This is a genomic window from Microcoleus sp. B9-D4 (assembly GCF_036705105.1).
GTDB lineage: Bacteria > Cyanobacteriota > Cyanobacteriia > Cyanobacteriales > Microcoleaceae > Microcoleus.
Map to the genome: position 1 here is coordinate 151,606 of NZ_JAUBTS010000002.1, position 57,671 is coordinate 209,276.

51 protein-coding genes and 1 pseudogene (1 of these 52 running past the window's edge) are annotated in these 57,671 nt (G+C 45.2%); 19 read left to right on the forward strand and 33 right to left on the reverse strand.

Translation table 11 applies throughout. The features are described from left to right. A partial coding sequence (locus QUB24_RS02035) for a hypothetical protein (protein ID WP_333150133.1) occupies positions 1-280 on the forward strand: 280 nt, incomplete at its 5' end. Between the two features lie 54 nt (positions 281-334). Here QUB24_RS02035 and QUB24_RS02040 read toward each other — a convergent pair. After that, positions 335-1,405, reverse strand: a complete 1,071-nt coding sequence (locus tag QUB24_RS02040) for an Mrp/NBP35 family ATP-binding protein (protein WP_006631390.1) — start codon at positions 1,403-1,405, stop codon at positions 335-337. Positions 1,406-1,686: 281 nt separating this feature from the next. Here QUB24_RS02040 and hemF point away from each other — a divergent pair, with 281 nt between their 5' ends. Both hemF and QUB24_RS02050 read left to right on the forward strand, forming a co-directional pair. Then, complete coding sequence (hemF, locus tag QUB24_RS02045) at positions 1,687-2,730, forward strand: oxygen-dependent coproporphyrinogen oxidase (RefSeq protein WP_333150135.1); 1,044 nt, start codon at positions 1,687-1,689, stop codon at positions 2,728-2,730. A 57-nt stretch (positions 2,731-2,787) separates the two neighbouring features. Further along, the gene (locus tag QUB24_RS02050) at positions 2,788-3,150 is read left to right on the forward strand and encodes an STAS domain-containing protein (protein WP_006631392.1); all 363 of its coding nucleotides are present in this window, start codon (positions 2,788-2,790) and stop codon (positions 3,148-3,150) included. Between the two features lie 244 nt (positions 3,151-3,394). Here the strand turns inward: QUB24_RS02050 and QUB24_RS02055 are convergent, their stop codons facing one another. Beyond that, positions 3,395-4,015 (reverse strand): chromophore lyase CpcT/CpeT, encoded by a 621-nt coding sequence (locus QUB24_RS02055; RefSeq protein ID WP_333150137.1) that lies wholly within the window; start codon positions 4,013-4,015, stop codon positions 3,395-3,397. A gap of 204 nt (positions 4,016-4,219) precedes the next feature. On the opposite strand from QUB24_RS02055, the gene QUB24_RS02060 reads away from it, so the two are divergent. Together QUB24_RS02060 and psb29 are read left to right on the forward strand one after the other, a co-directional pair. Then, positions 4,220-4,348, forward strand: a complete 129-nt coding sequence (locus QUB24_RS02060) for a hypothetical protein (protein ID WP_333150139.1) — start codon at positions 4,220-4,222, stop codon at positions 4,346-4,348. Between the two features lie 7 nt (positions 4,349-4,355). Continuing rightward, complete coding sequence (gene psb29 / locus QUB24_RS02065; RefSeq protein ID WP_333150141.1) at positions 4,356-5,069, forward strand: photosystem II biogenesis protein Psp29; 714 nt, start codon at positions 4,356-4,358, stop codon at positions 5,067-5,069. Between the two features lie 245 nt (positions 5,070-5,314). Here psb29 and QUB24_RS02070 read toward each other — a convergent pair whose 3' ends face one another. From QUB24_RS02070 to QUB24_RS02090, 5 genes are all read right to left on the reverse strand, one after another. Further along, the gene (locus tag QUB24_RS02070; protein ID WP_006631395.1) at positions 5,315-5,851 is read right to left on the reverse strand and encodes a late competence development ComFB family protein; all 537 of its coding nucleotides are present in this window, start codon (positions 5,849-5,851) and stop codon (positions 5,315-5,317) included. A 207-nt stretch (positions 5,852-6,058) separates the two neighbouring features. Continuing rightward, entirely contained in the window at positions 6,059-7,000 is a 942-nt protein-coding gene (locus QUB24_RS02075; protein ID WP_333150143.1) for a M23 family metallopeptidase, read from the reverse strand. A gap of 733 nt (positions 7,001-7,733) precedes the next feature. Further along, positions 7,734-7,961: a hypothetical protein gene (locus QUB24_RS02080; protein WP_333150145.1), complete on the reverse strand. Its 228-nt coding sequence runs from the start codon at positions 7,959-7,961 to the stop codon at positions 7,734-7,736. Between the two features lie 52 nt (positions 7,962-8,013). After that, positions 8,014-9,540, reverse strand: a complete 1,527-nt coding sequence (locus tag QUB24_RS02085) for a phosphomannomutase/phosphoglucomutase (RefSeq protein ID WP_333150147.1) — start codon at positions 9,538-9,540, stop codon at positions 8,014-8,016. 332 nt (positions 9,541-9,872) lie between these two features. Continuing rightward, the gene (locus QUB24_RS02090; protein ID WP_333150149.1) at positions 9,873-10,778 is read right to left on the reverse strand and encodes a D-hexose-6-phosphate mutarotase; all 906 of its coding nucleotides are present in this window, start codon (positions 10,776-10,778) and stop codon (positions 9,873-9,875) included. Between QUB24_RS02090 and QUB24_RS02095 the strand changes: the two genes are divergently transcribed. Further along, positions 10,777-10,974: a hypothetical protein gene (locus tag QUB24_RS02095; protein WP_333150151.1), complete on the forward strand. Its 198-nt coding sequence runs from the start codon at positions 10,777-10,779 to the stop codon at positions 10,972-10,974. The two genes, QUB24_RS02090 and QUB24_RS02095, sit on opposite strands and share 2 nt — an antisense overlap. Here QUB24_RS02095 and QUB24_RS02100 read toward each other — a convergent pair. The 3 genes from QUB24_RS02100 to QUB24_RS02110 form a co-directional block, all read right to left on the reverse strand. Then, entirely contained in the window at positions 10,946-11,683 is a 738-nt protein-coding gene (locus QUB24_RS02100) for an SDR family oxidoreductase (RefSeq protein WP_333150153.1), read from the reverse strand. The two genes, QUB24_RS02095 and QUB24_RS02100, sit on opposite strands and share 29 nt — an antisense overlap. Before the next feature lie 59 nt (positions 11,684-11,742). Then, the gene (locus QUB24_RS02105; RefSeq protein ID WP_333150156.1) at positions 11,743-12,804 is read right to left on the reverse strand and encodes an NADH:flavin oxidoreductase/NADH oxidase; all 1,062 of its coding nucleotides are present in this window, start codon (positions 12,802-12,804) and stop codon (positions 11,743-11,745) included. 226 nt (positions 12,805-13,030) lie between these two features. Continuing rightward, on the reverse strand, positions 13,031-14,125 hold the full coding sequence (locus QUB24_RS02110) for an acyltransferase (protein WP_333150157.1): 1,095 nt from the start codon (positions 14,123-14,125) through the stop codon (positions 13,031-13,033). 118 nt (positions 14,126-14,243) lie between these two features. Here QUB24_RS02110 and QUB24_RS02115 point away from each other — a divergent pair, with 118 nt between their 5' ends. Continuing rightward, on the forward strand, positions 14,244-16,559 hold the full coding sequence (locus QUB24_RS02115; protein ID WP_333150159.1) for a cation:proton antiporter: 2,316 nt from the start codon (positions 14,244-14,246) through the stop codon (positions 16,557-16,559). Here the strand turns inward: QUB24_RS02115 and QUB24_RS02120 are convergent. Together QUB24_RS02120 and QUB24_RS02125 are read right to left on the reverse strand one after the other, a co-directional pair. Then, positions 16,549-16,797 carry a hypothetical protein gene (locus tag QUB24_RS02120; RefSeq protein WP_333150161.1) on the reverse strand — a complete coding sequence of 83 codons (249 nt, stop codon included), beginning with the start codon at positions 16,795-16,797 and terminating at the stop codon, positions 16,549-16,551. The two genes, QUB24_RS02115 and QUB24_RS02120, sit on opposite strands and share 11 nt — an antisense overlap. Before the next feature lie 16 nt (positions 16,798-16,813). Continuing rightward, the gene (locus QUB24_RS02125; protein WP_333150164.1) at positions 16,814-17,026 is read right to left on the reverse strand and encodes an Hfq-related RNA-binding protein; all 213 of its coding nucleotides are present in this window, start codon (positions 17,024-17,026) and stop codon (positions 16,814-16,816) included. A gap of 312 nt (positions 17,027-17,338) precedes the next feature. Here QUB24_RS02125 and dapF point away from each other — a divergent pair, with 312 nt between their 5' ends. After that, positions 17,339-18,181: a diaminopimelate epimerase gene (gene dapF, locus QUB24_RS02130; protein WP_333150166.1), complete on the forward strand. Its 843-nt coding sequence runs from the start codon at positions 17,339-17,341 to the stop codon at positions 18,179-18,181. Between the two features lie 358 nt (positions 18,182-18,539). Then, the gene (locus tag QUB24_RS02135; RefSeq protein WP_333150167.1) at positions 18,540-19,682 is read left to right on the forward strand and encodes a hypothetical protein; all 1,143 of its coding nucleotides are present in this window, start codon (positions 18,540-18,542) and stop codon (positions 19,680-19,682) included. A 109-nt stretch (positions 19,683-19,791) separates the two neighbouring features. Here the strand turns inward: QUB24_RS02135 and QUB24_RS02140 are convergent, their stop codons facing one another. Then, entirely contained in the window at positions 19,792-21,519 is a 1,728-nt protein-coding gene (locus tag QUB24_RS02140; RefSeq protein WP_333150170.1) for a DUF262 domain-containing HNH endonuclease family protein, read from the reverse strand. A gap of 73 nt (positions 21,520-21,592) precedes the next feature. On the opposite strand from QUB24_RS02140, the gene QUB24_RS02145 reads away from it, so the two are divergent. Next, the gene (locus QUB24_RS02145; protein WP_333150172.1) at positions 21,593-21,784 is read left to right on the forward strand and encodes a hypothetical protein; all 192 of its coding nucleotides are present in this window, start codon (positions 21,593-21,595) and stop codon (positions 21,782-21,784) included. A 7-nt stretch (positions 21,785-21,791) separates the two neighbouring features. Here QUB24_RS02145 and QUB24_RS02150 read toward each other — a convergent pair whose 3' ends face one another. Beyond that, positions 21,792-22,976: an aspartate aminotransferase gene (locus QUB24_RS02150; RefSeq protein WP_333150174.1), complete on the reverse strand. Its 1,185-nt coding sequence runs from the start codon at positions 22,974-22,976 to the stop codon at positions 21,792-21,794. A gap of 99 nt (positions 22,977-23,075) precedes the next feature. Further along, entirely contained in the window at positions 23,076-24,221 is a 1,146-nt protein-coding gene (locus QUB24_RS02155) for an iron-containing alcohol dehydrogenase family protein (RefSeq protein ID WP_333150176.1), read from the reverse strand. Positions 24,222-24,422: 201 nt separating this feature from the next. On the opposite strand from QUB24_RS02155, the gene QUB24_RS02160 reads away from it, so the two are divergent. After that, positions 24,423-24,890: a DUF29 domain-containing protein gene (locus tag QUB24_RS02160; RefSeq protein WP_333150178.1), complete on the forward strand. Its 468-nt coding sequence runs from the start codon at positions 24,423-24,425 to the stop codon at positions 24,888-24,890. Between the two features lie 93 nt (positions 24,891-24,983). On the opposite strand, the gene QUB24_RS02165 is transcribed toward QUB24_RS02160, so the two are convergent. From QUB24_RS02165 to QUB24_RS02175, 3 genes are all read right to left on the reverse strand, one after another. Beyond that, complete coding sequence (locus tag QUB24_RS02165) at positions 24,984-25,121, reverse strand: hypothetical protein (protein ID WP_333150180.1); 138 nt, start codon at positions 25,119-25,121, stop codon at positions 24,984-24,986. Then, positions 25,096-25,515: a DUF2281 domain-containing protein gene (locus QUB24_RS02170; RefSeq protein WP_333150182.1), complete on the reverse strand. Its 420-nt coding sequence runs from the start codon at positions 25,513-25,515 to the stop codon at positions 25,096-25,098. The genes QUB24_RS02165 and QUB24_RS02170 overlap by 26 nt, the downstream gene beginning before the upstream one ends. Positions 25,516-25,620: 105 nt before the next feature. After that, positions 25,621-27,735 (reverse strand): WD40 domain-containing protein, encoded by a 2,115-nt coding sequence (locus QUB24_RS02175; RefSeq protein WP_333150184.1) that lies wholly within the window; start codon positions 27,733-27,735, stop codon positions 25,621-25,623. A 275-nt stretch (positions 27,736-28,010) separates the two neighbouring features. On the opposite strand from QUB24_RS02175, the gene QUB24_RS02180 reads away from it, so the two are divergent. The 3 genes from QUB24_RS02180 (at position 28,011) to QUB24_RS02190 (ending at position 31,020) form a co-directional block, all read left to right on the forward strand. Then, positions 28,011-29,435: an aspartate ammonia-lyase gene (locus QUB24_RS02180; RefSeq protein ID WP_333150186.1), complete on the forward strand. Its 1,425-nt coding sequence runs from the start codon at positions 28,011-28,013 to the stop codon at positions 29,433-29,435. Between the two features lie 173 nt (positions 29,436-29,608). Next, complete coding sequence (locus tag QUB24_RS02185) at positions 29,609-29,935, forward strand: hypothetical protein (protein ID WP_333150188.1); 327 nt, start codon at positions 29,609-29,611, stop codon at positions 29,933-29,935. A gap of 125 nt (positions 29,936-30,060) precedes the next feature. Continuing rightward, positions 30,061-31,020, forward strand: a complete 960-nt coding sequence (locus tag QUB24_RS02190; protein ID WP_333150190.1) for a DUF362 domain-containing protein — start codon at positions 30,061-30,063, stop codon at positions 31,018-31,020. A 1,323-nt stretch (positions 31,021-32,343) separates the two neighbouring features. Here QUB24_RS02190 and QUB24_RS02195 read toward each other — a convergent pair. The 6 genes from QUB24_RS02195 to QUB24_RS02220 form a co-directional block, all read right to left on the reverse strand. Further along, positions 32,344-33,426 (reverse strand): glycosyltransferase, encoded by a 1,083-nt coding sequence (locus tag QUB24_RS02195; protein WP_333150193.1) that lies wholly within the window; start codon positions 33,424-33,426, stop codon positions 32,344-32,346. A gap of 530 nt (positions 33,427-33,956) precedes the next feature. Further along, a complete protein-coding gene (locus QUB24_RS02200) occupies positions 33,957-34,763 on the reverse strand; it encodes a WecB/TagA/CpsF family glycosyltransferase (RefSeq protein WP_333150195.1) in 807 nt (268 codons plus the stop codon). A gap of 117 nt (positions 34,764-34,880) precedes the next feature. After that, complete coding sequence (locus tag QUB24_RS02205; protein WP_333150197.1) at positions 34,881-35,963, reverse strand: NAD-dependent epimerase/dehydratase family protein; 1,083 nt, start codon at positions 35,961-35,963, stop codon at positions 34,881-34,883. A 59-nt stretch (positions 35,964-36,022) separates the two neighbouring features. Further along, complete coding sequence (locus tag QUB24_RS02210) at positions 36,023-37,252, reverse strand: glycosyltransferase (RefSeq protein ID WP_333150199.1); 1,230 nt, start codon at positions 37,250-37,252, stop codon at positions 36,023-36,025. Then, complete coding sequence (locus tag QUB24_RS02215; RefSeq protein WP_333150201.1) at positions 37,252-38,412, reverse strand: glycosyltransferase family 4 protein; 1,161 nt, start codon at positions 38,410-38,412, stop codon at positions 37,252-37,254. The genes QUB24_RS02210 and QUB24_RS02215 overlap by 1 nt, the downstream gene beginning before the upstream one ends. A 1-nt stretch (position 38,413) precedes the next feature. Beyond that, positions 38,414-39,322, reverse strand: a complete 909-nt coding sequence (locus tag QUB24_RS02220; RefSeq protein ID WP_333150203.1) for a glycosyltransferase family 2 protein — start codon at positions 39,320-39,322, stop codon at positions 38,414-38,416. Positions 39,323-39,712: 390 nt separating this feature from the next. Here QUB24_RS02220 and QUB24_RS02225 point away from each other — a divergent pair, with 390 nt between their 5' ends. Together QUB24_RS02225 and QUB24_RS02230 are read left to right on the forward strand one after the other, a co-directional pair. After that, positions 39,713-40,657 carry a glycosyltransferase family 2 protein gene (locus tag QUB24_RS02225; RefSeq protein ID WP_333150205.1) on the forward strand — a complete coding sequence of 315 codons (945 nt, stop codon included), beginning with the start codon at positions 39,713-39,715 and terminating at the stop codon, positions 40,655-40,657. A gap of 13 nt (positions 40,658-40,670) precedes the next feature. Further along, positions 40,671-41,372 (forward strand): CatB-related O-acetyltransferase, encoded by a 702-nt coding sequence (locus tag QUB24_RS02230; protein WP_333150207.1) that lies wholly within the window; start codon positions 40,671-40,673, stop codon positions 41,370-41,372. A 39-nt stretch (positions 41,373-41,411) separates the two neighbouring features. On the opposite strand, the gene QUB24_RS02235 is transcribed toward QUB24_RS02230, so the two are convergent. From QUB24_RS02235 to QUB24_RS02245, 3 genes are all read right to left on the reverse strand, one after another. Beyond that, positions 41,412-42,446 carry a hypothetical protein gene (locus QUB24_RS02235; protein ID WP_333150209.1) on the reverse strand — a complete coding sequence of 345 codons (1,035 nt, stop codon included), beginning with the start codon at positions 42,444-42,446 and terminating at the stop codon, positions 41,412-41,414. Positions 42,447-42,607: 161 nt separating this feature from the next. Next, entirely contained in the window at positions 42,608-43,945 is a 1,338-nt protein-coding gene (locus QUB24_RS02240; protein WP_333150212.1) for a flippase, read from the reverse strand. Between the two features lie 130 nt (positions 43,946-44,075). Continuing rightward, positions 44,076-45,497, reverse strand: a complete 1,422-nt coding sequence (locus QUB24_RS02245) for an O-antigen ligase family protein (protein ID WP_333150214.1) — start codon at positions 45,495-45,497, stop codon at positions 44,076-44,078. A gap of 205 nt (positions 45,498-45,702) precedes the next feature. Here QUB24_RS02245 and QUB24_RS02250 point away from each other — a divergent pair, with 205 nt between their 5' ends. From QUB24_RS02250 to QUB24_RS02260, 3 genes are all read left to right on the forward strand, one after another. Further along, positions 45,703-47,175, forward strand: a complete 1,473-nt coding sequence (locus tag QUB24_RS02250) for a polysaccharide biosynthesis/export family protein (RefSeq protein WP_333150216.1) — start codon at positions 45,703-45,705, stop codon at positions 47,173-47,175. Between the two features lie 135 nt (positions 47,176-47,310). Further along, positions 47,311-49,647, forward strand: a complete 2,337-nt coding sequence (locus QUB24_RS02255; protein WP_333150219.1) for a polysaccharide biosynthesis tyrosine autokinase — start codon at positions 47,311-47,313, stop codon at positions 49,645-49,647. A 322-nt stretch (positions 49,648-49,969) separates the two neighbouring features. Then, entirely contained in the window at positions 49,970-50,335 is a 366-nt protein-coding gene (locus QUB24_RS02260; protein ID WP_039886668.1) for a response regulator transcription factor, read from the forward strand. A gap of 66 nt (positions 50,336-50,401) precedes the next feature. Here the strand turns inward: QUB24_RS02260 and QUB24_RS02265 are convergent, their stop codons facing one another. The 6 genes and pseudogenes from QUB24_RS02265 to QUB24_RS02290 all read right to left on the reverse strand — a co-directional run. Beyond that, positions 50,402-50,899 (reverse strand): hypothetical protein, encoded by a 498-nt coding sequence (locus QUB24_RS02265; protein WP_333150221.1) that lies wholly within the window; start codon positions 50,897-50,899, stop codon positions 50,402-50,404. 346 nt (positions 50,900-51,245) lie between these two features. After that, entirely contained in the window at positions 51,246-52,346 is a 1,101-nt protein-coding gene (locus QUB24_RS02270; RefSeq protein ID WP_333150223.1) for a response regulator, read from the reverse strand. A 43-nt stretch (positions 52,347-52,389) separates the two neighbouring features. Continuing rightward, positions 52,390-53,422, reverse strand: a pseudogene (locus QUB24_RS02275) (IS701 family transposase). A 58-nt stretch (positions 53,423-53,480) separates the two neighbouring features. Further along, a complete protein-coding gene (locus QUB24_RS02280; protein ID WP_333150224.1) occupies positions 53,481-54,443 on the reverse strand; it encodes a CHASE3 domain-containing protein in 963 nt (320 codons plus the stop codon). 729 nt (positions 54,444-55,172) lie between these two features. Beyond that, positions 55,173-56,381, reverse strand: a complete 1,209-nt coding sequence (locus QUB24_RS02285; protein ID WP_333150226.1) for a 4-hydroxy-3-methylbut-2-enyl diphosphate reductase — start codon at positions 56,379-56,381, stop codon at positions 55,173-55,175. A 239-nt stretch (positions 56,382-56,620) separates the two neighbouring features. After that, on the reverse strand, positions 56,621-57,671 hold the 3' portion of the coding sequence (locus tag QUB24_RS02290; protein ID WP_333150228.1) for an ammonium transporter. Its footprint extends 389 nt past the window's final position; 1,051 of the gene's 1,440 nt are visible here — the last part of the coding sequence; its start codon lies off the right edge, out of view — the gene reads right to left on this strand; it ends in the stop codon at positions 56,621-56,623.

Below are 57,671 nucleotides of genomic sequence, written 5' to 3' on the forward strand. Positions count from 1 at the left end.
GATGCCTGTTCCACAAACACTCACAGGCAAGATGCCTGTTCCACAAACACTCACAGGCAAGATGCCTGTTCCACAAACACTCACAGGCAAGATGCCTGTTCCACAAATTCAACAGGCAAGATGCCTGTTCCACAAATTCAACAGGCAAGATGCCTGTTCCACAAACACTCACAGGCAAGATGCCTGTTCCACAAATTCAACAGGCATCTTGCCTGTTCCACAAATTCAACAGGCATCTTGCCTGTTCCACAAACACTCACAGGTTTCTTGTGGGGAGTAGGGGTTGGGCGGGACGCCCGCCCATCAAAAGCTGATTAACAATCCAAGATGTGAGTTAGGCTAAGGCTGCTACGGAAACTTTACCCGCAATGCGACCCGCGATCGCCCGCAACTCCCTAGCTGAAGCAGAACCCGGTTGTCCCACCACGATCGGGACCCCCGAATCGCCACCTTCCCGCAACGGAATTTCCAGCGGAATGCGGCCTAACAGCGGCACTCCCAACTCAGCAGCAGTCTTTTCCCCGCCACCAGAACCGAAAATATCGTATTGCTTGTCGGGCATATCCGGCGGCACAAAATAGCTCATATTTTCCACAATTCCCAACACCGACACTCCCAACTGCTGGAACATCTTTAACCCCTTGCGGGAGTCCAACAAAGCCACAGTCTGCGGCGTCGTCACGATCACGACACCAGCCATCGGCACCGCTTGCGCCATCGTCAACTGCGCGTCTCCAGTACCCGGAGGCATATCGACAATCAGATAGTCTAAATCGCCCCAATTCACCTGATAGAGGAATTGCCGAATGATCCCGTTCAACATCGGGCCGCGCCAAATCACGGGTTGGTCTTTGTCAATTAAAAACGCCATCGACACTAATTTGACGCCGTAATTAAAGGCGGGTTCGAGGCTTTCCCCGCTTTTCCCGTCCCTAACCATCACTTTCGCGTCCCCCAGACCCAACATTGTTGGGTCATTGGGCCCATAGATATCGGCATCCAGCAAACCCACCTTAGCGCCGGTTTGCGCCAGCGCTACTGCCACATTTACCGCCACCGTGCTTTTGCCGACGCCGCCTTTGCCGCTGGAAATTGCGATAATATTTTTAACGCCTTCAATGCCTTGGCGATCGACCACTCCCTTTTGCTGTGGCGTCTCGGCTGTCACCTCCACCGCCACTTTTTCGACTCCTGGCAACTGTTTGACCGCTTTTTGGCAATCTTCGACAATAAATTCTCGCAGCGGGCAAGCAGGCGTTGTCAGCACTAAAGTAAAACTGACGACACCGCCGTCAATTTTTATGTTACGAATCATGTTCAATTCCACCAAACTCTTTTGCAGTTCGGGGTCTTGCACGGGTCGCAGGATTTCTAAGACTGAACTAACATCGAGTGTATTGGGCATTGTGTTCTCCACCATAGCTCTGCAATTGGGTTAGCGAATTTTCGATCGCAGGTTTAAGTATATTTTTATTGCTATTTTTTAATGTAACTTCATAGCGATCATTTGCAGACCTACGGTGGCATAATTACATGACGACAGGATTTGGGACTCACGGTCAATCTCAAACTCAAATGCCCTCGGCAAGAATTTCTACGACCGAAAGCAATTTGGTCACAATCCCCGAATTGATCCGTGGTCGCAATTCTTCAATCTAAAATCTAAAATCTTAAATCTTAAATCGGATGACAGTTTCTACCACACTTAAAACCGCCACTTCCCCGTTTTTGCCGCCCGCTGACTCTAGAGCTAGAGTCAGCCAATTTATGAAAACCCTACAAGACGAAATTTGTCAATCCCTCGAACAGCTCGATGGCGTTGGCAAATTTAAGGAGGACTCTTGGGAACGATCCGAAGGTGGCGGCGGACGTTCTCGCGTCATGCGCGAAGGCGATGTGTTTGAACAAGGAGGAGTCAATTTTTCCCAAGTGTGGGGCGAAAGTTTGCCCGCTTTGATTCTGGCAAAGCACCCCGAAGCTGCCGGTCACGATTTCTATGCCACGGGTACTTCGATGGTGCTGCACCCCCGCAATCCCTACTTGCCTACGGTTCACCTAAATTACCGCTATTTTGAGGCTGGGCCGATTTGGTGGTTTGGTGGCGGTGTGGATTTGACTCCTTATTACCCGTTGGCTGAGGATGCAGCTCATTTTCACAAAACTCTGAAAGCAGCTTGCGATCGCCACCATCCCGGATATTATCCGACATTTAAACTTTGGTGCGACGAATATTTCTACCTGCCTCACCGCCAAGAAACCCGCGGCGTGGGCGGTCTGTTTTTTGACTACCAAAGCGCTCAAGGCGCGCTTTACCGCGACCATCATGTCAAAGGCAAGGCCGCTGAGTGCAGCAACAACATCGGGATGCCGGAACCTAGGACTTGGGAGTCGCTGTTCGCTTTTGTACAGGACTGCGGCAGGGCATTTTTGCCGGCTTACACCCCTATTATTGAAAAGCACCGATCGAAAGAATACGGCGAGCGCGAGCGTAATTTCCAACTTTACCGCCGCGGCCGTTACGTTGAATTTAACTTGGTGTACGATCGAGGCACGACCTTTGGCTTGCAGACCAACGGACGCACCGAATCGATTCTCATGTCCCTGCCACCTTTGGTACGCTGGGAATATTGTTACGAGCCAGAACCCAACTCTCCCGAAGCCGAACTCTACTCCAAGTTCTTAAAACCGCAAGATTGGGCGAATTGGATGCCTCAGCAGTCACCGACCTGAGTTAAACTACTGGGACAGTAACCACCGCGATAGATAATAAATTTGAGGGAAGGGTCAGTGATTCATATTGATCAAAAAACCCACACGCTTCAAGACGGTACAACAGTTATCGTCTTAGCACCGACAGGACGGTTGGACATCACTACAGCTTGGCAATTCCGCCTCAAGTTGCAAGAGTGTATTTCCAAACTTAGCCGCCATGTTGTAGTGAATCTTGGTCAGGTTAACTTTATCGATAGCTCTGGCCTGACCTCACTTGTAGCAGGTATGCGGGATGCGGATAAAGTTAAGGGAAGTTTCCGCATTTGCAATGTTCATCCCGAAGCCAAACTGGTGTTTGAAGTCACCATGATGGATTCTGTGTTTGAAATCTTTGAAACGGAAGAAGAAGCTCTAGAGGGGGTGCCGCGCGCAAGTTGACCACTGGGCTTACATCGCTGGCGGTGTAAGCGCAATTTAAGCTTGAGGCTCACAAAAAGCGCCGGAACCCTGCACAAGAACAGGAAGCAGGTAAATTCTTGCCAGCTTCCTTATGCTTTCTTCCTTTCTTGAGAGGTTGAGAGGTTCACCAAAACACTAAAGTAGAAGAATAGGTCAAGGTAAAGTCTTGCCTTCTATCCTAGATAGCTAAATTTTTCTTCCTTGTTTGTTGTTGCTTCTTGCTTCAAACCAATATCTCAGCAGCAAAATCCTGACGCTTGACAAATCTAAAAGGGCCCATTAAAGCTCCCCAGATAGCCTTGCCTGTCGTGGGGCTTATTCCTTTGTCGTAGCTGAGAAATTCCTCGCCTGCGGCTTCAAATCCCAAGTCTACTTGGTAATTTTGCCCCCCGTAGGCAAAGCCGCAGCGAGTGCCCTCCGGCAAAGATGCCCGAAATCGATAGCCGTTTGAGGCTAAATTTTCCACTGCAACCGACAGGGTGCAGCCGGGGAGGAGTTGGATTTGCTCCTTCGTTAGCTTTCCAAGCAAGTCGGGGTTGCAACCGGCTCCTTTGACGGCTGTAATGTCGTTAAACATATAATACTGAGCTTCAATCAGTCCTGGCGCTATCTGTGAGTGCCTCAGTTGCACGATGCGGGGGCGGTATGGCTTGTCTAATTCCAGAATGTTGGCTTGTTCGGCAAACAGGGCAATGCTGGGTTCGGAAAATAAAGGAACGGGTAGTGGTCTTTGCCACATACGAAGGTGGACGTACCACGCCGGCTCTGCTAGCGCTTGTTCCCGGTTGTCAAATTCGCCCGCCATGTACTGGGCTAAAGCTATTAATTCAGGAGAAAGTGTCATGTTTGTTTGATTTTTCACGAGTATGGTTGACAAAAAAAAGTTATTGTGATATGGAAAGCCATATCTAGGCTGGGCAAGTCAGAAGATTAGATTTATGAGCGATCCCAGCTAAGCTATGATTGTAAAGATACTGGGGTTTTTCCCTCCTATGGCGACATATTAATTGTTGCTGCCGATCGCGCGTAAAATATTTTTGAGAAAATTTTGTCTCGCAATCCGGCCGCAACCCTTAAAAAACTGGCAAATTTTGTCAGCCTGATCGCCGAATTGACTACCCCGACTTTACTCACGCCGCGCAGGCACGCCCGCTACGGCAAAATTATTTATCTATAAGACTCAGGTGAACAATAACCGTACTGTTTCAGATACTAAGCGAAGTTTCTATACGATTCACACTCGACCGATCAACTCAATTTACCGTCGAGTGGTGGAAGAGTTGATGGTAGAAATGCACTTGCTTTCGGCGAATGCCGATTTTCAATACGACCCGATTTATGCTTTGGGTGTAGTGACCGCTTTTGATCGATTCATGCTTGGGTACGCCCCAGAAGCAGACAGACTTTCAATTTTTAACGCTTTATGCAAGTCCCTAGAAGACGATCCAGAGCGCTACAAGCAAGACGCTCAGCGATTGGAAAGCTTGGCGGATAGACTTTCCGGCCAAGAGTTGCTCTCGTGGCTTGATCGCTCGACCAGCTTTGAAGATACAGCGGATTTGCAAGCGTCTTTAGGGGCGATCGCCAGCAACCCTCAATTTAAGTACAGCCGCTTGTTCGCGATCGGTTTGTTCTCGCTATTAGAAAAAGCTGACCCTAACTTAGTAAAAGACCAAGACACGCGAAACGACGCGATCGCCAAAGTCAGTGCGGCCTTGCACCTGCCAGAAGACAAAGTTAGCAAAGATTTAGATTTGTACCGCAGCAATTTGGAAAAAATGGCCCAAGCGCGAATAGTGCTTCAAGATGTCATCCAAGCGGAACGGAAAAAACGCGAAAAACGAGAGACAAAAGTTACCGCTGGCCCTTCGGCTGAGTCTTCTGACAGCAGCAATTAATCGTTTGAAAGAAGAAGGAAGAAGGAAGAAGGAAGAAGGAAGAAGGAAGAAGGAAGAAAGAGGAGAGATTTTTTTTAGGTAAGAAATAAAGAAAACTCTTAAATTTTAATTTTTTGTTCTTGAATTCTGGCTTCTGCCTTCGGGCTTCTGCCTTCAGATGAATCTTGCTGGCTCAGAAACTAAAAATCCCGCTTTCTGAATTGAGCGGGATCAACTTAACCATAAATAGAGCTGTTGGGGTGGTACTAAGGCTGGGGTTCAAAATTAGTGGCGTTAGCTTGCAGCCAAGTGCTTAGCTGTGAAAGAACTTCGTTTCCAGAAGACTTGCCCAAAGCTGTGGGGTTTGGGGTGTCGGGCCTGTCCAAGTTGCGGGCGATCGCTGCATTGACTTCTTTGGAAATCAAATCGTGAAGTTGCTCTTTAGCCCTAGCCCTTTGAAAGTGAGCTCCCTCTTCCGTCGTAGCGTACAGAGGTGGCAGCCTATTTAAAGCATAAGCTGCAATATCTCCCACATCCAGACTCAGGTCGCTCGTCGCCTCAATTTCGGCCACCCTAGCGATCGCATCGCTGAGCACCAACTCTTCCATCACGTTGATGAACTGTTTGCGTGGCAGAACCACCACTTCCCCAGTCAACAAAGAGCCCATCAGACGATCGAGAGCCATGTACTCTTCGATCGACAATTCCGAAGCCGTATTGCAGATCCGTCCCACCTCAGCTTCCATAGACGGCGTTAAATAGCCATCCTGCAAAGCCTGTTCAACAATTTTTTCAATACTCATATATGCGTCCCCGCTCAACGGCATCATCAATAAAGTTTTGTGAAGACGCGATTGTTAGCGTCTTGAGATTCGAGTTTTGAGAGTTGAGTTGAGAATTTTTATACAAATCCTAACTCAATACTGATAACCCATAAAGTTATCTGCACACCCCAGCCACAAACTTACCCCATAATTGACTGATAAATCCGTCAAAACCTGTAAAAACTCCTACTCAACTCCCTGAAGCCGCCAAGGTACAGGATCGACGGCCTGCCCATGCACGTAAAGTCCCCAATGCAGGTGAGGGCCTGTGGAAGCCCCCGTTGACCCCAGAGTACCAATTACTTGACCTGGTTTCACGACATCGCCTTCCTTGACATCAATCCGGGCCAGGTGCATCAAAATACTTGCTACCCCCTGACCGTGGTCAATACCCACGACATTCCCGTGGATTTTGAACCCTTGGGATTCGCGTCCCACTAGAGATACCCGACCTGCTGCTGGTGCGACTACAGGGGAACCGTAAGCACCCGCATAATCAACGCCGCGGTGGTAGTAGTCTTGAGCAAATACCCCATTATAATAACGTCGCACCCCGTAAATAGTGGTAATTTCGCCGGAGTTGGGGCGCAACAATTTGCCGTCCCAAAATTTTTCGGGTGTCACGAGTGCTTTAAATGCGTCTACGCGATCGAATTCAGCATCTGTACCTTCGCTGTCTTTCCCAGGCGGTAGCCAGATGGATTGAGTAGGAAAATTTCGATCGCGCACTTGCACGCTCAACTTCTGCACTTGTCCGTCACCTGCGACTTGAAGAAGGCGGGCACCGGGTTTCTCTAGCGGCGTCGTCGGTAGCAGGGCCCGAAAGCGACCGTTGCCGATCGGAAAAGCGGGGTAGTTTTTTTGCTGTAGAGAAACTTGTGGAGTTTCCCCGCCGTTACCGTCAACCTGAATCATTACTGACAGCGTATCTCCCAGTTGGGGATTTGTCGGCGTCACAACTACCTGCAAAGCTTGCACCGGCAGGGCAAAACTTAGAATACCAGCAACAATTCCCCCGATCGAACTAGCGGTTAGCTGGTTTGCTTTCAACTGCCCCCACCGCAAAATCCGACCTGTAATTATTTCCGTACTTAGCTCGCAGTTGTCTCGATTCACAGTCATTACCATCACTAGCTGTCCTTAACCTTTGTCTCGCTGATATATTTTTAACTATCTAGACTAACTATAGCAATCCGTAATAAGTCGAGAGAAACACCCGTAGGTAAAAAGCTTGGTCAATCGACTTTAGATTTTAGATTTTAGATTTTAGATTTTAGAATTGAAGCATTGACTTGCGCGAGATAAATACGTTCGGCAAGTTTCATCGGATACAGGTTTTTTATTTCACCGGTCCTGAGTCTGCTTTCGGAATGAATCACGTGGCGGGTATCCGGGATGCTTGATTGTCAAAGATTTGGAGAGGAGAGACTAACTTAAATAAATACTTAAGTTGAGGTGATAAGAATAATAAAAATTTCTCTAGTGCGGGGAGGAAAGCCCGCTTGAGCCAGACGCTAACACTACCGTTTCCACTACAAATCTAGGAGAACTCAAGTTTCAAGAGAAACACTCTTAATCTCTCAGCGGATGGGATTATATTTTATCAGTCCTCGCTACTGTTGCATAACTTTTAACAATTGGTATTAGTTATAGTTCACGGCGCTACAACAGAATTATTTTTAACTCCTCTGCTGTTAAATCAATTCTTTCTTGGCAGTTTATTTGCCGAGAACGTTCCTCAAACTCTCTAGTTATTGTAGCCTGATTTTTGGGTAAATAGTATTAATTCCCAATTTTTCAATCTCACATCTAAAATGGTATGAGATAAAAATTGAGAATTGCTATAATCTATCACCTAGAATTATAGAGATTCAAAGGCAGCGGTGAAACCATCTAAGGTCAAGCATTCTTCCATAAATTCCTCTACATCGTTGACATTCTCAAGCTGATATTCCATGATGCGTTGACCAGATCCTTTCATCTTTTTGGAAGAGGAAGGCGTGGCCGGATATTTGGCAGCAATGGCTTTGAAAGCTTTGGAATGGGTATCCCAGCTTGCAGCCGAACATTTTATGATTAAAAGCCACATGATTAAATTCCTCCTTGGGTTTGGTTTACTAATAGTCTGACACGAGTAAAAGTTAGAGCGATAGTGCCGAAAAATCAAGGGATTCTGTGGTTTGGAAAAACGCTAAAAGCCGAGCCACTATGTGAGCAACACCACCCTTAACATTAGACTCAACATTCAAAGGCATCACCGGATCATGGAGTGATAAGCGTAACAGAAACCAGCCGGATTCGCTAGCAGACGTGCAGGAAATTCGCAGACCTTCGTAGTTATTGGGAACTATTTTCCAGTCTGCTTGCGTTGAGACAAATTGTTGCAGTTGTTCAATAACCCGATCGCCATGAGCCTTGAAATCATCCACACCAAGTTTAATCCGAAATTCTGCACTTTCTTCTGGCTCTTTTAAATTTGCAATTAAATCTGGCAAAGATTGGTTTGCTAGCTTTGACTTAGCCAATTCAATCAATAATTTGCTGACCAAATAAGCGCCATCATCCAGAAAGTAATTTTCTTTCAAAGCTCCATGTCCAGAGGTTTCAATCGCCAGCCATGATTCCTGGCCGGCTTCATTGAGGCAAATCGACTCGTCAATCACATTTTTGTAGCCGCGTTTAAAGCGATGGTGAATCCCTTTTAAATCTTGTTCGATGAATTGCGTTAATCCATCGGAGGTGATAGAATCGGTGACAATGGTAGAGCCTGGGTGTTCTTGTAATACGATCGCCGAAATCAAGGCAATTAAGCGATTGCGATTGAGTTCCTTGCCAACTTGATCGACGGCCGCACTGCGATCGACATCGGTATCAAAAATAATCCCAAAATCAGCTTTATGTTCAATTACCGCTTGACAAATTGACTGCATTGCCTGTTTATCTTCGGGATTTGGCACATGATTGGGGAAAGTACCATCTGGTTCTAAAAACTGACTGCCCGTAGTGTCTGCACCTAAAGGTTTTAAGACTTTATCAACATAAAAACCGCCAGCACCATTACCCGCATCCACAACAATTTTTAATCCTGTTAGTGGTTGCTCAAAGTTATCGGGGTGATTGACGGCTTCCCGGATTTTTGTGACAAATTGGTTAGCATAAACAGAGATAAAATCATGCTTTACAATTTTACCGGGCGATGGGGCGGGCTGAAAATTATTACTTTGGGCTAGTGCTAAAATATCTGTAATATCCTGTTTTTGTAACCCACCTTTGGCGGTGAAAAACTTTAAGCCGTTGCGATTAAAGGGCAAATGGCTAGCAGTGAGCATAATCGCGCCGTCGCAATCAAAACCAGGGGTAATGGTACTCATAAACATGGCGGGTGTTGAGGCCATGTCAAAGTCGTACACGGTGGCACCAACTGAGGTGATTCCCTCCATGACTGCTTGCATTAAGGTTGGCCCTGATAGGCGACTGTCACGCCCGATCGCGATCGTTAATTCTGCCGCTGGTTTATGGACTTTTTGCACCAGCCAACTGACAAAGGATTTACCTAAGATTGTCGCAATTTCTGGCGTTAGGTTGACTGTTTCATTGGGAACGCCTTCGAGGGCGATACCGCGAATGTCTGAGCCATTTTGAAGTTTTGTCCAGTTGAAGTTTTGCATAATAATTGATGGTAAGTAAAAAGATCGGAGTCGGCGGCTGAAACCGATCATACAAAGTTTTGTCTGTAGCTATACGGTTCGACTCAGCTTACCCGAACGTCTTTGGCGGACTAAGAAATAAACAGGGTAGAAATTTGGGATTTGGTATTATTAGTCATTAGGGTGACAGAGTTTTTCAATTCAATCAGCTAATCGGCATTTAAGTTGTATTTAAAGAAACAATCCCAGTCTTGTGGGTGGGATTTGAGCAACGCCCAAAATATCCAATTGAAATGTTGAACCGCTTACTGGGAATTTTGACCCCATCACCGCTAAGATTAAGTTCTAATTCCTTAGTCGCGTTCAACGCTGTAAATTGCCTGCAAGCGGAACTCACCATGAGCGGGAACTTCCACAATATCTGTAGCTGCATTGGTCGTTTCTACGCAGAGTAAACGCTGATAATCTGCATCATCCAGGTCGGCCATATTTGCAGAAATTGTTACCCAGGGATTCCACACTACGACGGATTTACTACCCGATGATTTAATGCGAATCCGACGATTTAGGGCGCTATCGTCAATGACTAATTCGTTGGTGACATCAAGATAAATGCGATCGACTTCACCTGTTACTACCACTGCACCCACTTGAGTTTTTTCGACACCACCATCGGCTTTATCAAGATACTGGCTATTTTCTAAGCCTAAAACCTGCACGCGGTTGATATCGCCGACTTGGAAATAGGTGTGGAAAGCTTGGGTGAGGGGAAATGCTTTGTCGCCTAGATTGCGGGTGATTAATTCTACAGTGAGGCTGGTGCCGATCGTAATTACGATCGCCAGTTCAAAGGCGATAGGCCAAATTGCTCTAGTTTCATCGGTATCCTTGAGTCCGAGAGTGACTTTGGTGGCGCCGTCGGGGGTTGTGGCGGTTTCTAGCACATTCCAGAGGCGATTCCGCACAAACCCATGACTCGGACGCCCCAAGGCTTCGGGATCTGGGCCAAACCAAGGCCAACAGATGGGTATACCGCCTTTGATGGCTTTCCCTTCGGCATAGTAGGCTTTGTCGCTGAGGAACATCAAGTCTGTGGTTTCTGTGGCTGGTTGAAAGGATAGCACTTGACCGGAATACACAGAAATTAAGGCTTTGGCTTGACCGTTGTCGATGTGAATCATCGGGAAACCACCGTTTCCCGTGGCGAAGGTGAGGTGGCCGGCAATGCCGTAGTCTGTGTTTAAGTGGTCAATACTCATGCTGTTAGCTTGGTTAATTGCTTTACAATTATCCGATATTATGGTGGCTAGATTGATTAGATTGTTGGGTTGGACGAGGGAAGGTGCGATCGACACAACGATGCAGAACGATGCAGTCAGAGAATCCGTATTCAATGGAGAGTCGATCGACTTTCATTCGCCCCACTTTACAACTCCTGACGAGTCGGACGGATGATCATTTCGTTGACATCCACATCACCGGGTTGCTCAATGGCATAGGCAATGGCCCGGGCGATCGCATCCGCATCAATGGCGACTGAATACAACTGATTCACCCCTGATGCCGTATCACCATGAGAGATGGTACTGGTTAACTCAGTCGCAACCGCACCCGGTGAAATGTTGGTAGAACGAATTTCACCATTTGACTCCAGTCGCAGCCCTTCGGAAATTGCTCGCACGGCATACTTGGTAGCACAGTAAACTGCCCCTGCCGGAAATACTTTATGTCCTGCAACAGACGACAAGTTGATTACGTGCCCGGACTTCTGTTGGCGCATAGTCGGGAGCACCGCAGCGATGCCGTAAAGCACGCCTTTAATGTTGACATCAATCATTTGATCCCACTCATCGACCTTAATCTGGTCAAGGGGAGACAGTGGCATTAAACCCGCATTGTTGACCAGAACATCAATGCGTCCATAGGTTTCCAGCGTTGCGTCTGCCAATGCTTGCATCTGGGCGCGATCGGCCACATCGGTGACTCGATAGGCAACTGTGCCACCTGTTTTTTCGATTGCAGCCACCAAGTCCTTGAGTCTATCTTCGCGGCGCGCAGCAAGCATCAGTTTGGCTCCGCTGGCGGCTAAACGATGAGCGGTGGCTTCACCTAAACCGCTACTTGCTCCTGTAATGATGACAACCTTGTTTTGAATTTCAGACATATTCACTCCTGTTAATTGATTAAATCGGCTGACCTAAAATCGATCGCAAATTCGCTTAATTACCAAGCGCGATCGTATTGAATAGGAGCAGGCACTGATTGACGTAGTTGCTTCGCTGCCCGCATCGGCCAATAAGGATCGCGCAGCAGTTCTCTGGCCAGTAATACCATATCTGCTTGACCTGTACGGATGATGTGGTCAGCCTGCGCGGGTGCAGTAATCATACCAACGGCTCCGGTGGCGATGTTGGCTTCGCGTCGAATGCGATCGGCAAAAATAGTTTGATAACCTGCACCCGTCGGAATCTTTTCACCCGGTACAATTGCCCCTGATGAACAATCGATTAAATCAACACCCAGTGACTTTAATTTATCGCTGAGTGCAATACTTTGTTCAATGTCCCAACCATTTGGAACCCAATCGGTTGCAGAGATGCGAACCCAAAGCGGTGTTCGATCGGGCAAAACATTTCGCACTGCTTGCACGACTTCACATAAAAACCGGATGCGATGATCAAAACTTCCCCCATAGTCATCAGTCCGTTGATTGCTCAAGGGAGACATAAATTCATGCAGTAGGTAGCCGTGAGCCGCATGAATCTCGATTACGTCAAATCCGGCTTCGAGGGCGCGTTGGGCTGCGTTCACAAAGAGTGTCGTCTGCTTTTGAATGTCTTCGATACTCACAGCGATCGGGGCGGGGCTATCGGGTTCAAATGGAATGGCGCTAGGGGCGATCGAAGTCCATCCCCCTTGAGATTCCAAAAGCACATCCCCGCCATCCCACGGAAGTGCTGTACTGGCTTTTCGACCTGCATGAGCAAGTTGAATTCCAGCAACCGCACCGTTGCGGTGAATTAACTCGACGATTCGCGCCAGCATTTCAATGTGAGCATCTTGCCAGATTCCCAAATCTTGCGGCGTAATTCGTCCTTCAGGCTCGACTGCTGCTGCTTCAGTCATCACCAGCCCTGCCCCTCCTACGGCTCGACTGACGAGATGAACCAGATGCCAATCATTCGCGAACCCATCAACACTGGAATATTGACACATGGGAGAAACTGCAATGCGATTTCGGAAGCTAACGCCACGTTGATCGAATGGCTCAAATAAATGGGACATGGTTGTAAATGCGTGAGATGGCTGTCCATAATCCCCATAATCTGGGGCATCCGAGGGCTTTTCACTATACAGCTCAAATATCTCGACTGACTGCGTTTTTGAGGAATAAAATCACAGTTTAGGCTTGGGAGTCCGAAAGTAACAATAACCCGTTAGAAGGAGATTAATTTCACAGCAGACAGTATCGGGATTCTTAGCTTCCAACGGCGCCCAACCTTCGGATTTTTTAAATTCGGCCTTCTGCTTTGGGACGAAACATTCTTTCAACAATATTTTTCCGCAGAAAAACTGTCAAGGGTTTTTCTATCAAAGAGTAGAATATGCAACCGAAAACTACGGCGAACACTGCCAGTAGAGCCGGAGCAAAGAAACCGTCGAAATATTTTGCTAAATTCGCCTTTTGCAGAATTTTTGTACTTGCTGAAATCAGCGGCCCGTGGGTCAAAAATATCGAGTATGAGGCATCTCCCAAGAAAATTAAAATAGCAGGAATTTTCGGGGACTCCTTGAGGTCGATCGAGGTAGCAGCAATGATTAACATAGCTGCTAGCACTGCAAAAGTTGTGACGCGCTCAAACTCTATGTTTCCCCATGCGACGACCATTCCTAAAATAACATATCCTAAATTTGCTATTCCAAACAATATCCACCTGTACTTACCGATCTTATTGTTATATTTAATCACCATATAGGCAGCCAAGCAGCCCAAAACAAATTCTAGATTCATATTGCCAAATAGTTGATTTAGCAAGAAAAAAGATTTGGGAAAGTTTATAATTTTACAAAAATGTAGAATCGTGACAAATAGCCAAGTCGAAAGTATCGGTACAGAATGTTTTGGTTTGAACCAGATAGCTATACTGAACAGGAAGTAAAAATATAATTCGTAAATTAAAGTCCAACCTACATCGAGAATGGGCTTGTCATTTTGAGGAATCAAGAGCAGCGAAACAATTACCTGTCCCAAACCTAAATCTTTATTGTTAGCAAAACCGGGAATTACTAGAAAAAAACACAAAACTGTGAGAGTCATTATCCAGTATATCGGATAAATTCTCACGGCGCGCTTGACTAAAAAAGATTTTAACTGGTCTTTTTTACCGATCGCCGATCGGTGAACATACACCATTATGAAACCGCTCAATACAAAAAAGTAATCTACACCGCTCCACCCCGCCTGAAATAAATTAAAAAAAGTAACTTGATTTAATCTCTCGGCGCTCATATCGGTGAGGTGAAACATTACCACTAATACAGCCGCAATCCCTCGATAAACTTGCAAGAGGTTAAGCTTTTTGTGAGCAGTTGAACTCTGTGCCATGAGAAAATACCTGGGTCAAGGGTGGCCGTTGTGCTTGTTCCTCAACTATAGTCAACGCGCCAAACATAGTCAACACATTAGATACTATAATATAACTTTATACTTTTTTCATAAAGTTGTGCAAGAAGACTTCCGACTGATCGTTGACTTAGTTCTAGTTCTCGCTGCTGCCGCAGCAGGAGGACTCTTTGCATCGCTGTTGCGGCAGCCGGTAATTCTCGGCTACCTGCTGGGAGGGATCGTAGTTGGGCCGGCAGGTTTGGGGCTGATTAAAGAATTAATTCAGGTAGACACCCTGGCTGAATTTGGGGTTGCCTTTCTGTTATTTGCCTTGGGAGTGGAATTTTCTTTCGCCGAACTCCAGAAAGTAAAAGCCATTAGTTTGGGCGGGGGGGGCTTGCAAATTGTGCTGACGATCGCCATTACTACTGCAATTTCCTTGGCTGTAGGCTGGGTAGAATCCCCCGCCCAAGGCGTGTTTTTAGGATCGATTCTGTCACTTTCTTCGACCGCCGTTGTACTCAAGTGCTTGATGGAACGCAATGAAGGCGGTACTTCCCACGGTCAAGTCATGCTGGGAATATTAGTAGTTCAAGATTTGGCTTTGGGGCTAATGCTAGCAGTTTTGCCGGCACTCAATCAGCCAGCAGAAGAGATCGGCATGACGGTAGCGTGGGCCCTGCTGCGGATCGGGTTATTTGCGATCGGTGCTGTAGTCGCGGGCATTTGGATGGTACCGCAGTTGCTGCGCTATTTGGCGAAAACAGAAAGTCGGGAACTGTTTTTGCTGGGAGTTGTGGTGTTGGCTTTAGGGATTGCGCTGCTGACAGAATATTTGGGTTTTTCGATCGAGATGGGCGCATTTGTGGCGGGTTTAATGATTTCCGAGGTGGAATATGCCGACCAAACTCTAACTTATGTCGAGCCTTTGCGAGATATTTTTGCATCCTTATTTTTTGTCACCATCGGAATGTTAATCGATCCGGTGTTTCTGTGGAACCATCTAGAAGTAATTCTGGGACTGGTATTTATAGTATTTGTCGGCAAATTCTTGATTATAACGCCGATCGTCCGACTATTTGGCTATCCGCTAAAAACAGCATTAATCGCAGGTTTGGGCTTAGCTCAAATAGGAGAATTCTCCTTTGTACTCGCTAGTGCCGGCCAAGCTATGGGGCTGGTTTCGCGGAACGTTTACCTGTTAATTTTAGGAACGACAGCCGTCACCCTCGTGCTGACTCCGTTTGTGTTGAGAAGCGTGCCACAGTTATTGAAATGGGCGGAAAATTTCGGGCCTTTGCAGCGCTATTTTGACGAAACATCTCAACCTGTGGCAATAGCTGAAACTTTGCCGGAACAAAATTATGTTGTGGTTTGCGGCTACGGGCGAGTCGGCAGAATTTTAGTCAAAATGCTGCAAAGCCGCAACTGTTCAGTTGTGGTGATCGATGAGTCAGAAAGTAGAATTCAAGAGTGCAGAGTCCAAGGAATTCCTTACATTTACGGGAATGCTGCCAGTTGGCACGTATTGGAAGCCGCGCGGGTGGAACGGGCAAAAGCAATGGCGATCGCCCTTCCCGATCCCATGAGCACTCGCTTGTGTCTGAAGCGGGCTTTAGAATTAGTCCCGGATTTGGATATTGTGGTGTGCGCGAACCAAGATAAAGACATCGAACTGCTTTACCAACTGGGGGCCTGGGAAGTCGTGCAGCCGGAGTTTGAAGCCAGTTTAGAACTGTCTTCCCACTTGCTGGCTGGTATGGGGCTCTCCGCAATGGCGATCGGGCGGGATGTGCAGCAAATTCGCAGCAGCCGCTATCTGGAATTGCGGCCACCGCGCGAACCTTTGGCGATTTCGCGGGATTTGAAAGTGGCGGTTCGAGATATGAACAGCGAGTGGTACAACTTGCCGTCGGGTTCTCCCATCGCCAGCATGACTCTGGAAGAAACTAACCTGCGCCAGTTGACAGGGGTTAGCGTGATGGCGATCGTCCGCGAGAATGGCGAGGAAATTGATTATCCCAACGGGAAGACAGCTTTGCAGTCGGGCGATCGACTTTTTGTAGTGGGAGAACCGGAAGAACTCATCAGTTTTGAGTTGCTGGCGAAAGGGGAAGTTGCAGTCCCGCAGGGCGACAGTTCTTGCCAGTGGCTGAGGCTGCCAGCAAACAGCCCTTGGGCGGGCAAAAAACTGTCAGAGGTAGATGTGCTCGGCCAGTACGGGGTGCAGGTGCGGGCTATCCGCCGGGAAGGGAAATTTACTCGCTGGCCCGACGGAAGTAGCAATTTGCAAGAAGGCGATCGTTTGCTGCTGTGCGGCGGCTTCTACGAGCTCGGCTTGATGCAGCGGACGGCCTCACCACCGGTGCCGCAACCTGCTTTAAAGCTGCCGTTGGTCAAGGCCCAAGTCAGTGAAAAGCTGTTTAGCGATTAGTCAGTTGGCAGTTGGCAGTTGGCAGTTGGCAGTTGGCAGTTGGCAGTTGGCAGTTGGCAGTTGGCAGTTGACTGTTGACTGTTGACTGTTGACTGTGGTGAGCTTTCCAGCGAACAGTCAACAATGCCCGATGCCCGATGCCCGATGCCCGATGCCCGATGCCCGATGCCCATGCCCCATGCCCTGTTTGGCCGATGCCCGATGCCCGATGCCCGATGCCCCATGCCCCATGCCCCATGCCCCATGTCCCACTCTCAGCCGTTGGGTTTGAGATAAGCAATTGCTGGCCGCGAGATCAGAATTTGTGTTTCTGAGGGATCGAGGAGGCAAATGCAGCTATTATCCTGCCAAAAAATTCTGCCCGCTACTAAGTCGCCGGTCAGGAGTTTGATCTCCACCTGTTTTTTGTCTTTGATGTAGCTTTGTATTAAGCGAACGCTGGGCAATCCGGTTTCAAATTCAGACATAGTTCAGAAAAATATAGTCAAATATTACCTTAAACCATATTCTTCTGTTTATAGCGTTTAACCCTTACTGGCAGAATTACAAGCGCGTCTACCCGATGAGGGAGAAACCCCTTGGCGGCTAGTTTTAGACCGATATTCATTGAGCCATTAACATCAGCATTAATTAGATATCCCTGGGGAGTTATAAATATTATATTTGTTTATATTTCACTAGAAAGGACTATAAATTGCATAAAGTTTTATAATACTGGGAAATGGGTAATTTGGTCAGCAAATTATCTAATCAGTTTTAACCAAAAGAGGTTTGTTTTTATGCCGATCGAGTTTGCGAAGTATCACGGACTGGGAAATGATTTTATTCTGATTGACAATCGCCACTCGTCAGAACCGGTGATCACGCCAGAACAAGCTGTGGATTTGTGCGATCGACATTTCGGGATTGGCGCAGACGGTGTGATATTTGCTCTTCCGGGTCAAAACGATACTGACTATACGATGCGGATTTTTAACTCCGACGGTTCGGAACCGGAAATGTGCGGCAACGGGATTCGCTGTTTGGCTAAGTTTATCGCCGATTTGGAAGGGTCAGAGGCGAAAACTCAGTACCGCATCCACACTCTGGCTGGTGTGATTACCCCGGAATTGCGATCGGACGGTCAGGTGAAGGTGGATATGGGGGTTCCCCGGCTGCTGGCTGCGGAAATTCCGACTACTTTGGCCGCAGCGGATGCCAAAGTTATAGATGTGCCGATCGAAGTTGCTGATAAATCTTGGTCTGTTACCTGCGTCAGTATGGGCAATCCTCACTGCATTACCTTTGTAGAGGATGTTTCGGCGGTTGCTTTAGAAACTGTCGGGCCTCAATTCGAGCACAACAAAGCATTCCCGCAGCGTACCAATACGGAATTTATTCAAGTGGTACGTTCAGACTACGTAAAAATGCGGGTGTGGGAAAGAGGCGCGGGTGTTACTCTAGCTTGTGGGACTGGTGCTTGTGCTGCTGTGGTAGCTGGGGTGTTGGTAGGAAAGTGCGATCGGGCAACTGCGGTTGAACTCCCCGGCGGCGTTTTGGAAATCGAATGGGCAGAAGTTTCTGGGCGAATTTACATGACCGGGCCGGCACAGCGAGTATTTACTGGTTGTATGAGTGATTAGTTATTAGTCATCAGTCATTAGTCATCAGTCACTGGTCAGAAGGAATTTTTGGTTGAATTAACAAGCAATAAAAATTATTGAATTCAAAATTTTTATTGCATTCTGACCAATGCCTTCCGCCTTCACAAATCATATCATGTCCGGTCGAGCGACCGCGATTTTTGTAGGGGCCCGTGAGCCAACAATACCTGCCAATAATTGACAATCTCAAAAACCCGCCCCGACGGGGATATTATGGTTAATTGATCGGACATGATATCATTGGCTGCGGACTGAAGACTGAAGACTAATAACTAAGCCTGAAATCTAAAATCTAAAATCTAAAATCTAAAATCTAAAATTAAGTAGGTGGGCTGGCATGGCTGGAGGTATTTATCTGATTCAGGACGACGACAGGCTGGTAGAAATGATGGAACAGCCCTATGACTCGGAAGACCAGTTACAAGACTTGCTAGTAACTTATCCTAATTTGATCGCGGGAGACCAAATCGATCGGGCGACGGCGCGGAGGTGGCTGTTAATTTCGCGGGAAGCTGCACCCAGCGATGAGGAAACAGCGGTGCAGTGGTCGCTGGATCATTTGTTTCTCGACCAAAATGCAGTTCCTACTTTGGTGGATGTCCGGCGAACTACTAATGCCGAACTGCGACAAAAAGTTTTGGGCCAGTCGATCGACTATGCTGCTAATGCGTTGTTTTACTGGCCGATTGATTCAATAATTTCTCTGTTTGAAGCTAATTGTCGCGATCGGGGTCGCGATCCAGAACAGGTTTTTGAAGAGTTTCTTGGCGCGGATGCTAATGAAGACAGATTTTGGCAGAAGGTTAAAACTAATTTGCAAGCGGGTAAAGTTCGCTTAGTGTTTGTAGCTGACGAGATTTCCGCTGAAATGCGCCGAGTTGTGGAATTTCTCAACGAACAAATGGACCCGGTTGAAGTTTTGGCCCTGGAAATTAAGCAGTATGTAAGTGAAGACGGTTTGAAAACGCTGGTTCCCAGAGTCATCGGTCAGACAGCGGAAGCACAGCAGAAAAAATCCAGCGCAACGCGCGAAAGAAGGCGCTGGGATGAATCTTCATTTTTTGCGGAAATCAAAGCTAGACGAGGCGCGGACGAGGCGCAAATGGCAAAAGCTATTTACCTGTGGGCAAAAACTCAAGAACCCGAAGTTCAAATCCACTGGGGAACGGGGGATGCCTACGGCGGTTTCGCCGCTCAATTGCCTCAAAAGGGCAGAAAACCCTATCAGTTATTCACTGTAGATATTGCTGGCAGAATGGAGATTTCGGCTCATAATTATGGTTCTCAGCCGCCATTTAATGTGGAACAAAATTGGCTGGACTTGAGAAGTAAGCTAAGTTCGATCGGTCTGTCGCTGCCTATAGAACCGGGTGAGAGAAGGTCGCCGAGTCTGGCTTTGTTTACTTTGGAAGACGAATCTGCCCTCAAGCAAGTTATGGAAACTTTTGATTGGGTGATTGAGCAAATTAAAACGTTATAGTTACACTCAGAGATGAGAGAAACGGAGGACACGGCAGTGCCATTTCCCTACCCCGATTAATTGTAGGGAAACGGCTCGGTTAAAGCCTTATTCCATTTACTGTTGAATGTTACCTACTCTGATAATCCCAGTACATCATTGCAAAGTTTACAATTTTTGTCTGCCGCTTCTTAAGGGATGTGTCATCCCACTCACTACTGTCTGAGTTAGCAAAATTGATAAGTTCTTGCTGACAACGAAATCTTGAATTCTGATAGAAGTATTTATATTTAAAATCAAAACTATGATTTGATTTGGCGGAATTTTCCCAGGATAGATCAAGCGTTAAGTTCCCAATACTATGAATATAATTGCCCCACAAGCCTTTAGGCATCCAAACAGGAATTTGTCTAGGTACTTGGGGAATGATATGCTCAATCGAGAGACCTGTGTACTCACGAAATCCTATCAGTTTATCTTGTAGGTACTCCGTTTGTCGAAGATAATTTTCATACTGCCAAAATAGATAGTTCAAATCATTTTCTGAAATAGCTTCATAAAAGTCTGGTGAAATAAGTCTCTCCTGAAACTCACGATCACTACAGAACTCACCGACAATATCCTTGAGACCTGATATTAAAACCTCAAAGTCTCCTTGGAAGTTTTGTGCTAACTCATGTAGTCGCTTTGAAATTGTAGTGTTTTTGAGTTTTCGCTTTCGTATTCCATACACTCTGAAGCTTATAATTTCCATCAGTTTCGTTACTCGACCGAAGTTATAGTGTTCTTGGCTATTATCATGCTTCCAAGACACGATGAGTAGTGGCCATAAATTTGCTGTTCTATTTAGATGGAAAAGATTGAGTAAGTTTCCCCTGAGATTTTGGGATAATTGATTAACTATTCCAAAACTTTCGCTCAGTTGACCTGAATAGTTATCTATAAATTTTGTTGCCTCAGCAAAAGTAGCGGGACTCGCTGTAAGTGAGTTAATTCTTTCCTTGATCAAGGATAAATGACGCGAATAATCCTTTTGACCGTCTGTTTTTACATTAGCCTCAAAAGCAATATAGTGCTGTCGCAAGATAAAATATTCGCTGATTCCGGTAATCTTTGGAATAGTCTCTTCATAATCCCTGTAAATCTCACCAAACCGATTCTGTATGGTTCTCAGATAGCTCTCTGGATCATTGGCTGCAAGATAAACCTTATACATTAAGAAACTTTTAATTTTTTCAAGACTTGTGAGAGGTTTACCGCGGTCGTTAGTCGTCTCAAAAATTAGTGTTGCTTCTGCATTGTTTAGAACAGCGTATGTCAGGACTTTAGCCTTCTCAATCTTCTCCCGTATCTCACGCAAGTTTTCAATATTTCGCTTTTCTAAGTCTTGGGTGAAGAATTTCTTTGCCTCTAATAAGCGACGTTGTGAAGGGGTTTCAATCAAGCTTTCAGTTTGGTAATAATCTTCTAATATACACTTGCAAAAAAACGGTTGATCGTATTCTAAAACTCGTAATTTATATTCATTTCTGTACTGAACGTATGTTTCACGGAGAATCGATACATCGTCCCCCAAGGAAGCAAGTTTATCAAGCAACAGCCGCATGAAAATTGTGAGTGTTGTCAGCCTTTGTTGACCATCTACAATGTTGATTATCTTAAAATACCCCTCGCTGTCTCCTATTTGCAGTAGGATTGTTCCAAAAAAGTAATCTTTGCCTAAAGCTTGGTTATCAAGATCGCTAATAAAATCTCGCAGTTGCTTTGTTTCCCATGCGTATGCACGTTGATACTTGGGAATGTTGAAAATTCTGCGGCTCTCAAACAGATCACTGATAGCCTTCTGTCCGTTTTCCATTGTGTTTTCTCTTTAGTTTAAATTGAGTTAACGCCATTTCAGAGGACAAGCTCTTTTCAATACCCATTAATTTATGATAGCTCAGCGCATCACCAATAACATCAACTCCTCCCAAGATGTGGAAAAGGGAGAGGTAAATCATCTGCTCCTCGGTTTAAGCCTGAGCTTGTTAATCTCATTATTATGTTTAGGGGGTAATGGGTATCACCCTCAACATAATAATGAGTTGATGCAGAGTGAGCGGCCGATCGCCAATTACCAATAACCAATGACTATTGATAGCGAATGTTTGCTTGTTTCAAACGCCGCAATGCTTCTCCCAGCCGATCGCAATCTGCAATTAAACTAATTCTCACATATCCTTCGCCGCCCGGCCCAAAAGCATTACCAGGAGTCACCACAACACCAGTTTGCTGCAAAACATTCAGGGCAAAATCAGTCGAACTCATGCCCGGAGTGCAGGGGACCCAAAGATACATGGCCGCCAGAGGTTTAGGAATATTCCACCCTAATTCTGCCAATCCTTCCACCATGAAATCCCGGCGAGTTCTGTAACGATTCTGCACTTCGTCCAAGTAACTATCGGGCAATTGCAGTGCTGTTTCCGCTGCTGTTTGCAAGGCGGAAAATATACCGTAATCTAGGTTAGTTTTTAATGTCCGCAAACCTTGGATAATCTTGCTATTTCCTACTACAAAACCCACTCTCCAGCCCGCCATATTGTAAGTTTTGGACATGGTGTGAAATTCGACACCGATTTCTTTACCGCCGGGAATTTCTAATAAACTTGTCGGTTGATAGCCGTCAAAGGCTAATTCCGCATAACACAAGTCGTGAACCAGCAAAATTTGATGTTTGTGTGCGAAAGCCACAATATCTTTGTAAAATTCGCGGGGTGCAGTCGCTCCAGTCGGATTACTGGGATAATTGAAATAGAGTATTTTGGCTTGTTCGGCTACGCTGTCGGGAATGTCGGCTAAGTCAATTACCCAGTCATTTTCTGGTTTGAGGATGATGTTGTGAACTTTTGCACCCGCGATTATTGGGCCGCGAAATAATACGGGATAAGCAGGACTGGGTACTAATATTAAGTCCCCTGGATTGATATAGGCGATCGCAAAATGTGCTAAACCTTCTTTAGATCCCAACAAAGGCAATGCTTCGCTTTCTGGATCGAGTTCAACATTGTAGCGGCGGCTGTACCATTTAGTAATAGTACGGCGGAAACTGGCAGTTCCTTCAAAGGGTGGATAGCCGTGATTGGCAGAATTTTGGATGGCTGCGACAGCCGCTTCTACTACTGGTTGAGGAGTGGCACCGTCGGGGTTTCCCATTCCTAAGTCTATTAAATCGAGTCCTTGTTCGCGGGCGCGGGCTTTGAGTTCGTCGAGACGGGCAAATACGTAGGGCGGTAGTTTTTGCAACCTGTCAGCAGGGGTAATCCAATCCAAGGTCATTTATTTTTTGTCAGTTGTCAGTTTTCCTGGTTTGTAGTAAGGACTTTCGTCCTTGCTAGCACAGCCTTTTCAGGACTTTAGTCCTTACTACAAACTGTTTTAATTCTTAATCTTTAATTCTCCCACAGGTGCGGTGGTAGAAACCATCGCTGCCATTAATTGTTGGGGAACAACTTTAAAAGGCAGTCGGTGGATGTCGGAATTAGGATTGCAGGCTATGTCGGCGGCGCGCTGCAATTCTGTGATGGTAATGTCTCCGAGTCCTAGGTTGTCTAAAGTTTGGGGTAATCCAATCTCGGCGTAGAATTTTAGCAGTTGCTGTCTGGCGGTGGCGGCGAGTTGATTGTTTTGCAGCATTTCTTCTAGTCGCAGTTGTACTAAAATGCCGTAGGCAACTTTTTCGCCGTGCAATGTGCCGTGACTTGCTAATAGATGAGTTAGGCCGTTGTGGACGGCGTGGGCGGCGACGGTGCGACATTGGGCGCCGCCAATTCCGCCGATTACTCCTGCTAGCAATACGGCAGCATCTGTGACTTCTTGCCAGGTTTCGCTACCGGGTTCTTTGAGGGCGGTGGCTGATTTTTGGAATAAAATATCGCGCAGTATTCTAGCTTGTTGAACGGCGGAAATGATCAGGGTTTGTTCGGAGTGTCCGCTGCTGACTGATGCTTCGTACCATTTCGCGATCGCATCTCCAATTCCTGCTACTAATGTCCGCTGCGGTGCGGTTTGAATTAAGCCGTAGTCGAGTATTAATAAGTCGGGACATCTGGCTAATGTAACATCGTATTGGAATGCACCTTGTTCTGAATAAATGTTAGAAAGGGCTGTCCAAGCCGCACAGGTGGCTGCTGATGTGGGTATTGTGACGATCGGGATTTTGCACTGATGGGCGACGAGTTTGGCTGCGTCTAAGGCTTTGCCGCCCCCTACACCGATGATGAAATCGGCTTGATGGGTTTGGGCTGCTTCGCGGAGGGTTTCGAGGCTGGTTTCGCTGCAATCCTTGCCGTATGCTGTTTCGGCGGATTTTAACTGCTGCTGTTCGAGGATTGGTTGCAGGTAGGGTTGGGCGGCGGCGAGGGAGTTGCTGCCGCCGACGATTAGCGGCCGCTTTCCGAAACGGGCGATCGCATCTCCGGCTTGTGCGATCGCCGATCGACCCCGCAATACACAGGCGGGAGCAATTGTCAAGGAATAAATTGCAGTTGGGGTGGCGGTTTTAGTGCTTTGGGTTTGAGTCATCGAACCACTGGATAAGTGACGAGAAGGTTGACGCTTTGCAGGATTGCTGGATTTTCTAGGATAACTCTAATCTATGCGGAAATGGTAAGTTTTATAAAGTTTTTATTAAGTATTGTTGGGCTGTTGGGGGATGGGAGGGGGGAGTTGAGGGGCGATCGGTATGATAAATTTAGGAATATAAGCAATTTCAAGGATAGGGCAATGCTGACTAAACAAGATTGGGACTGGTTAGCAGTGTGTTCTCATTATCAAACGGCTGTCACAGTCCAGACACTTCTCAAAGAAGGAAAATCTATGGAAGCAACGGCAGGTTTAGAATCTTTAATTGAAGCAATGGGAAGAACCGAAAAACGAGCATTAAAAAGCCAGTTAATTCGTTTAATGCTTCATATTATTAAATGGAAAAATCAACCTGAAAAACGAACAGCTAGCTGGGCTATTAGTATTCGTTCGGCGCGGCGAGAGATTGAAGAAAGCCAAGAAGAAATGCCGAGTTTAAATCGTGATTTTATTGAGTCTATCTGGGATAAATGTTTTCAAGTTGCGGTGAAAGATGCCCAGGATGAAATGGGTAAAAAATGTCAATTAACCTCACTTGCTTGGTCTGAAGTTTTTGAATATGAATATAGTTTGTCGGATGGCGCTTTAGAAGATGGAAATTTTGAGTAAAGTGCGCGATCGCATTTTTGGGACTGACGTAGCCACCTGGTTTCTCAACCCAACCTGTTTACTGATCGGGACTTACGAAGAACCTTATATATGTTAGAATTGAGGCTTAACGTACAACTCCCAGACTTGTTTCACTGCTGCTGCATCTGCTTGAGAAATTGGCCCGATTTTCGCTAGCAACAAAGACTTTTTCAGACAATCTAATCTAGACAAACGTACTGTAGTCATCATAAAGTCCTTCGTCTTCGGGTGCGTAGCCTTTCAAAAAAGCGTCGTGGCTGCGAGTGTAACATTTCTCAATTAAATACTCCTCGCCATCGAGTACGGAAAACTCGGTTAATTCAGGATATGTCAAAAAATCTTCGGCTGTAGCAGCCATATACGGTGCTAGTATTTTATGGCGTTCTGCTATTGGCAGGCTAGCAATTTCTCTAAGTGATAGCTTGAGAGTAGGTGCGGTTGTTGACGAAATGTTAGACTCAGAACTTTCGCTGGGTAACTGCTTTTTCTGTTCCGCTTTTTGCACGAGTAATTGTGCAAAGTCGAGCAATTCTTGTTGTTTCTCCGTTGGCAACTGTTGCAGATTCTCTAACACTGCTTGCTCAAAATTAATTGTTTCTGACATTTCAATTACCTTCCCTAAGCGTTTATCGGTTTATTTCTCACGCAGTCAATTTTTGTAGTTCCATGTTTGCAAATCGCGCCATAATTTTTATCTTTCCCTCTTACTTCACCCATCACACCGCCAAATCTTGATACTCCCATCATTACTGCCACTAACCAGAGTGTTTCCATCCGGGCTAAAACAGACCGAATTAACCTGGGCTGAATGCCCTGTGAGAGTGTGAATTTCCTGTGTTTTCAGATTCCAAAGCTTGATAGTGTTGTCTCCACTACCACTAGCAATAATTTGTCCATCCGGGCTGATGACCACGGAAAAAACCGACTGTGAATGCCCTGTGAGAGTGTGAGTTAGCTCTCCGGTTTTCAGAGGCCAAAGCTTGATATTGTTGTCTCCACCACCACTAGCAATAAATTGTCCATCCGGGCTGATGACCACGGAAAAAACCGACTGTGAATGGCCTGTGAGAGTGCGAAATCCCTGTCTGGTTTTCAGATTCCAAACCTTGATAGTATTGTCATAACTGCCACTAACCAGAGTGTTTCCATCCGGGCTGATAGCGACAGACCAAAGCGAGTATGAATGTCCAGTGAGAGTGCGAATTTCCTGCCCGTTTTTCAGATTCCACAGTTTGATACTATTGTCTTGACTGCCACTAGCAAGAGTTTCTTCATCTGGACTAAAAGCAAGAGACCGAATTAAACTTGAGTGACCCTTGAGAGTGGTAATCTCTTGTCCAGTTTCTAGATTCCACAGCTTAATTGTTCTGTCATAACTTCCAGTAGCTAAAATTTTTCCATGAGGGTTAATAGCAACGCAATAAACCGCAACTGAATGCCCAGAGAAAGTACGAATCACCTCTCCTGTATGCAAATTCCAAAGTTTGCTGCAATTTCCACTGCTGTTACTAGCAAAAGTCTTGCCATCTGGACTAATAACTACGCAATCAACAGATGGCATACCTACGCCATTAAGAGTTTTTACACATTTGAAGGAGTGAGTTTTTCTAAGGATTTTTTCTTCTATTTGTTGTGGGCTTTTTACTTCACATTTGGCAGCTTCTTCTATTTGTTGTTGGCGTTTTGCTTCAGCTTTGGCTGCCTCTTGAGATTGACGTTCCGCCTCTACTTGCTCAATCAGCCTTTTCAACTCCTGTTCATACTGTTCTCCCTGTCGCCGCTGAATATCCTGAAGAATATCAAAATAAGGTTTCACCCATTCTTCTGCCAACCCATATTCAGCCAATTCATCCTTTAACTTAAATAATAAAGGTTCATAGCCAGGGTCAATATTGAGATAATACAAATCCGCTAAAAATCCAGCCAGTAACTTGTGAATCGCCACAATCAACTGCCGAATGATGCGTAGGGCTTTTTTTTCACTTACTCCAGATGCTAAAAGCGCATCTTTTGCCTCTTCCCAGTCAAAAACTTTCGTAGAAAACAGGGAGACTTCCTGATTATTCAGGAATCCCCAAAAGCCGACGCGAAAAGTTACCGCATAATCGCTGATATCGCTATATAAAATTGTAGTAGGAACCGGAGATAAAATTCGCTGCAAGCGTTCCACATCAATATCACCAATCGACTCAGTGAAATAGTCGCTATAAAACTTAACGGGGCGTAAGACATCGTGTTGAGGATAATGCTGTCTGAGAAAATCTCCCACACTTCTCATCTCAATGGGCAAATCTTCACAAAAGGTTTCCGGGCATCGCTTGCTAATTTTGGGCGGTGATAGTAAGATTAAGAGGCGATGTTGCTGCTCAAGTAAAATCTGCTTAGTTTCCTCTCGATTCAACTTAGAAAACCAAGTATCTTTATCCCAAATTGTTTGAATTTCAGCCAGCTTGATCTGAATATCCTTTGCTTGCAATTCCCGCATCAAATCCCGCTGCAAGGCTGCCAGCTTCAGTCTGTCTCGCTGTTCCTGTTCCTGCAACTCAAGGCGGCGTGCTGTTTGTGCTACTGTTAGCTTTAACAATTCCCGATCTCTGGTATCTTTCGCCTTCGCATATTCCAGCATTTCTTGAGAATAACGCTGTTTTGCTCGCTCTATCTCAGTCGAATCAGATGAGTTATTGGGAGCGGGAAGCAGAATATCTCGGTACTTTTGAGATTTATTGCCGAAGGCTTCTCCTAGTTTGTAGCCGATATTTTCGGCGATGGGTGAGAGCACTGCCGAGATGTAGGGAGCGATAGCGGCGAAGATTGTTGGAAGCATAAATATGGGTGAGGATGCGGTTATTAATAGTGTAGCAGGATGTTAGGAGGTATAATTCGGATGCTTGCCAGATATTCTGCACTTGTTGCTTTTTAGATTTAATTTCATCATTGATACTCCTGGACGCAGAAACCGGGTTTTTACGGAAATACTGCATTTGACGCTTGAATACTCGTGAAAAACCCGGTTTCTTTGGTATTGATGCGTCCCGGACTAATTAAACTACCTCTAAACGTGCGATAATCTAAAATCTAAAATCTAAAATCTAAAATCGAATGACTGAACAGCCAACCGCAACCTACCGCACCGAAAGCGACTCGATGGGAGACAAACAAATCCCATCTAATGTCTATTATGGCATCCAAACTCTAAGGGCTCTTGAAAATTTCCCGATTAGCGGCATTAAGCCTTTATCAACATACGTTGATGCTTGTGTTTTAATTAAAAAAGCAACGGCGATCGCCAATGGCGAACTCGGCTGCATTCCCCAAGACATTAGTCAAGCAATTGTCCAAGCAGCAGATGAAATCCTAGCTGGCAAATTGCGCGATCAATTTGTAGTTGATGTCTACCAAGCCGGCGCCGGAACTTCTCACCACATGAATGTTAATGAAGTTCTTTCAAATCGCGCTTTGGAAATTATGGGCGATGAAAAAGGTAATTACAAGCGCGTTAGTCCTAACGATCATGTAAACTACGGTCAATCGACAAATGATGTGATTCCGACGGCGATTCGGATCGGCGGATTGTTGGCGTTAGAAAAAACTCTGTTTCCGGCTTTGTCGGAGGCCGTAGTTGCCCTAGAAAATAAAGCAGAAGAATTCAAAAATATTGTTAAATCCGGCCGCACTCACCTACAAGATGCCGTACCGGTTCGACTCGGCGATACCTTCGGCGCTTGGGCGCAAATTCTCAGAGAACATACCTTGAGAATTGACAGGGCATCCGATGATTTGACATCCCTGGGATTGGGGGGAAGTGCGGCAGGAACAGGCTTAAATACTCACCCTGAATACTGTCAAAAAGTTGCTGAAATTCTCTCAGAATTAATCGATCACCCCCTGAAACCAGCCAAGCATTTAATGGCTGCGATGCAGAGTATGGCACCGTTTGTAAATGTGTCCGGTGCACTGCGAAATCTCGCTCAGGATTGCGTTAAAATGTCCCATGACTTGCGTTTGATGGACTCCGGGCCGAAAACGGGTTTGAAAGAAATTCAACTGCCTCCTGTGCAACCTGGTTCGTCAATTATGCCGGGAAAATACAATCCTGTGATGGCAGAAATGACATCGATGGTTTGTTTTCAAGTTATGGGTTACGATAGCGCGATCGCCCTTGCGGCCCAAGCGGGACAATTAGAATTGAACGTGATGATGCCCTTGATTGCCTACAATCTCATTCACAGCATCGAAATTTTAGGCAATACCATCAGCGCCCTGACTACACAATGCCTCGCCAAAATTGAAGCTAAGGGCGATCGGTGTCTCGCTTATGCTGAAGGTAGTCTCGCCCTCGTTACCGCCCTCAACACTCACATCGGCTATCTCAACGCCGCCGCCGTCGCTAAAGAATCTCTAGAAACTGGCAAATCTTTGCGGCAAATTGTGCTAGAACGGGGTTTAATGAGTGCAGAAGACTTGGCAAAAGTTCTAGATTTAGAGAAAATGAGTGCGATGCCAACATCTTCTGCTAACGTATAGGATATCGCAGAAATCAGCTAGAAACTAGAAGGCTGAACTCGATTTAATTCTGCCTTCTCCCTTCTGAGTTCTGCCTAAGCCCTGTCACAGGTTAAAGTTAAACAATTCAGAATTCAAATTTTTGATATTTAATTCTGATTTTTTTTATAGTCTAAAGTTGGGGAGCAAAATTTATGCGCGCAGGTTCTTTTGCCAAATTAACTCAAGATAAAGAGAACACAACTCAAGTGACATTTCATTATGTGGAAGGTCAGGCTGAAACTTTCACTATTCCGATACCTGCACAAGAATTCCAAGAGGAAGTGCTGCATTTATTAAATCAACCTTGGTTGACTTTCCATTTAGCCGATCAAACTGTTTTTATCTGCACAGCCAGGGTGGTAAAAGTAGAAGTAAAACCTGCTATACCTGAACTGCAAGGTCAAGGAATATTCTCTAACTCGCTGCGAGTTAGTACCATGCAGCGGGCTGCATCTGGTAGATTGCCAATGAATAGTTAGGGTTAATTTTTATTGAGATGATTCTTGGTAACGCAGGCGCATATCACCCTGCTTAGGGTGTTCCGTGCCTGCGTTACATTGAGATTATTCCCGATCGAGCACCAATTACAAATTAATTCATAATTATGTCGGCTGTTAGTTTAATTCGTGCCAATTCATACGATCGCCAAATCTTGCAAGCATCTTTAGAAAGTTTGCTCGCACCCTTGGGCGGAATCTCGGCTTTTGTCAAATCGGGCGATCGGGTTTTACTCAAACCCAATCTCCTTACCGGTTCTCGCCCTACAAAAGAATGTGTCACCCGCCCAGAATTGGTTTACTGCGTGGCTAAAATGGTCATTGAAGCGGGAGGAAAACCCTTTTTAGGTGATAGTCCAGCTTTTGGTAGCGCGATGGGTGTAGCCAAAGCCAACGGTTATTGGCCACTGTTGGAAGAACTGAATTTGCCAGTAGTTGAGTTTCAAGGAAAACGCTACGAAACTGTCAGCGAAGATTTCAATCATCTGCGAATTTGCAAAGAAGCAATGGAAGCAGATGTAGTGATTAATTTGCCCAAACTCAAATCTCACGTTCAATTAACCGTGACAATGGGCGTGAAAAATTTGTTCGGCTGCGTCCCCGGCAAAATGAAGGCTTGGTGGCACATGGAAGCTGGCAAAGATAGCGCCAGATTCGGTGAAATGCTGGTAGAAACCGCCAGGGCAATTAACCCAAATTTGACGATTTTGGATGGCATTATCGGCCACGAAGGTAACGGGCCAAGCGGCGGCGAACCTAAGTTTTTGGGAATTTTGGCCGCGTCTGATGATGTGTTTGCTTTGGACAGAACTTTAGTTGAAATTATTAATGCTGATCCGGCGGCGGTTCCCACTGTAGCTGCGGCGATGAGATTGGGACTTTGCTCGAATTTAGAGGAAATTGATTTTCCGCTTTTGCAGCCGGAAACTCTCAAGGTTTTGGATTGGAAGTTGCCGGAAAGCATGATGCCGATCGACTTTGGTATGCCGCGGGTGGTGAAGTCGGCTTTCAAGCACCTTTATATCCGGTTTATCAAAGAAAAGTTCAGCATCAAGGCTTCGCATTAGCGAAGAAAGAAGGGGTAAAACTTCTTTTTTTATTCCTTCTCCTTTGCCTTGTTAATTGTAAAAAAATATAATTTGTATCTTACCAAATATGTATTTATGTAAACTTTCAATAACTTTGTTATAACTCTATGGTTTAAAGCATTGGTTTCGCCGTATTCGGAACTCACGCTCATTCTTGCTACCTAAAAACAGTTGCATAATTCTAGTTAAGTAAAAATACTTAAAACAGCCGTTATTTTAACCAAATTCACGCTAAAAGTTGTCTCGTCTTTATAATTGACGATAATTTCTTGAAGCTGCATTGGGACGGTAATTGCTCGTTTCAACTCGCGGGAAGCGGGATTAGATTGAATAAATTCCGTTAACTCTTCTAACAGAGAGAAATTATGTAGGGATTCTGGCTATTATCTCATAAATCATTGAGGATTGCTATAGTTTAACGCTGACAAATTCAGGCGTCGCCTAAGAGGATTATTTCGTAATCTTTTAATAACGCTAAAATTGGTGTGATTAGAGATTTCGGCTCACCCGATATTACTGCTTCCCTTCTTATCTAAGAGTTGCCAGTATAAGGGGATAGCTCCCTTGTCCCAAATCAAACTAATAACAAAAACATTTTTGTCTCGCCACGCTCGTGCGATCAATAGTTAGTTTAAGTGACCGAGAAGAGGAGAATTTTGCCTTGAAAATTTCTTGAATGAGAGGAAACCAGAGGCTTTCAATGTCGAGACCAGATAATTTAAGGAACCTTTGCAAGCTGCGACGACGGCTCTCAAACAAAATTGGATAAGGCATCAAGGAAGCCAGTAACTCAATGCTACGCAAGTTTGTGACATTGCAAGAGATATACCAAAATTTTTAGCATCAGGTATTCGGTAGTTTTTAGTTGCTGTTGCAGGTGGAGAAGGTAGAATTGAGGAAATATTTTCAATAGATGGGGCTTGTGGACAAAAACTACCCCATCTTTTTTTACCCCAACTTGCCTCAATCCGCTACCGGTAGGACTTCCGACGAGGTTGTTACCCCGTCAGGTTTGAGAGTCTTATGTGAACAAACCTGACGGTCAACTGAGTACAGTTAGACCGCCGGCTTCTTTTTCCTTTTTTTCAAAGGCTTTTTATAGTGAGGTAGTTCCACCCCCACTTGCTAATATAGTATCAGAGTATTTCCCGATCATCTTGGGGTATAAAAGAATAATTGTCGGTTTCGGTACCGAAACCCGACGAGCCTTTCATCACGCGGGCGTAATTCCCAACGGGGTACGGGGCACAGCGCTCTGATTAATCCCCTCTAAATATACGCCCGGGACTTCCCGGCTGGTAGTTAAACACCTTGACCGAGCTGGGGAGAAAGCGCCTCGGCGATCGTTTGGACGAACCTGTTATTGGTAAAATAATCTTGATAGGCGCGACGGGCATTGCCGATAATTCGATCGGCTTCTTCTGGATGGGCTAGATAGTAGCTGCACGTTTCTGCTAAATCAGCCAAATCCCATCGCACCGGCACGTAGGTTTCTCCTGCCACAAAAATATTCGGCTCAACATTGAGATGTTCCATCGACGGCTTCACCAGCAAGCTGTTGTAGCATACGGCTTCGTAGTCGCGCCAGCAGGTTTCACCCCAGCCAAACGGACTAAAAACGATGCGACTTTGTTTGATTTCGCGGAAATACTGGCGGCGAGGTACTAGTCGATTGTTAAACTCGCCACTGACGGCGAGGCGATAGTCAGATTCTAGGCTTTGAACCGCTTTGACTGCACCCATTCGATACTCGAAATACCATTCTTTTTGATGTTCGTCTCCCAATGCCAAACGGCAGAAGATATCGATGGTTTTGGCAGGGGGAAAGAGGGAAAAGAGGGGGTTGTATAAGGTTTTTTTCATGAGTTTTGCCGTTCCCAAACTCCAACCTGTCGCAATCCGATTTTCATATCCCGCAGGTACTTTAGAACCGACGTACCACTCGTCGAAGTTCAACCTGCCTTCGGTTGCCAGAAAATCTGTCATCATCGAACCGCCGATGTAGGAGTTCTTGTAGTCTTGCACATCTCGATAGCGCTGTCGCTTGAAAAATCGATCGACGTAAGGCAGCAGGTTAAAAAACCTGGAACTGGCTTGGGCAAATGGATCGATAAAGATCAGTTGACGAGAGGGATGCTGTTGGCGAACTTTTTCTAAGACTCGTTCGGCTTCATCCGGTTGTTCGTTCCAAGGGGGAACGAGAAATAGAATGTCTGCATCGCTGCGGATACAGGCTTCGCCAATATCTGCAAAGGTTTCGGCATTGACAGACACAACATTCAGTGCCAGTTGGCGGCGCAACTGTTTCTGGTGGTAGAGAAATGGTTCAAGTTGGGCAGAGCGAATGGAATCGTTGAAATTTCCGACAACCAATGCTTTTTGCATGAGATACTGGGTGATGATTTTCTTTCGGTGTTCTGGGCGAGCGGGTAGATCGAGTGATAATTTAATACTTCAGTGAAAGCCAATCGGGTAATTGCACTGAGGCACCATAAAATTTCAGGTCACCCTGGACTTAGCTGATAATTATTCCGCAAATTTACACAAGCATTACGTAAAATTTGCATCATCCTATCTATAATCTACAGATTAACTCCGAAATTAACAACAAAAAATCGGTATAAACCGACAGGTTTTTATGTAAATTTTAGTAAAGTTGCGTAGTTTTTCATTCCTGGGTTCCCTAATATCGTTTCCGGTTGCATCGGAATAATATATTTGGATCATGTCAGTGGCAGCTTAAGAGAGCGCTACCCAAATAGCGAGGTCTTAAGCTCCCACTATAATTCTGATGCCACCGGATTTGATATAAATTTTCTTGAATATGCGATCGCAGTTGCACCTCAAAACGATTAGTTACGATATGCTGACTTTTTACTGGTGAGCACCCATAATTCACCAGAAACTTTTAAATTTCAACCATATAATACTTCTTCTACAGGCTGCGTGGCGTCTGTGGGGTCGAACTGTTTGATTTTCAAAGCTTGTAGCAAAAACAACCAGATATAAAGCGGATTCAAAAAAACATACCGCTGCCAAAGGCGCCGAGGTTCCTTCATCATCCGAAACAGCCATTCCAAACCTATTTTAGATAAAAAGTCAGGAGATTTAGCCAAATTACCCGCATGAAAATCGTAAGCAGCACCTACAGCAATCAACGGCATTGATAAGTCGTCCCGGTATTCGTAAGCCCAGACTTCTTGCCGGGGACACCCCAAACCTACAAACGTAATTGCTGCACCGCTGTTGCGAATTTGCTGTGCAATTTCTTGTTTCTCTTGGGGCGAAACGTGCCTAAATTTAGAAGGCTGAGTTCCCGCAATAATTAACTTGGGAAAACGCTGGCAGAGATTGCGAGATAAAGCTTTCAGTACAGAAGCTTGAGAGCCGTACAAATAGATAGGTAATCCTTCTTCTGCCGCACGTTCGCAGATTTGTAACATCGCATTCGGCCCGCAAACTCGATCGGGCAATTCCGTATGGTAGAGCCAATTTAACGCCCACCTGACAGGCTGTCCGTCTGGCAATACTAAGTCCATGTGATTAATCCGATAACGATGAGTGCTGTCGAGAACCCCAGTCATTACCCCGTGAACCGCGAGAGCTGAAACTGACATTGGTTTTCCGGCGCTGGCTGCCGCAATAATTTTGCTCACAGCCGCTTCATAATTAATGGCATTTACTAATATGCCCAGTACATTCTTTTTCCCTTTATCAATCATGGAGCACCTCTTTAAGTCAACGCTCGCGGTTACACTCATAAATCTCCCCTAAGATTTGTTTAACCTTGTATTCTTCAATCGTTTACCGAAATTCCCAGCACATTCTTTTTGCCCCGCTCACTCATTGGCATCCTCTTTCAGCCATCGCTCGCGGTTACATTCATAAATCTCCTGTAGGATTTGTTTAACGTTATATTTCATTTTCCAGTTGGGATAGTGACTGGAAAATTTTGAATTGTCGCTAATCCACCAAATGTGATCGCCAATGCGATTCCCTTCAGCATAAGTCCAATTAAACTTGCGTTCTGCAATTGCCTCGCACATCTGGATAGCTTCTAACATCGAGCAATTGCTGTACCTGCCTCCTCCTGTATTATAAACTTGGGCGCTTTTGGGAGCTTTATAAAATTCATAAAATGCCGAAATTAAATCAGCGCTATGAATGTTATCGCGAACTTGCTTGCCTTTGTAGCCAAACACGGTGTAAGGAGTTCCCGTGACAGCACACTTCATCAAGTAGGCGAGGAAGCCGTGCAATTGAGCTCCAGAGTGATTTGGCCCCGTCAAACAGCCGCCGCGAAAACAAGCGGTGTTCATATCAAAATATCGACCGTATTCTTGAACTAAAACGTCAGCAGCTACCTTAGAAGCACCAAACAAACTGTGCAGGCACTGATCGATCGACATATCTTCCCGAATGCCGGTTTCGTAAGTATGGCCGGGTGCAATTTCCCACCTGTGTTCTAATTCAATTAAAGGCAAACTGTTAGGCGTATCGCCGTATACTTTATTGGTAGAAGTGAAAATGAAAACCGCTTTAGGACAGTACAAGCGAGTTACTTCTAGAAGATTGAGAGTGCCGTTGGCATTGACGGTAAAGTCTATTTTCGGAGCACGGGAAGCCCAATCATGGCTGGGCTGGGCTGCTGTGTGAATTACTAATTCGATCGACTCGCCGTACCGCTGAAAGATATTGGTAATCGCTTCATAGTCGCGAATGTCCACATCTAAGTGATAATACTTGGTACCCAAAGACTTTTCGAGCAGTTGGCGGTTCCAGTTTGTAGAACCATCAGCACCAAAAAAGAATTGGCGCATATTATTGTCGATGCCAACTATATCTAAGCCTTGTTTGGCAAAGAACTTACACGCCTCAGAGCCAATTAATCCCGCCGAGCCAGTAATGATTGCAACGCCCACGTTTCACCGCCTGAAAAAATATAGTTTTTTGTGTTTTGCCCGATCGAACCCATCAGAAGTTATCCTGATTTTCCATCGAATACATCTTCGCACAATTGGGCAAAGAATAGACCCTTAACATCCCAATCATAGATTTCCCTGACGCGCGTTTGACCCGCTCGACCCAAGCGATATCGCAATTCACGATCTTGCGCTAAACACACTATAGCTTCTGCTAGACCTTGCACAGCGCGATCGGGGTCAGTAGCAGCCACTTTAATCCCCGTTTGAGCCGTCACTTGAGTAGCAGGGCCCCCCAAATCCAAACAAATCGTCGGACGACCAACCCCCATCATTTCCGTGCACACAAAACCACCAGAGTCATGCAAACTCGGATGGAGGAGAACGTGAGACTCCCCCATCTTAAAAAGAGTTTCAGTGCGAGATAAAGTTCCCCAAAAAAATACTTTATTTGCCAGTCCCAATTCTGTGGCCAAAGCTTCCAAGCGCTGCCTTTCCGGGCCGTCTCCCACAATCCAGTATTCCGATTGTTCCAACTTCGCCTCCGCAAATGCACGGAGTCCCAAGTGCACCCCTTTCCAGTGTAAGAGACGACCGACACTGATGAATCTAATTGGTTGCTCCGGCGGGGTAGGAAATTGCTCTAGTTCTTGAATTTCCTGCTGCGACAAACCGACTTGTGAGAAAATCTTCACATTTTTTGCTTTGAGAAATCGCAGTCTGGCTGCGGTTTCTTCCGTAGTTGCCAGCGCCACTGCACTCCGGCGCGCCGTCAGACCCACAAACGGATCGCGTTCTCCTACGCTTTGAGCCAATGCCCGCAGCGTTTCGTAAATTTTGCCCCGGCGGCTAAAATCTTGCCAAAAAGGCTTTGGTGCTGCTTCTGCACCCCCCACAGGCCCCCAAATAAAAGGATGGGGCAACAGCGCCAAGAAACTGGGAGACCAATGTTTGACATAAGTTACGTGATGTACTATGTCAAAACCAATTTCGCGATCGAGCTTCCGAGCGATAAAATAAGCCCAGATTTGCCACAGATAGTAGTGAAGTTGCAGCAATCCTTGTTTCCCCTTCCAATCTTCGCTCCACCCAAACGGATCAAAATAAACAAAGTGCAGGTTTGGCACTGGGTTCCGCTCTAGTTCTGCTTCAATGTACGATCGACAAAACGTGCGAGTAAATACCCAACTTTCGTGATGTTTAGCAGATTGGATAACAGTATTCCATCCTACTCCCTCTTCGGAGCCGAGATTCGGTTCGCAAGCAAACGCAGATAAAAGAATTTTCATCAACTTTTCTCCCATACTAGCGACGTCACATCTGCTATTAATTTGGCAGCCTTTTCTGGTGTATGTTCAGCGATCAGTTGCTGCGATTTTTGCCCCATCATCACTAACTTTTCTGGGCAATCAATCAAGTCCCGCATCGCGTTTGCAATACCTTCCGACTGATAAGGATCAAAAATATAACCATTTTCACCTTCAACGATCATTTCGCAAGCCCCAGCCCATTTTGAACACAAAACCGGCTTACCAAATGCCATCGCTTCTAGCACCACCATTCCCCAAGTATCTTCTAACGTAGGAAAAACAAACACATCAGCTTCTAGAAAATAAGATCCCAAGTATCCGTATTCTATCCACCCTGTCCAAACAATTTGTTTTTCTAAACCCCATTCTTTTGTAAGAGCTTCTAGTTCCGGTCGCTGTTCTCCGTCTCCAACGATAATGACTGTGTAATTCGAGTATCCCTGGCTTTGCAAAATTGTGCAAGCTTCTAACAGATTCTTAATCCCTTTGCGAGAAATTACTTGACCCACGCACAGAAAAATTGGGTGGGGAAATGACAAGGATACAGACTTATTATTTTCTAACTTTTGTACCAAAGCTTTAGCATCAGGAACCATGTAAGGTTTAGCAAAAATATTACTTTCTGCGGCCCCAATCACTTCTACCAAATATTCTTTACCTCGGCGACTATTAGAAACAAACGTATCAGCAAATTTACCCATCCAACGTCGAATAGTTGATCGCACCTTAGAATCTCGAAAGTCTACATTCGGGGAACTACTTTCATAAACTAAAACCAGTCGCCATTTCCCTATAGGCTTAAAGATTATAGCTACCAATGTCCAGATCGAAAATCCACTAGCAAAAATGACCTGGGGCTTGAATTTCAAAAGAGGAAAAATAATCCCAGGAGTAGCCTTAATATAACCACGACTGTACCCCGTTTCTATCTTTTGGGTGGTGATGAATTTAGTATCTCCCACAACTTCGACTACTTCTGTACCAGGAGCTTCCGGATCATAGCGAGGCCAGAGGCGACCTGTATAAAAAATCGTGTTCGGAATTAGTTTTTTGAGTTCATGTAAAACCGGCGGCCAATAGGCCCCAAATTCTGCAGAAGGAACGAGCCAAGCGATGCGAAATTCATTTTTGTCAACCATCCTATTCACCTTGAGTTGTGTTTTTAGTCAATCCTAGTTTACTCAACACTGAAAACCAAACTAACCTTCGATAAGGTAGCAGCCAATATATTGGCCACAACCAACCACCATGCTGCTGAGTAAATACTTTCCATTCTCCAGGCGGTTGCAGGGTCGCATCTTTAAAGGATAAACCTTTCGGCGTGTTCATTTTATCTAACCCTTCGCTCAAATTTTTGGCGGCGGTTTTTGTCACCTGTGGGTTGAGGGAACAAGTTCCTAAATGACCGGGAGCGATCCAAACTGTACATCCTTTCTGCCTCGCTCGTAAACCATAATCCCAATCGCCAATATAATGGACAAAAGCAGGATTTAGGTTGCCCACAAGCTGGACGACATTGCGAGGAAGTAGAACGCAGTTGCCATGTATTGTGCTACAAAGTAGAGCTTCTTGAGTGGGTTCTAGGAGGCGGTATCGAAAGGGAAGAATGGGGTGGTCTCGCACCACGCCACCGTAAGTAGTTTTACCAGTTTGGGGATCGCAGGTAGAACCGGAGACGATGGCTTTTGTTTCTCCTTTTTGAGCGAGTTGGTTGCTGGTTGTTAATAAGGTTTTAAGGGCTTCTGGATACATAATTGTATCGTCGTTCAGCCAAAGGTAGTAGTCGGGATCGTCCTTCATGGCTTCGGTGAAAGCAAAGCGCATTCCGCCGTTCCAGAATAAATTGCCATCCCCATGAAAAATCTTGACTTGAGGGTAGGCTTGGTGAACTGCTTCGCTGGTACCGTCGGTACTGGCATCATCGACTATATAGGTGGAAATATCTACATTGGCTGGAAGTGCCTGGTTAAAAAGAGCCTCTAAGCAAGCTAATGTTTTCTGTTTGCGGTTGAAGCAAGTTAAAAGGACGGCGATATTAGTACGGTTCATTCTTCCCTGTATTGCGGTTTTTAACGATAGGTAAGGCTAAAAGTAACAGTGTTTTATTTACCCACTCGCTCGGCGGTTGCAACCGTCGCTACAAAAATGAAATTAGGGCTTACGCAGTCGCTCCCCCCCTTGCACAAGGGGGCTTTAAGAGTTCCCCACTTGGGCAACGGGGTGGGGTATCAAGGTTTTAGAGTTTAACAGCGTCAGTCCTAGAAGTCTGTCTGGGTAAACTATTGCTGTATTATAGTTGACCCGCGAACTTTTTGGTGATAAATTGGAATTTAGAACTTAAGTTAACAAGCGAAGCCTGCAAGCTTCCTAGCACATTCACAATATTGATGAGTTCTACTAAGCAAAAATATTTATACTCGTAGGAGTTGAACAGTTTAAATGCCACATTATCATACAAAAACTCCCATTGTTTTTGTGGTTTTCAATCGAGTGGATACTACTGAAAAAGTCTTCGAGGCGATTCGAAAAGTTAAACCCCCTAAGCTGTTAGTAATTGCTGACGGCCCTCGTGCCAACAAACCTGGGGAAGCTGAAAAGTGCGCCGCTGTACGTGCAATTATCGATCGGGTCGATTGGGACTGTGAAGTTATGAAAAATTATTCAGAGATTAATTTAGGTTGCAAAGATCGCATTTCTAGCGGTTTCGACTGGGTATTTAATACCGTAGAGGAAGCAATTATTCTCGAAGATGACTGTTTGCCACACCCGAACTTCTTCCCTTTTTGTGAACAGTTATTAGAGCATTATCGAGATGACAAACGGATTATGTCAATCGCTGGTGTAAATTTACAATTTGGGAGAAAAAGAACAGAAGACAGTTACTATTTTTCCCGTTTTAGTAACTGTTGGGGATGGGCGACTTGGCGCCGAGCATGGCAATACTATGATGTTGACATGAAGTTATGGCCTCAACTTCGGGAAGCAGGTTTTCTCGAAAATTTATTAGCTAATCCTCAATCTGTAAAAGTTTGGGATAGTGCTTTTCAAGTTTCCTATGATGGAACCCTCAACAATTGGTTTTTTAGATGGCTTTTTACTTGTTGGGTTCAAAATGGACTTGCTATTATTCCCGAAAACAATTTAATTTCTAATATTGGATTTGGCAGTCAAGCCACCCATACTTCAGGAGAAGATAGTATATACAGTAATATGCCAACGGAAGCAATGACCTTTCCTTTAAGGCATCCCAACCACGCGATCCGAAATTTTGTAGCCGATCAATTCACTCAAGATACATTTTATGATTATCATCCCCCATTAATCAGGCGCATTAAGAAAAAATTAAATAAGCTATGTGGGAAGACAATATTTAACCTTCACTAAGTAATTAGTAACCATGTCTAAAATCTCAACATTTCTCAGATCTCTACTCAAAAATCCGATCACTGAATATCTGCGATTTTTAGTCAATTGGTGGAAAAACAAGTTTAAATATAATAATTTTTATCAAGACTATATGGCTTTGGTTACCAATTCAACTATCAGTCACAATGTTAGTGTGTCTAGTCGCGTAGCCATAGAAGATTCTACCATTGGTTCTTACACTTATGTACGCGATAATACGCGAATTTTCAATGGTGTTGTCGGCAATTTTTGTTCGATTGGGCCAAACTGCATCATTCGCTTAGGCGTACATCCTGTGGGAGATTTTGTTTCAAGCCATCCGATATTTTATTCGCCCAACATACTAGTAGGGACAACCTTTGTAGACAAAAAATATTTTGAAGAAGAGGAAAAAACAGTCCATATCGGCAATGATGTTTGGATTGGCTCAAATGTTATTGTTGTAGATGGTGTAACTATTGGTGATGGAGCCATTATCGCAGCCGGAGCCGTTGTCACCAAAGATGTGCCACCTTATGCTATCTGTGGAGGAATTCCCGCCAAACTTATTCGCTATAGGTTTGATGAACAAAAGATTGATTTTCTGCTGAAGTTTAAGTGGTGGGACAAGGATGAACAATGGTTAAGAAAAAATGTCAAAGACTTTCACAACATTGACAAGTTCATCCATATTTATAACACGGAAAATAGTTGAATTCTAGCGGGTTCGGTAGTATGTCTAATTAGCCGGACGTTATATAACATCAGCAGTCATCTGGGATTTAAACTTAGACCACTTCAGAAGCATCACAGCCGCTATGAATGCCAGTGTATCATTGCTAGTCTGATAGGGCAAAAATCTATAGCGAAAAGTAGCCATTCTAGGGTCGCTTTCTTGGTATAAAATATCTTGGGCAAAGTTTCCCCACCGCTCATCTATCAAATCAATTGTCATACCAGCATGACCAGACGGTAGCAACATATTGGAGCCGTGAAGACCAATTATTAAGCGGCTTTCTGAATAAAGGTGGCAAATCTCCTTTTCAATTTTTTCATTAAAACTATCTACCCTGTAATCTTCAATCCATTCTGGGAACTTAGTTTTTGTTCCCAGGCCAGCCACTGCAAATTGTGCTTCTGGTACTTGCAACTTTATCTTCTCAAATAACTGCTGAATTTTTAAATTTTGCAATGGCAGTGACATTGCTTGTTGATCGATTTTTTTAAGCACTCGAAACAGCAAACAACGGTTAAGTAATAAACGATCTTCGCGCCAAATAAAAGTAATTTTTATTTCTTTGTTCTCAAAGTTATGTTTGGGAACTCTAGTAAAGCGCGTGATGTCGAACTGACTGGGATGAGAATGAGCTTCGCTGACATAAATTTTATCAAAGCGTTTAGTTTCTTCTTCAACAAACTCGGCGAAACTGGGATAGTAATTCTGACCATTTTTTAAAGAAATAGGTACTGTCCAGATTTCTGCAACTTCATCGGGAACCATCCACCTTAAGAACTTAGGAACTATCACAACTAACCCGTAGTCAGAGTTGCATTCTAAGTGCCTTTGTGCATTGAGCAACTTGAGCAGGGAGTGACCATAAAGATGATCTATACAGTTTAAGATAATTACCCGATTGCAGGGTTTAAAAATTTCTTTTACAATCTCAAGTTTTTCTGGTTGAGGATTTTGGAGTGAATTAAGTAATGGTTTGCCTAACCATTCCTTCTTGTAAGCATCGGCTGCAAAAATTTCTCCTTTTATTAAATTAACTTGGATGTAGTTTTTCACTCCATGACCTACTCTCAAATCGTCGATTATCTCGCTGGCGCATCCCTCGCACTTAGAGTCTAGAACAATGTGGATACCGTGCCACAGAACATTTTTGGGATTAAGTTCTGTTCCACAATAGGGGCAATTCGAGCGCTGTTCGATTTTAGGTTTAATTTGAATCACTTTACTAATCCTCTGATTCTACAAGCGGCCTTGTATAAGTTAAGGGAGCGCCAGATGAAATTTCCGAAGGGCCGCAATTCCTTAATCAAGAAATTGACTAATATAATCACGTAAAAATAAGTTATCAGAGTAGCTGCAGTTGCTCCAAAAGCTCCATATTTAGGAATCAGCCAAAAGTTCAACGCTACATTAAAAATAGATCCGACTACAGTCAAGTAAAGACCGTAGCGTAACTGACCTTCTATGTTCAAATATGTACTCCGTGCTACTCCCAAGTTACTACCAAATTGCGCCCAAACATAGATTGCCAGTACCGCTGCTGACTTCGCATATTTCTCCCCGTAAAGCAGATGCACTATCCAGGGAGAAAGTAATGAGATTGGTATCGCCACTGCCAACCATAAAAATATCATAATATCCGAGTAAATTTGAAATTTATTTAGATATTCTTCATAATTTGTCTTTCTCAAATTAGCTAATTTGGGAAAAATAGAGCTGGATATGATCATCGGCAAGAAATCGCAGATTTCCGAAACTTTAACAGCTGCAGCATAATAGCCCAGTTGAGCATTTTGATTCATCGCACCGAGCATTATCTGATCGGTTTTTGAGTACACATAAACTGCCAATCCAGACAAAATTATCGGCCAACTCTCCGATAGCAGTTCCTTACACCGTTCCCAACTAAAATGCCAATCCTTAATTTTATTCCCCGTAAGCTTATAAAAATATACATAAGCGATTCCTACCAATGCCACCTCTCCCAATCGAACCCAGGCGAAGGCAAGCAGGGGGGCTTTAATTGTCACTAACCCAATTCTGACAGCAGCAACTAAAAAACATACTGAATTTTTAGCCAACACTGTATATTTTGACTGGATTTGGGACTGAAACCAAAAATTGATTGCCTCAAAAGCATTAAAGATAGTTCCTGCTGCGATGATACCTACCAGCCACCGAGTCAGAGTGTCGTTGGGCTTGAGTAGCGCAATCACGGTGACAGTTAACAACAAAGTGATGCAGCCACCAGTAAATTGCAGTCCGAAGGCAGTTCCCAGGGTCTCATTTTTGCATTCTGGGTCGCGAGCGATATTCCTGACTACCAGAGTACCCAACCCCATCGTTGCCACCGAACTAAACAGCGACACAAAGGCGATCGCGTAATTGAGCAATCCAAATTGTGTCGGACCAAGATAGCGAGCCACCCAAAGACCTACAAACAGACCTAGACCGATCTGCAAGATTTGGTCAGTGAACAGCCAAGCTATGTTGCTGAGTACCTGGCGCAGATTAGGGCCGAGCTTTTGACTGACCGCAGTTAACTTATCGAGCATCAGAATATTTTAAATCTTTACAAAACACAAACGCGGTTCTGGCAGGGTAGGCAATCTAGCAAAACTAGACTGGTTGATCCTATAACAACATACCACAACTTGACCCACCCTCCGCCCAATAAAGGTTACTTCAATGGACAGTGCGAGCTAAAGAACGCCTTTGAGCGTTACTGGTGCTACTGTTAGAACTATTGTTAGCATTATCTATCGCAAGTCGAACCGTCAACATTGCGTAACTCAGCCAAGGATTTGCTATCTCTATAATATAACTTTCTGTGATGTTGCTTATAATAATAGAGACTAGAAAACAAATAGGTATTCCCGCTTCTTCCAGAGTGCTACGACTCAAATACCGAACTGCGTAAGCTAAATTGAGCAGCAAGGAAGTCATCATTAAAATTAATCCCGGCCAACCGAAGGCTAACAAGATCCCTATCCCCCCATTGTGAGGATTTTTCGGTTGAAATCCATTAGTAGTATAAATAAAATAAGCAGGAGTACCCGCTCCTAACTTATCTTGTTGAAAAAATCCATCGTATCCGTAGCCAAACCAGGGGCGCTGATTGACCGCAGCCATTAACTGTGGCCAGAATTCTGTCCGCCCCGTTAGAGTCAAGTCCTTGCCTAACCCACCTACAATAATATCCTCTAGGTTGTCTACTATAAAAACAGTCATAATTATGCTGACCACCAGGAAACATATAATCGCAGTAAAGGCCCACTGAAAACTTAATTTTTTTAGAAAATTTAGTGACGACACTGCAATTATTAATATGATAGTAATCACTAGAGCCGAGCCCGATTTATTAGCCCTTACTAGGTAGAATGAAAAGAACATCATTCCCAAAGCAATCCAACGCTCTTTCTGAGTTTTAGCTCCTTGAGAATAATGCAAATACCAAAATGCCGTACAGAGAGCTAAGACTCCCCCCAAAGAATTTTTAGATTGGGTTAAGCCAACAAAATTGCCTGCTCCCGGGGGTTTCATTACAAAACTTGCCAAACCGATTGCCGTGTATCCCCACCGCCAGAAACGAGATAAATCCTCCCATTTATATTGCGCTGCAATGTAAAACCCAAAAGCAGTAAATCCTGAAAAAGCTAGTCCTGCTTTTAGTGTTTCTTCAGGAACTATAGACCATAATGTAGACAGTAATGGAACTAATGTATAAAGTAAAAAAAAAGGATTCATTATCAATATTTGGGAAAATTTTTCTATAAAATTGCTACTAAAAATTTTAACTCTTGAACTTAAGATGAAGACTACCCAGGGGTAAAAAAAATAAGGTATTAGTTTTAATATACCACCTTCTGGATCTTTCAAGTTAACAAAATGCAAGTAATTAAAAGGAGGTTGTGTCAGAAAGGGAGAGATAAAAATATAAAGACCAGCAAAGCTTTTTTCTAAAGCCAAACCTATTTTTTTATAGCTAGCGAATTGAAATAATAGTATAGTTGCGATCGCGACTATAGCAACTAGCATCCATGTCAATGAAGAACTACCTAAAATTAGCTCTTTCAGCATATTTGGTAGAGACACTGGTTCAGTCATAATTGCTTTCCTTTATCCGAAACAAGAGCAAATTATCTAGATATAAAATATAGCCGTCAACCCGCAACCACGCTAACACAGAAATTAGGGATAAAGCAAAAATACAGCATCCTTTTTTCGCCGATCGCTTAAAATAATGAGCTTTTTACCTAGCACTAAAAAGGCTACACTTATATAAATCATAGTCAATAAAATTAGGTGGCTTATGGTTAACACCCATTTTCCAAGACAGATAGCCCCGTCGGTTGTGGGTCTGGTCTTGTTTGGTTCCAGTGTCCTCGCTGATGCCAGAAGCACCCCGGCACAACTTCCCATCCCGCTAGGCGCAGACCAAGCCCAGACCGTTGCGCCCGTTAGGAGAGCGCCGGAAAGCTATAAACTCGGCGGCGGCGATCGCATCCAAGTAGAAATACTCGAAGTACCCGAACTCAGCCGCGGCTACGAAGTCCTTTCCGACGGTTCAGTCAACCTGCCCCTGATCGGCTTGGTCTCCATCCGCGGCCGCACCTTAGTAGAAGCCACCAACATCATCCGCAACGGCTACCGCCGCGTCCTCAAAGACCCCATAGTCACAGTCAGCCTCGTCGCCGCCCGCCCCCTCAACGTCGGCGTCATCGGAGAAGTCACTAGGCCCGGAAACTTCATCATCACCCTAACTCCTGGCCCGGGAGCCTCGCCGAGTGTCCAGTACCCCACCGTCACCCAAGCGCTCAGACTCGCAGAAGGCGTCACGGGTGTCGCCGACATCCGCAACATCCGCGTCCGCCGTCCTCAACGAGACGGCCCCGATCAAGTGCTCAACGTCAACCTGTGGAAATTCTTGCAAGAAGGAGACATCTCTCAAGACATTATTTTGCAAGACAGAGACACAATCGTGATTCCCACAGTCGCTAACTTCAACCAAGCAGAAGCTCGTCAATTTGCGACGGCTAACTTTTCGCCACCCCCAGAAAAACCTCGATCGATCTCCATCGTTGGTCAAGTCAACCGCCCTGGGGCTTACGTCGTCATCGGTGGCAACACCACAAACGACCTCAGCCGCGAAGGTTTCCCCACCGTCATCCGGGCCATTCAGCTAGCTGGCGGCATCACATCCGATGCCGACATCCGGCAAATCCAAGTGCGGCGCGTCACCAGAAGAGGCGAACAAATTATCCCAGTCAACCTGTGGCAGTTCCTAGAGTCCGGGGACGGCGCCCAAGATACCATCCTCCAGGAGGGAGACACGATCATCGTGCCCAAAGCTACGATCGTCAACCCTGCAGAAGCTGGTGTGCTCGCGAACACTAACTTTGCCCCCGTCGGCATTAACGTTTATGTAGTAGGAGAACTGAGAACATCCCTCGATCCCTTGAGGCTCCCAGCTAATGCCACGCTGAATCAAGCTTTAATTTCCAGAGGATTTTTTGGGTACGAGAATACCAGAGCTAGAAGAGATAAAGTTGAGCTAGTCCGCCTCAATAACGACGGTACAGCTACTAAACGGACGATCGAAGTCAATTTAACTCAAGGAATTAACGAAGAAACCAATCCTCAACTTCGCAACAACGACATGATTATCGTATCTCGCAGGGGTCTCGTCAATTTTGTCGATCGCATGAACGCTGTCATCGGACCTGTCGGGCCTGCGACGGGAGTGTTAAATTTTATAAACGTTCTCCGATTTTTATTCAGGTAAGAAGGCGGCGGGTGAGGTGAATAATTCCTGGCAAAGGCTAGAATAAACTAAACAATAAGATTACCCAGCCGCGACCTGGCCGCTTCAAAAATATCAACCTCAAAAATATCAACCTCAAAAATACCCAGGCTGAATATGGATAGCAGACAAGATTACCAACCCTTCACACCTAAATCGAATGGCAAACTGCCGGAGTTATCGGCTCAGAACTACAGAGATAACTTTGTTGAGGAGAGAGAAGAAGAAAAGCTAGACTTGTCCTGGCTCTTAGGCGTCGTGCGCCGTCGCTTCCCGGTCATGGCAGCCGCCACCATTGCTTTGAGCGCCCTGGCAGGAACAGCGATCGTCGCCACTTCTAAAAGCATAACGGTCGAGTATGAAGGCTCCTTTTCCCTGTTGGTAGAACCAGCCACTGCTGAAGGTTTGCTATCCAAACAATTAAACAACACCCAAGCTGCCGACTTAGCAAGAATTAATATAGAAGGAATTAGCTTAGTAGACTACGAAACCCAAATTAGGATTTTGCGTAGCCCCAAATTGATGCAGCCCGTGCTTGAGGAATTGCGAGCGTGGTATCCCAAAATGACCTATACGGAACTGATCTCAAAAATGTCCATCAACCGCATCAGCTACACGAAAGATGGCAAACAGCAAGGCACAAAAATTTTACAAGTTCGCTACAAAGATGCAGACATAAAAAAAATTAACAGCGTATTGGACAAAATTTCTAAAGCTTATCTAGACTACAGCTTGCAGCAACGGCTGATGGGCATTAATCAAGGTATTAAATTTATAGATACGGAGCTTCCCAAGCTCCGAGAAAGAGTGGAAGTTCTGCAACTGCAAGTCCAAAGACTGCGGCAGCAGAGCAACTTGTTTGAACCTCAGATAGAGGGAAAATCTCTGTCTGAACAAGTTCAAAGCATTCGGGGTAAGCAAGTAGAAATCAGAGTTCAGCTAAAAGGGATGCGAAACCTCTACCAAAGCTATGAAAAACTACTCAAGGAAAATAATCCCCAGGGGCTGCTGATTACCCAAGGACAAGCTTACGGCGGACTCTTAGGTCAAATTCAGAGAATAGACTCGGAATTGTCAATGAAATTAGCTCAGTACAGAGAAGACAGTTTGCCAGTTTTAGCGCTGCGAAAAAGTCGGGAAGAACTTATTTTAACCGCCACTCAACAAGCAAAAGAAGTGGTGATGGGAAATTTAGAGACCCAAATCAAAGAAATAGAAGCGCGCGATCGTGAAATGACCGCTTTGCAAAATGCTCTCAACCAAAAAATTAGAAACTTTTCAGTTACAACCCGACAATACGACAATTTACAGCGGGAACTGCAAGTAGTTACTAAGAGTTTGTCGGACTTCTTGGCAAAACGAGAAGCCTTGCGAATTGATGCGGCTCAGGAGCAAATACCCTGGGTGCTGATAAATCCTCCGGAAATTCCGCGAGACAAATTCGGCAACCCTATAACAGCTACCGTCAAACAAACCAGAAAACAGTTAGTGCTGGCAGTAATTTTAAGCAGTCTGCTGGGCATAGCAGTCGGCTTGCTGGTAGAGGTACTAAATACTGTGTTCCACACTCCTGAATCACTGAGAATGGCCACAAGATTGCCAATACTCGGGGTAATTCCGTTTACCAAAAAAGTCAAGCGCAGACCGCCAGCCAGACAGAGGAAACTAACATCGGCTCGATCGAACTCGAAAGTCGAAGTAGTCGAACCGGGCGAAGCTAGACATACTGGTTCTATGAGCGGGGGCCCAAGTATTTTGAGCGACTTGGACTATCAATTTTTAGAAGCATTTCGATCGCTCTACACGAACATTCACTTACTGAGTGCAGGCACGGCAATTCGATCGCTCTTAGTCGGCTCAGCCGTAGCCGGAGACGGCAAATCTACAGTAGCTTTGTACCTGGCCGCCACAGCAGCAGCAGTCGGACAGCGAGTATTGTTAGTAGATGCAGATTTGCGCTGCCCGCAACTGCACGCTAAGTTAGGACTGCCAAACGTGCGTGGCCTGGGCGATGCCATCTCCACAGATCTCAGCCTCAACGACGCGATTCAACGAGTCCCGAACCAAGAAAATTTGTTCGTACTCACCGCAGGTCAAATTCCCCCCGATCCCATCAAGCTTCTTTCTTCCAAAAAAATGCAGTATCTGATGGAGCAATTTCAAGCATTTTTTGACTTAGTAATTTATGACACCCCGCCATTAGCAGGCTTGGCAGACACCCACTTGATCGCAGCTCGCACAGACGCTACGATTATGGTCGTCCAAATTGGGCAAACAGACCGATCGCAAGTTCGCAAAGTTTTAGAAGAATTAAAAATTTCTGGAGCTTCCGTCTTGGGAATCGTTGCTAATGGCTGCAAAAACACCGGTCACAGCTACCGCCAGCGCCCGGTCGTTTTAGACACGCTCTACGACCAAAAACTATCCGCTTTAGGTACGAAAAATCCTAATTAGAGAAATGTTGATGCAGGTGGCCGAGCGCCGCCGTCCTCAACGGGAAACGCATAACCAAGCTATACCCTGATTTTTTGATAATAGTACCATTTGAGAAAGAAAATGATAGACTAACGGACATAGCCTCGTGTGTCAACCGAGGTTGCGCGGATCTTTAAATTTTGCTGTAATTACTCAGAAAATGATTGAGAAATCAGCAAAAGTGGGTAAACTACATTTAGCAGAGCGCAATCTCAATCAGGAAAAGACACCTTTGAAGGTGAACGTTAGTGTAAACGTTAATGTGAACGTTTCAACCCAGAAACTTGGTAGGGATTATTCTATGAGTACAGTTATGGTTGTTGATGATAGCGTCACTCTGCGGGAGATGATCGCCGACTTGCTCAAAGGTAGAGGACTCAACGTCACGGTAGCGAGTGATGGCGTAGAAGCTCTAGAGCAAATCAAGGCTAACCGCCCAGATTTAGTGGTTCTGGATATCGTGATGCCCCGGATGAACGGCTACGAAGTCTGTCGCAGGCTCAAAAGCGACCCTAAAACCCAAAATTTGCCGGTGGTAATGTGCTCTAGCAAAAGCGAAGAGTTTGATCGCTATTGGGGAATGAAACAAGGAGCCGACGCTTACATCGCCAAGCCATTTCACCCTCAAGAATTGGTCGGCACTATTAAGCAATTGCTGCGAGGTTGAGGTAGAGGAATAGGGACAGGAAAAAAATTGTCTTGAGCGCTGATTATTTCTGCTCCCGCAGCCTCTCTAAACTACTCGATTGACAATAGTCCAAACATCCCCGTCCGATCGCACGTAGGGAACAGAAATACTCTTAAAACCAGTAATAAAAGGCTTGTAATAAACCTGCCAGTAGCTGGGACTAATTTGGTCGGCGATAGCTTTGAGTCCCTTCACTTCCGCCGCCAGTTCCGCCGCCAGTTCATTAATCCGTTCCGCGTGTCCCTGAGCTAGTAATCTTCCTTCTTCAACTTGCTCCTCCATCGGAGTGATTCTTTGCAACTTTACCGACTGCTGCTGTTTCTGACTCAGTTGAGCAGACAGAGCCGCGATCGCGTCATCTATACCCTTGACTTCTGCCGACACTTGTGCTGTTTCCCTCGCGTGACGACGATAAGCATCGGCGATCGCTTGGGGCGAATCACCTGCTGGGACAACATCGGCAATACTAAGCTGCTGGCGTTCCAGGCGCAATTCCTCAATTTGAGAGTAAATTGCCTCTATATCTGTCTGAAGTTTGTCCACCTAATTATTACCGCGTGGTTGTTTAATATTTTAGCATATTAACACAAACCAATCACCTAATCGGCATAGAAATTGCATATTTTAGGCGAGCTAGAAGCAAAGCCCCACAAGCAGAAGTTGAATAGTTTGAAAAATACAAATTTTTATATTTCTCAGTTGAGCGATTTCCGTCGATATCCAGTCGGGTTAATCAGGTCGTGTTCGGTAAAATCAGCATTATAGATTGGTAGTGAGGAAGGCAAGTGCCAGCGAGTTTTACGAGGATTAAAGTCGCCACTACAAACACAATTCCCATTTACCATTTACCATTTACCATTTACCATTTACCATTTATTAAGAGAAATTTTTAAGTGGTTCGCCCTTGCTGCCTCAACTTGACTATAGTCTCTACCAAGACATCGGGTTGCACAGGTTTAGACAGATGCCGATCGAAACCCGCAGCAAAAGCACGATCGCAGTCTTCATCCGTAGCATAAGCCGTCAGAGCGATCGCCCAAAATTTCCCTGTCTGCGTGTTCAAAGAACGCAGCCTTCGTAGGAGCGAATAGCCGTCTTCCTCCGGCATTCCGATATCGCTGACCACAACATCCGGCCCAAACTGCGAAGCCACCTCAAACGCCTCAGCAGCAGACGATGCAGCCCTGACAGCGGCCCCGGAATCCGCCAAGACAAACCTCATAAATTCCCGCGAATCAACCTCGTCATCAACCAGCAAAACCTTAACTCCCAGTAAATTACCAGCGCCAGCCAACACCTGCGCTTCCTCGCCGGCGATCGAATTTACCTGCATCGCAGGGAGACGGAAAGTAAAAGTCGATCCCATATCCAGTCCCGGACTGCTCGCCCAAACCGTGCCGCCGTGGAGTTCCACCAACTGCCGGACGATCGCCAGACCCAGCCCCAAACCGCTATAATTCCGAGTAATCGTAGCATCCGCTTGGCGGAAAGAGGTTAACTTTTGCAGGCGGCGCAAATACGACCGCTGGCGGGCAAACGCGCGCGAGCGGTCGTATTCTAACTGTTTGCGATCCGTAATGTCGATCGCCACGCCGAACAGCCGAAGGGGTTTACCCGATGCGTCAAAAACCACCCGCCCTTTGTCGTGAAGCCAAATCACTGAGCCGTCGGGGATCAGTTTGCGGTATTCCGACTCGTAAACTCCCGTGCCACTGAGTGCTGCATCCACATCTGCCAAAAACCTTTCACGGTCTTCTGGATGCACCGCATTCTTTTTTTGCTCAAAAGTACCAAAGGTGCTGTCTGGACCCAAACCCATTTGTGTTTCGGCATTGGACGAACGGCGGACTTCCCCCGATGCCACATCCCAGGTAAAAGCGATCACGTTAGCTGCTTCTAGGGCAAAGCGCAAGTTTTCCTCGCTTTCTTGCACCCGGGCTTCCGATAATTTGCGATCGGTAATATCCCAAACCACGCCGCTCGATCGCACCGATTTACCTGTCTAGGACTTACGCATTGACAAAAAACATTATCTATGTATTCTCGATCATGCCATCACTGCTAAGGTTCGCCAAAATATGCTCACGGACAACTAAAGTGAATAGATTCCTTTGGACTTCATACCAATTGCTAATTATCTTTTGAGAGCGCATCAACTCCAATTTAATAAATGCGTGAAGTGAGCAAAATATGTGAGTCTTGATCGCGAAGGTGTCTCTGACCATGAACCGACAAATTCCACAGACTTGTTTTATAGCTCTATGAAAGGTTTCAATGCCCCAATGAATATCGTGAATTGTAATAAATTCACTTCGGGTTGTCTCTTTGACATTTTCGGGCTCTGGCAGATATAAAATATAATGTCTAGAGTCTTCTTTTTTAAAGTCGCACCTTTACAAATTTATAAACCAAAATTCTTTCAAATGAGTCACTAATCCTTCATCAGGAATCTCTAAAGTCCTTACCTGGCAATACTTTTGCGGCTCATTTGAGACAATTATGTTTTTTTCAATTCCGAATAGAAAACCCAGCTTCTGGTTTCTTAAAAACTTTAAGTTTTCTACTCCTGAATACCAACTATCTCCCGTTACTATTCTTGGTTTCACTCCCCATTCTCTGATTCCTATCACCATTTCTCTAAAATAATCGTTTTTGGTTTTACCCTCTCTTTTATCATAAATTCTGTAATTAATTTGCACTGAGTTACCGTAATTATCACTATAATATAGCGTGATTAAATTCAATTCAATGATCGGTGTATGGTATTTACCTGACCAAAAATAGCTAATTAATTCCGTATGTTTGGGTTCACTGTACAGTTTTTCTATAGTATCGTCAACACTCAATGTTCCCCCTTCTAAGTTGATAAATTTCTCGATGATCTCGAATAAATCTTTCGGTTCATATCTCTCTCTCAACAAAAAGCGATTGACGCCCTGAATGGGAAACGTCTCCTAATATCTCTGCTAACCTACTGCACCCCCCAAACTTTGGCTCTGAGAGTAAAAATAAGGTGTAAATGTCCTTATTGCATTGCGCTGTCGAGGTTTTAGTTATTTTTCTGATTGTCCGATACCCGTTAGTAGACGTTCCCTCTTTATCAATGCACTATTTGGTTATTTTGTCAATGCGTAAGTCCTATCATATATTCGCCTTCAGAAATGCGCGCGTTTAATTGGTGCAGCCGATCGATATCTGCTTGCACTAGCGATTTGCGGTTGTGGTAAGCTTTTTCTGTCCAATCTTCAATTGTGGGAATTTCTGAGTGTTGGTAGCCTGAGAATTCTGTCCAAGCGGAGTTAACTTGCAAAACTTCTCCGTTTTCAGCGTGCAGCATAATGGGCAGCGGTGCCTCGATAATGGCGCGGCGGAAACTTTCTTCGGTTAATTGTAGGGAGTGGCGATCGTGTTCTAGCTGTTCTAAGAGTTGATTTTGCTTGATTTCGGCATTGTCGCGCAAAGTTCGATCGCGCTTCACCAAATAGTAAACCACCACCATGAACAGGAAATTTACTAAAGTGGCAACGGTAAAAGTCAGGATTGTCAAATTAGCGCTTTTTTTAGATTCTCGGGCGCCCTGCTGCAATAGCTGAGTTTCTTCCGCAGTCATGGCGGCTATCTGCTGCCGAATGGCGCCCATGATTTGCTTTCCCCTACCGGATTTTACTTCCCGCAGGGCTGCTTCTAAGTTTTTTTTTCGTCGCAGATTGATGGTTCCTTCAAGTTCGGCTAATTTAGAGTCGATCGCAATTTTCAAGTTGCGAATGCGCTGTTGCTGCCGCTTATTTTCAGCCGTTAGCTGCTGCAATCCGACTACTTGCTCGTTGATGCGGGCGATCGCGCTGTGATAGGGTTCTAAATACCGTTCTTCTCCCGTCACCAAATAACCGCGCTGTCCGGTTTCAGCATCTTTTAAGGTGGAAAGCGTAGCTTCTAGTTCGGTTAAAACTCGGTGAGTGTGGCCCACCCAGCGTTCGTTTTCGACTAACTTGAGAGTATTGCGATAGGAAGTAGTCGCATTGAAAATCAGCAGCGCCACGGCCATTCCGATACCTGCGGTGATTTGGCGAGTCAGGGATTGTTTCATGAAATGATGGCACGCGAGTCCTGCTTTTTTTTATTTGAGCTGGATTAAGACTACTCGAGTTTTTGGCGCGGTCAGAGACGGCGACTAAAGCCTATAAATTTAAGGTTCAAATGTGCGATCAATCTTGTTTCTAGTTTAGTCTCCATCTTCCTCGCATCCCCCTTAAGTCTGAGATGGCCTAAATCGCTCTCTTGCGTCTCGTGATTCAGGCAGACACCAGACAATCTAGGATAGCCTGAAAAGCTTAATTCGCCTTTTTTTGCATAGATTTTTGTATCGTTCCTGTTCCTTGGGCAGTTTCAAATTGCGGCGCAAAGAAAAGAGTTTTTACCTATTGACTCCTGTTGATTTTTGGGGTATATTTTAGATAATGGGAGTGGTGACATAAATTTTAATTTTGTCACTATTCCGATTATTAAATAATACCTTGTCAATCTAGCAAAGTCAAGCTTTTTACCCCAAAAAAAAAGGCGAATTTTTAATATTTTATTTAAAAAATAATCTGTGGGAGGCAGGGAGAAATTCACAGAGGTGATGACGCGGGTGAAGAGTATGAGAAATCAGAAATGCGAGCGATCGGGTAATTGGGGAGAATTAAGGGGTTGAAATTAGTTTAACATCGGAATTATATCTTTTTGCGAGTGCGATCGCCTCGATTGCACTCGCAAAGAAACACTCGCCCTGCACTGAGAAAAATAGGATTCCGAGTGCAGTGCCGAAACAATATAATTACACAATCGCAGCCGCTGCTTTCATCGCGAAAATGCGATCGATCGCATCTTCAACAACCTTATCAGGCGTAGAAGCACCCGAAGTCACGCCGACTACAATTTTACCATCCGGTAGCCAACCTTCAGTTACGACCAAATCTCCCCCCAAAGGCTTGTGTTCGATCCGATTTCCCGGTAAAATGCGCTCCGCACAATCAATGTGATAAGAAGGAACAGTTTTGTCGATCGCAATTTCCTGCAAATGGGTAGTATTAGAAGAATTAAAACCCCCAATCACCAGCATCAAATCCAACTTTTCCTCAACCAAACTCAACATAGCATCTTGCCGTTCCTGAGTCGCATCGCAGATAGTATTAAAACTCAAAAAATGCTCGCTCAAATTCTCCGGTCCGAACTTCCGCATCATCGTTTTTTCAAACAACTTGCCAATATTCTCTGTCTCAGTTTTGAGCATAGTAGTTTGGTTGGCAATCCCCACCATTTCTAAATCCCGGTCCGGGTCAAAGCCAGCAGAACAAGCCTTACTAAACTTAGCAAGAAACTCATCGCGATCGCCGCCATGCAAGATATAATTGCTGACATATTCAGCTTCTTGCCAATTCAGCACAATCAAATACTTATCAGCAAAAGAACTCGTAGCAACAGTTTCCTCATGCTTGTACTGACCGTGAATAATCGAAGTGTAATCCTTTTTTTTGTGCTTTTCAACAGTATTCCAAACCTTAGAAACCCAAGGACAAGTAGTATCAACAATCTTACAGCCCTTATCATTAAGCAACTGCATTTCTTGAACACTCGCTCCAAAAGCAGGTAAAATTACCACATCGCCACTATCGACAACAGAAAAATCTTTCTGCCCTTTTTCAACAGCAATAAAACCAACTTCCATATCCCGCAAATGCTGATTGACAGACGGATTATGAATAATCTCATTAGTAATCCAAATCCGTTCCGTGGGGAAATGCTGGCGAGTCTCGTAAGCAATAGCTACAGCGCGTTCCACCCCCCAGCAAAAGCCAAAAGCCTGAGCGAGTCGGATCGTGACTGCGCCGCGTTCCAGTCTGTAATTATTGTCGCGAATTTGCTGGATCAGACTGCTTTGATAAGCCGTCTGCATCACACCCGCTACCTCAGCTTCGTGTCCGAAACCCTTGCGGTGGTAGTTTTCAGACTGTTGGAGCGATCGTTTAAAAGCTTTAGTATCCATGCGGTATCGAGTTGAAATCTAGGTTAATTACCTTTGATTTTAGAATGCCGGGGGTGCGATCGGGCTTATTAGCTCAGTAGCGAAGAGGGGATATGCTATTTATACGATCGACACATTGAATTGAGAGCCAAGAAAGAATGAACGCGCCTTCGCGGTTCGTTAAAAAAAAACTCAAAAAAAAGCGTAGAGACCCAGATACCTGAGTCTCTACACGATCGAACTCCCACAGAAAATCAGCTTCAAACCTTCTTCGGCGCAAAAGGAGAACCCGATTCAAACGAACTAAAACCGCCGGCAAAATCCTCACCGTAAGCTTCTTCCCCATGCTCGCCGATATCCAAACCTTGGTCTTCAGCAGATGAGGGTACTCGCAGTTCCATAAACTGTTCCAAAATTTTCAGGATCACAAAAGTGCCCACAGCCGCAAACACGTAAGTAACTAGAATGCCTATAAACTGGATCACGATTAGCCCCGGATTCCCCGCAAACAGCCCGTCATTTCCGGCAGCGTTAACCGCTTTAGTCGCAAACACGCCAGTCAGAAGCGCGCCTATAGTTCCGCCGACGCCGTGAATCGGGAAGGTATCCAAAGAGTCGTCAAATCCCAGCTTAGCCCGGAAACTAACGGCAAAGAAGCAGCAAACGGAAGTGATCGATCCGATCAAAAGCGCTCCCACTGGAAGCACGAATCCAGCCGCAGGTGTGATTCCCACCAATCCCGCGAGGAAACCGCTAGCAATTCCCACTGCTGTCGGTTTGCCTCTGAGAACCCATTCCACAATTGTCCAAGTTAAACCCCCGGCGGCTGCAGAAATCATCGTGGTGACAAAAGCCACTGTTGCTAAAGAACCAGCTCCCAAAGCGCTACCGCCGTTGAAGCCACACCAGCCGAACCACAGTATCCCAATCCCCAGCAAGACGTAGGGTACGTTGTGGGGGGTGTGGGGCTTGTTCAAGTGGTCTTTGCGGGGCCCGATCATCCAAGCTGCGACAACCGCAGAAACACCGGAACTAATGTGTACGACTGTGCCGCCGGCAAAGTCCAGAGAGCCGATCGCCTGCAGCCAGCCTCTACCCCAAACCCAGTGGGCTAAAGGAGAGTAGATGAAGGTAGACCACAGCAGTACGAACCAGAAATAGGTTTTAAATGTTACCCGTTCGACAATCGCCCCGGAAATCAAGGCTGGAGTGATGATGGCGAACATCATCTGGTAAACCATGAAAACTTGGTGGGGTATGGTCGGTGCGTAGCCGATCGGATCTGGTGTGTCCGCCGTGACCTTGTTCAAG

Bases quoted from the DNA above. Each gene is read 5' to 3' on its own strand.
- QUB24_RS02040 (WP_006631390.1), bottom strand. From the start codon at position 1,405: ATGCCCAATACACTCGATGTTAGTTCAGTCTTAGAAATCCTGCGACCC.
- hemF (WP_333150135.1), top strand. From the start codon at position 1,687: ATGACAGTTTCTACCACACTTAAAACCGCCACTTCCCCGTTTTTGCCG.
- QUB24_RS02055 (WP_333150137.1), bottom strand. From the start codon at position 4,015: ATGACACTTTCTCCTGAATTAATAGCTTTAGCCCAGTACATGGCGGGC.
- QUB24_RS02070 (WP_006631395.1), bottom strand. From the start codon at position 5,851: ATGAGTATTGAAAAAATTGTTGAACAGGCTTTGCAGGATGGCTATTTA.
- QUB24_RS02075 (WP_333150143.1), bottom strand. From the start codon at position 7,000: ATGGTAATGACTGTGAATCGAGACAACTGCGAGCTAAGTACGGAAATA.
- QUB24_RS02080 (WP_333150145.1), bottom strand. From the start codon at position 7,961: ATGTGGCTTTTAATCATAAAATGTTCGGCTGCAAGCTGGGATACCCAT.
- QUB24_RS02085 (WP_333150147.1), bottom strand. From the start codon at position 9,540: ATGCAAAACTTCAACTGGACAAAACTTCAAAATGGCTCAGACATTCGC.
- QUB24_RS02095 (WP_333150151.1), top strand. From the start codon at position 10,777: ATGCTGTTAGCTTGGTTAATTGCTTTACAATTATCCGATATTATGGTG.
- QUB24_RS02090 (WP_333150149.1), bottom strand. From the start codon at position 10,778: ATGAGTATTGACCACTTAAACACAGACTACGGCATTGCCGGCCACCTC.
- QUB24_RS02100 (WP_333150153.1), bottom strand. From the start codon at position 11,683: ATGTCTGAAATTCAAAACAAGGTTGTCATCATTACAGGAGCAAGTAGC.
- QUB24_RS02105 (WP_333150156.1), bottom strand. From the start codon at position 12,804: ATGTCCCATTTATTTGAGCCATTCGATCAACGTGGCGTTAGCTTCCGA.
- QUB24_RS02110 (WP_333150157.1), bottom strand. From the start codon at position 14,125: ATGGCACAGAGTTCAACTGCTCACAAAAAGCTTAACCTCTTGCAAGTT.
- QUB24_RS02120 (WP_333150161.1), bottom strand. From the start codon at position 16,797: ATGGGGCATGGGGCATGGGGCATCGGGCATCGGGCATCGGGCATCGGC.
- QUB24_RS02125 (WP_333150164.1), bottom strand. From the start codon at position 17,026: ATGTCTGAATTTGAAACCGGATTGCCCAGCGTTCGCTTAATACAAAGC.
- dapF (WP_333150166.1), top strand. From the start codon at position 17,339: ATGCCGATCGAGTTTGCGAAGTATCACGGACTGGGAAATGATTTTATT.
- QUB24_RS02135 (WP_333150167.1), top strand. From the start codon at position 18,540: ATGGCTGGAGGTATTTATCTGATTCAGGACGACGACAGGCTGGTAGAA.
- QUB24_RS02140 (WP_333150170.1), bottom strand. From the start codon at position 21,519: ATGGAAAACGGACAGAAGGCTATCAGTGATCTGTTTGAGAGCCGCAGA.
- QUB24_RS02145 (WP_333150172.1), top strand. From the start codon at position 21,593: ATGATAGCTCAGCGCATCACCAATAACATCAACTCCTCCCAAGATGTG.
- QUB24_RS02150 (WP_333150174.1), bottom strand. From the start codon at position 22,976: ATGACCTTGGATTGGATTACCCCTGCTGACAGGTTGCAAAAACTACCG.
- QUB24_RS02155 (WP_333150176.1), bottom strand. From the start codon at position 24,221: ATGACTCAAACCCAAAGCACTAAAACCGCCACCCCAACTGCAATTTAT.
- QUB24_RS02160 (WP_333150178.1), top strand. From the start codon at position 24,423: ATGCTGACTAAACAAGATTGGGACTGGTTAGCAGTGTGTTCTCATTAT.
- QUB24_RS02165 (WP_333150180.1), bottom strand. From the start codon at position 25,121: ATGATGACTACAGTACGTTTGTCTAGATTAGATTGTCTGAAAAAGTCT.
- QUB24_RS02170 (WP_333150182.1), bottom strand. From the start codon at position 25,515: ATGTCAGAAACAATTAATTTTGAGCAAGCAGTGTTAGAGAATCTGCAA.
- QUB24_RS02175 (WP_333150184.1), bottom strand. From the start codon at position 27,735: ATGCTTCCAACAATCTTCGCCGCTATCGCTCCCTACATCTCGGCAGTG.
- QUB24_RS02180 (WP_333150186.1), top strand. From the start codon at position 28,011: ATGACTGAACAGCCAACCGCAACCTACCGCACCGAAAGCGACTCGATG.
- QUB24_RS02185 (WP_333150188.1), top strand. From the start codon at position 29,609: ATGCGCGCAGGTTCTTTTGCCAAATTAACTCAAGATAAAGAGAACACA.
- QUB24_RS02190 (WP_333150190.1), top strand. From the start codon at position 30,061: ATGTCGGCTGTTAGTTTAATTCGTGCCAATTCATACGATCGCCAAATC.
- QUB24_RS02195 (WP_333150193.1), bottom strand. From the start codon at position 33,426: ATGCAAAAAGCATTGGTTGTCGGAAATTTCAACGATTCCATTCGCTCT.
- QUB24_RS02200 (WP_333150195.1), bottom strand. From the start codon at position 34,763: ATGATTGATAAAGGGAAAAAGAATGTACTGGGCATATTAGTAAATGCC.
- QUB24_RS02210 (WP_333150199.1), bottom strand. From the start codon at position 37,252: ATGAAAATTCTTTTATCTGCGTTTGCTTGCGAACCGAATCTCGGCTCC.
- QUB24_RS02215 (WP_333150201.1), bottom strand. From the start codon at position 38,412: ATGGTTGACAAAAATGAATTTCGCATCGCTTGGCTCGTTCCTTCTGCA.
- QUB24_RS02220 (WP_333150203.1), bottom strand. From the start codon at position 39,322: ATGAACCGTACTAATATCGCCGTCCTTTTAACTTGCTTCAACCGCAAA.
- QUB24_RS02225 (WP_333150205.1), top strand. From the start codon at position 39,713: ATGCCACATTATCATACAAAAACTCCCATTGTTTTTGTGGTTTTCAAT.
- QUB24_RS02230 (WP_333150207.1), top strand. From the start codon at position 40,671: ATGTCTAAAATCTCAACATTTCTCAGATCTCTACTCAAAAATCCGATC.
- QUB24_RS02240 (WP_333150212.1), bottom strand. From the start codon at position 43,945: ATGCTCGATAAGTTAACTGCGGTCAGTCAAAAGCTCGGCCCTAATCTG.
- QUB24_RS02245 (WP_333150214.1), bottom strand. From the start codon at position 45,497: ATGACTGAACCAGTGTCTCTACCAAATATGCTGAAAGAGCTAATTTTA.
- QUB24_RS02250 (WP_333150216.1), top strand. From the start codon at position 45,703: ATGGTTAACACCCATTTTCCAAGACAGATAGCCCCGTCGGTTGTGGGT.
- QUB24_RS02255 (WP_333150219.1), top strand. From the start codon at position 47,311: ATGGATAGCAGACAAGATTACCAACCCTTCACACCTAAATCGAATGGC.
- QUB24_RS02260 (WP_039886668.1), top strand. From the start codon at position 49,970: ATGAGTACAGTTATGGTTGTTGATGATAGCGTCACTCTGCGGGAGATG.
- QUB24_RS02280 (WP_333150224.1), bottom strand. From the start codon at position 54,443: ATGAAACAATCCCTGACTCGCCAAATCACCGCAGGTATCGGAATGGCC.
- QUB24_RS02285 (WP_333150226.1), bottom strand. From the start codon at position 56,381: ATGGATACTAAAGCTTTTAAACGATCGCTCCAACAGTCTGAAAACTAC.